The 54,700-nt window shown below is 75.2% G+C and carries 61 protein-coding genes, 1 pseudogene and 2 riboswitches (1 of these 64 cut by a window edge); of the genes and pseudogenes, 31 read left to right on the top strand and 31 right to left on the bottom strand.

What is annotated here, in order from left to right:
* Together GCU56_RS17115 and GCU56_RS17110 are read left to right on the top strand one after the other, a co-directional pair.
* Positions 1-467, top strand: partial view of a hypothetical protein gene (locus tag GCU56_RS17115; protein WP_163482950.1) — the 3' portion only. It extends 22 nt beyond the left edge of the window; the window shows 467 of its 489 coding nt (coding positions 23-489); the start codon falls outside the window, past its left edge; the stop codon is at positions 465-467.
* 204 nt (positions 468-671) lie between these two features.
* Positions 672-1,679, top strand: a complete 1,008-nt coding sequence (locus GCU56_RS17110) for an NlpC/P60 family protein (RefSeq protein WP_163482949.1) — start codon at positions 672-674, stop codon at positions 1,677-1,679.
* A gap of 66 nt (positions 1,680-1,745) precedes the next feature.
* Here GCU56_RS17110 and GCU56_RS17105 read toward each other — a convergent pair whose 3' ends face one another.
* Positions 1,746-2,324, bottom strand: coding sequence for a YdeI/OmpD-associated family protein (locus tag GCU56_RS17105; RefSeq protein ID WP_345771896.1), 579 nt, complete (start codon positions 2,322-2,324; stop codon positions 1,746-1,748).
* Positions 2,325-2,421: 97 nt separating this feature from the next.
* Between GCU56_RS17105 and GCU56_RS17100 the strand changes: the two genes are divergently transcribed.
* The 6 genes from GCU56_RS17100 to GCU56_RS17075 all read left to right on the top strand — a co-directional run bounded on the left by GCU56_RS17100 (position 2,422) and on the right by GCU56_RS17075 (position 6,543).
* Complete coding sequence (locus GCU56_RS17100; protein WP_345771895.1) at positions 2,422-3,162, top strand: histidine phosphatase family protein; 741 nt, start codon at positions 2,422-2,424, stop codon at positions 3,160-3,162.
* A complete protein-coding gene (locus GCU56_RS17095) occupies positions 3,143-4,033 on the top strand; it encodes an NAD(P)H-hydrate dehydratase (protein WP_163482947.1) in 891 nt (296 codons plus the stop codon). The genes GCU56_RS17100 and GCU56_RS17095 overlap by 20 nt, the downstream gene beginning before the upstream one ends.
* Before the next feature lie 72 nt (positions 4,034-4,105).
* Entirely contained in the window at positions 4,106-5,455 is a 1,350-nt protein-coding gene (gene gdhA / locus GCU56_RS17090; protein WP_345771894.1) for an NADP-specific glutamate dehydrogenase, read from the top strand.
* Between the two features lie 164 nt (positions 5,456-5,619).
* Positions 5,620-6,024: a hypothetical protein gene (locus tag GCU56_RS17085; RefSeq protein WP_163482946.1), complete on the top strand. Its 405-nt coding sequence runs from the start codon at positions 5,620-5,622 to the stop codon at positions 6,022-6,024.
* Between the two features lie 8 nt (positions 6,025-6,032).
* A complete protein-coding gene (locus GCU56_RS17080) occupies positions 6,033-6,236 on the top strand; it encodes a helix-turn-helix domain-containing protein (protein WP_163482945.1) in 204 nt (67 codons plus the stop codon).
* Positions 6,237-6,240: 4 nt separating this feature from the next.
* Complete coding sequence (locus GCU56_RS17075) at positions 6,241-6,543, top strand: hypothetical protein (RefSeq protein WP_163482944.1); 303 nt, start codon at positions 6,241-6,243, stop codon at positions 6,541-6,543.
* Here GCU56_RS17075 and GCU56_RS17070 read toward each other — a convergent pair.
* On the bottom strand, positions 6,540-7,574 hold the full coding sequence (locus tag GCU56_RS17070; protein ID WP_163482943.1) for a uroporphyrinogen decarboxylase family protein: 1,035 nt from the start codon (positions 7,572-7,574) through the stop codon (positions 6,540-6,542). The genes GCU56_RS17075 and GCU56_RS17070 overlap by 4 nt on opposite strands.
* 63 nt (positions 7,575-7,637) lie before the next feature.
* Between GCU56_RS17070 and GCU56_RS24735 the strand changes: the two genes are divergently transcribed.
* A complete protein-coding gene (locus GCU56_RS24735) occupies positions 7,638-8,216 on the top strand; it encodes a DapH/DapD/GlmU-related protein (RefSeq protein WP_163482942.1) in 579 nt (192 codons plus the stop codon).
* A gap of 114 nt (positions 8,217-8,330) precedes the next feature.
* Here the strand turns inward: GCU56_RS24735 and metX are convergent, their stop codons facing one another.
* Both metX and GCU56_RS17055 read right to left on the bottom strand, forming a co-directional pair.
* Complete coding sequence (gene metX / locus GCU56_RS17060) at positions 8,331-9,455, bottom strand: homoserine O-acetyltransferase MetX (RefSeq protein WP_345771893.1); 1,125 nt, start codon at positions 9,453-9,455, stop codon at positions 8,331-8,333.
* A gap of 1 nt (position 9,456) precedes the next feature.
* Positions 9,457-10,749, bottom strand: a complete 1,293-nt coding sequence (locus GCU56_RS17055) for a bifunctional o-acetylhomoserine/o-acetylserine sulfhydrylase (protein ID WP_163482941.1) — start codon at positions 10,747-10,749, stop codon at positions 9,457-9,459.
* A 44-nt stretch (positions 10,750-10,793) separates the two neighbouring features.
* A riboswitch (SAM riboswitch) is annotated at positions 10,794-10,908 on the bottom strand.
* Positions 10,909-10,982: 74 nt separating this feature from the next.
* On the opposite strand from GCU56_RS17055, the gene GCU56_RS17050 reads away from it, so the two are divergent.
* On the top strand, positions 10,983-12,020 hold the full coding sequence (locus GCU56_RS17050; protein ID WP_163482940.1) for a zinc-binding dehydrogenase: 1,038 nt from the start codon (positions 10,983-10,985) through the stop codon (positions 12,018-12,020).
* A 7-nt stretch (positions 12,021-12,027) separates the two neighbouring features.
* Here the strand turns inward: GCU56_RS17050 and GCU56_RS17045 are convergent, their stop codons facing one another.
* The 4 genes from GCU56_RS17045 to GCU56_RS17030 are packed head-to-tail and all read right to left on the bottom strand — an operon-like array spanning position 12,028 to position 14,668.
* A complete protein-coding gene (locus GCU56_RS17045) occupies positions 12,028-12,546 on the bottom strand; it encodes a hypothetical protein (RefSeq protein WP_163482939.1) in 519 nt (172 codons plus the stop codon).
* Positions 12,543-13,436, bottom strand: a complete 894-nt coding sequence (locus tag GCU56_RS17040) for a mechanosensitive ion channel family protein (protein ID WP_163482938.1) — start codon at positions 13,434-13,436, stop codon at positions 12,543-12,545. The genes GCU56_RS17045 and GCU56_RS17040 overlap by 4 nt, the downstream gene beginning before the upstream one ends.
* A gap of 52 nt (positions 13,437-13,488) precedes the next feature.
* On the bottom strand, positions 13,489-14,271 hold the full coding sequence (locus GCU56_RS17035) for a thioesterase family protein (protein ID WP_163482937.1): 783 nt from the start codon (positions 14,269-14,271) through the stop codon (positions 13,489-13,491).
* A 22-nt stretch (positions 14,272-14,293) separates the two neighbouring features.
* A complete protein-coding gene (locus GCU56_RS17030) occupies positions 14,294-14,668 on the bottom strand; it encodes a hypothetical protein (RefSeq protein ID WP_163482936.1) in 375 nt (124 codons plus the stop codon).
* A 137-nt stretch (positions 14,669-14,805) separates the two neighbouring features.
* Here GCU56_RS17030 and GCU56_RS25280 point away from each other — a divergent pair, with 137 nt between their 5' ends.
* Positions 14,806-15,756, top strand: coding sequence for an EamA family transporter (locus GCU56_RS25280; protein ID WP_345771892.1), 951 nt, complete (start codon positions 14,806-14,808; stop codon positions 15,754-15,756).
* A gap of 57 nt (positions 15,757-15,813) precedes the next feature.
* Here the strand turns inward: GCU56_RS25280 and GCU56_RS17020 are convergent, their stop codons facing one another.
* Complete coding sequence (locus GCU56_RS17020) at positions 15,814-16,818, bottom strand: ABC transporter substrate-binding protein (RefSeq protein WP_163482935.1); 1,005 nt, start codon at positions 16,816-16,818, stop codon at positions 15,814-15,816.
* Positions 16,819-16,930: 112 nt separating this feature from the next.
* Between GCU56_RS17020 and GCU56_RS17015 the strand changes: the two genes are divergently transcribed.
* The gene (locus GCU56_RS17015; RefSeq protein WP_163482934.1) at positions 16,931-17,869 is read left to right on the top strand and encodes a siderophore-interacting protein; all 939 of its coding nucleotides are present in this window, start codon (positions 16,931-16,933) and stop codon (positions 17,867-17,869) included.
* A gap of 55 nt (positions 17,870-17,924) precedes the next feature.
* Here GCU56_RS17015 and GCU56_RS17010 read toward each other — a convergent pair whose 3' ends face one another.
* From GCU56_RS17010 to GCU56_RS16985, 6 genes are all read right to left on the bottom strand, one after another.
* Positions 17,925-18,749: an ATP-binding cassette domain-containing protein gene (locus tag GCU56_RS17010; protein ID WP_163482933.1), complete on the bottom strand. Its 825-nt coding sequence runs from the start codon at positions 18,747-18,749 to the stop codon at positions 17,925-17,927.
* Positions 18,746-19,825, bottom strand: a complete 1,080-nt coding sequence (locus GCU56_RS17005) for an iron chelate uptake ABC transporter family permease subunit (protein WP_163482932.1) — start codon at positions 19,823-19,825, stop codon at positions 18,746-18,748. The genes GCU56_RS17010 and GCU56_RS17005 overlap by 4 nt, the downstream gene beginning before the upstream one ends.
* Positions 19,822-20,904 (bottom strand): FecCD family ABC transporter permease, encoded by a 1,083-nt coding sequence (locus tag GCU56_RS17000; protein WP_345771891.1) that lies wholly within the window; start codon positions 20,902-20,904, stop codon positions 19,822-19,824. The genes GCU56_RS17005 and GCU56_RS17000 overlap by 4 nt, the downstream gene beginning before the upstream one ends.
* Positions 20,905-20,980: 76 nt before the next feature.
* The gene (locus GCU56_RS16995) at positions 20,981-21,706 is read right to left on the bottom strand and encodes a mycothiol-dependent nitroreductase Rv2466c family protein (protein WP_163482931.1); all 726 of its coding nucleotides are present in this window, start codon (positions 21,704-21,706) and stop codon (positions 20,981-20,983) included.
* Entirely contained in the window at positions 21,703-22,197 is a 495-nt protein-coding gene (locus tag GCU56_RS16990) for a glutathione peroxidase (RefSeq protein WP_163482930.1), read from the bottom strand. The genes GCU56_RS16995 and GCU56_RS16990 overlap by 4 nt, the downstream gene beginning before the upstream one ends.
* 43 nt (positions 22,198-22,240) lie before the next feature.
* Positions 22,241-22,642 carry a DUF2237 family protein gene (locus tag GCU56_RS16985; protein WP_163482929.1) on the bottom strand — a complete coding sequence of 134 codons (402 nt, stop codon included), beginning with the start codon at positions 22,640-22,642 and terminating at the stop codon, positions 22,241-22,243.
* A gap of 100 nt (positions 22,643-22,742) precedes the next feature.
* Here GCU56_RS16985 and GCU56_RS16980 point away from each other — a divergent pair, with 100 nt between their 5' ends.
* A complete protein-coding gene (locus GCU56_RS16980; RefSeq protein WP_163482928.1) occupies positions 22,743-24,743 on the top strand; it encodes an acetoacetate--CoA ligase in 2,001 nt (666 codons plus the stop codon).
* Between the two features lie 5 nt (positions 24,744-24,748).
* Here GCU56_RS16980 and GCU56_RS16975 read toward each other — a convergent pair whose 3' ends face one another.
* The 4 genes from GCU56_RS16975 to GCU56_RS16960 all read right to left on the bottom strand — a co-directional run bounded on the left by GCU56_RS16975 (position 24,749) and on the right by GCU56_RS16960 (position 28,759).
* Positions 24,749-25,429, bottom strand: coding sequence for an NUDIX domain-containing protein (locus GCU56_RS16975; protein ID WP_163482927.1), 681 nt, complete (start codon positions 25,427-25,429; stop codon positions 24,749-24,751).
* Positions 25,430-25,482: 53 nt separating this feature from the next.
* Positions 25,483-26,538: a MerR family transcriptional regulator gene (locus tag GCU56_RS16970; protein ID WP_204332286.1), complete on the bottom strand. Its 1,056-nt coding sequence runs from the start codon at positions 26,536-26,538 to the stop codon at positions 25,483-25,485.
* 93 nt (positions 26,539-26,631) lie between these two features.
* On the bottom strand, positions 26,632-28,341 hold the full coding sequence (locus tag GCU56_RS16965) for a glycoside hydrolase family 13 protein (RefSeq protein ID WP_345771890.1): 1,710 nt from the start codon (positions 28,339-28,341) through the stop codon (positions 26,632-26,634).
* Positions 28,342-28,363: 22 nt separating this feature from the next.
* Complete coding sequence (locus tag GCU56_RS16960; protein WP_163482925.1) at positions 28,364-28,759, bottom strand: VOC family protein; 396 nt, start codon at positions 28,757-28,759, stop codon at positions 28,364-28,366.
* Between the two features lie 124 nt (positions 28,760-28,883).
* On the opposite strand from GCU56_RS16960, the gene GCU56_RS16955 reads away from it, so the two are divergent.
* The 4 genes from GCU56_RS16955 (at position 28,884) to GCU56_RS16940 (ending at position 32,471) form a co-directional block, all read left to right on the top strand.
* The gene (locus GCU56_RS16955; protein ID WP_163482924.1) at positions 28,884-30,179 is read left to right on the top strand and encodes an MFS transporter; all 1,296 of its coding nucleotides are present in this window, start codon (positions 28,884-28,886) and stop codon (positions 30,177-30,179) included.
* 89 nt (positions 30,180-30,268) lie between these two features.
* On the top strand, positions 30,269-30,646 hold the full coding sequence (locus GCU56_RS16950) for an FKBP-type peptidyl-prolyl cis-trans isomerase (protein ID WP_163482923.1): 378 nt from the start codon (positions 30,269-30,271) through the stop codon (positions 30,644-30,646).
* A gap of 80 nt (positions 30,647-30,726) precedes the next feature.
* The gene (locus GCU56_RS16945; RefSeq protein WP_163482922.1) at positions 30,727-31,749 is read left to right on the top strand and encodes a cation diffusion facilitator family transporter; all 1,023 of its coding nucleotides are present in this window, start codon (positions 30,727-30,729) and stop codon (positions 31,747-31,749) included.
* Positions 31,746-32,471 carry a DsbA family oxidoreductase gene (locus tag GCU56_RS16940; RefSeq protein ID WP_204332284.1) on the top strand — a complete coding sequence of 242 codons (726 nt, stop codon included), beginning with the start codon at positions 31,746-31,748 and terminating at the stop codon, positions 32,469-32,471. Before GCU56_RS16945 ends, GCU56_RS16940 begins: the two co-directional genes overlap by 4 nt.
* Before the next feature lie 10 nt (positions 32,472-32,481).
* Here the strand turns inward: GCU56_RS16940 and GCU56_RS16935 are convergent, their stop codons facing one another.
* The 3 genes from GCU56_RS16935 to GCU56_RS16925 form a co-directional block, all read right to left on the bottom strand.
* Entirely contained in the window at positions 32,482-33,447 is a 966-nt protein-coding gene (locus tag GCU56_RS16935) for a nitronate monooxygenase (RefSeq protein ID WP_163482921.1), read from the bottom strand.
* Positions 33,448-33,661: 214 nt separating this feature from the next.
* Positions 33,662-33,904: an acyl carrier protein gene (locus tag GCU56_RS16930; protein ID WP_163482920.1), complete on the bottom strand. Its 243-nt coding sequence runs from the start codon at positions 33,902-33,904 to the stop codon at positions 33,662-33,664.
* Between the two features lie 87 nt (positions 33,905-33,991).
* Entirely contained in the window at positions 33,992-34,210 is a 219-nt protein-coding gene (locus GCU56_RS16925) for a hypothetical protein (protein WP_163482919.1), read from the bottom strand.
* Positions 34,211-34,283: 73 nt separating this feature from the next.
* On the opposite strand from GCU56_RS16925, the gene GCU56_RS16920 reads away from it, so the two are divergent.
* Positions 34,284-34,613 (top strand): metalloregulator ArsR/SmtB family transcription factor, encoded by a 330-nt coding sequence (locus GCU56_RS16920; RefSeq protein WP_163482918.1) that lies wholly within the window; start codon positions 34,284-34,286, stop codon positions 34,611-34,613.
* The gene (locus GCU56_RS16915) at positions 34,610-35,125 is read left to right on the top strand and encodes an SRPBCC domain-containing protein (RefSeq protein ID WP_163482917.1); all 516 of its coding nucleotides are present in this window, start codon (positions 34,610-34,612) and stop codon (positions 35,123-35,125) included. Before GCU56_RS16920 ends, GCU56_RS16915 begins: the two co-directional genes overlap by 4 nt.
* Position 35,126: 1 nt before the next feature.
* On the opposite strand, the gene GCU56_RS16910 is transcribed toward GCU56_RS16915, so the two are convergent.
* The gene (locus GCU56_RS16910) at positions 35,127-35,531 is read right to left on the bottom strand and encodes a hypothetical protein (protein ID WP_163482916.1); all 405 of its coding nucleotides are present in this window, start codon (positions 35,529-35,531) and stop codon (positions 35,127-35,129) included.
* Positions 35,532-35,833: 302 nt separating this feature from the next.
* Between GCU56_RS16910 and GCU56_RS16905 the strand changes: the two genes are divergently transcribed.
* The 6 genes from GCU56_RS16905 to GCU56_RS16880 all read left to right on the top strand — a co-directional run bounded on the left by GCU56_RS16905 (position 35,834) and on the right by GCU56_RS16880 (position 44,781).
* Positions 35,834-37,648, top strand: a complete 1,815-nt coding sequence (locus GCU56_RS16905) for a phosphoenolpyruvate carboxykinase (GTP) (protein WP_163482915.1) — start codon at positions 35,834-35,836, stop codon at positions 37,646-37,648.
* Between the two features lie 235 nt (positions 37,649-37,883).
* Positions 37,884-39,098 (top strand): MFS transporter, encoded by a 1,215-nt coding sequence (locus tag GCU56_RS16900; protein WP_163482914.1) that lies wholly within the window; start codon positions 37,884-37,886, stop codon positions 39,096-39,098.
* Positions 39,095-39,499 carry a rhodanese-like domain-containing protein gene (locus GCU56_RS16895; RefSeq protein WP_163482913.1) on the top strand — a complete coding sequence of 135 codons (405 nt, stop codon included), beginning with the start codon at positions 39,095-39,097 and terminating at the stop codon, positions 39,497-39,499. Before GCU56_RS16900 ends, GCU56_RS16895 begins: the two co-directional genes overlap by 4 nt.
* Positions 39,496-40,170 carry an acVLRF1 family peptidyl-tRNA hydrolase gene (locus GCU56_RS16890; RefSeq protein ID WP_345771889.1) on the top strand — a complete coding sequence of 225 codons (675 nt, stop codon included), beginning with the start codon at positions 39,496-39,498 and terminating at the stop codon, positions 40,168-40,170. The genes GCU56_RS16895 and GCU56_RS16890 overlap by 4 nt, the downstream gene beginning before the upstream one ends.
* A 63-nt stretch (positions 40,171-40,233) precedes the next feature.
* The gene (locus GCU56_RS16885; RefSeq protein WP_163482912.1) at positions 40,234-42,270 is read left to right on the top strand and encodes an AAA family ATPase; all 2,037 of its coding nucleotides are present in this window, start codon (positions 40,234-40,236) and stop codon (positions 42,268-42,270) included.
* A gap of 102 nt (positions 42,271-42,372) precedes the next feature.
* Positions 42,373-44,781 (top strand): transglycosylase domain-containing protein, encoded by a 2,409-nt coding sequence (locus GCU56_RS16880; protein ID WP_204332283.1) that lies wholly within the window; start codon positions 42,373-42,375, stop codon positions 44,779-44,781.
* Positions 44,782-44,804: 23 nt separating this feature from the next.
* On the opposite strand, the pseudogene GCU56_RS24120 reads toward GCU56_RS16880, so the two are convergent.
* From GCU56_RS24120 to GCU56_RS16865, 3 genes and pseudogenes are all read right to left on the bottom strand, one after another.
* Positions 44,805-45,521: pseudogene (locus tag GCU56_RS24120) on the bottom strand (YhjD/YihY/BrkB family envelope integrity protein); the annotation flags it as partial.
* 77 nt (positions 45,522-45,598) lie between these two features.
* Positions 45,599-47,155, bottom strand: a complete 1,557-nt coding sequence (locus GCU56_RS16870; RefSeq protein ID WP_163482911.1) for an FAD-dependent oxidoreductase — start codon at positions 47,153-47,155, stop codon at positions 45,599-45,601.
* A 22-nt stretch (positions 47,156-47,177) separates the two neighbouring features.
* Positions 47,178-47,354, bottom strand: coding sequence for a hypothetical protein (locus GCU56_RS16865; RefSeq protein ID WP_163482910.1), 177 nt, complete (start codon positions 47,352-47,354; stop codon positions 47,178-47,180).
* 187 nt (positions 47,355-47,541) lie between these two features.
* Positions 47,542-47,701: riboswitch (cyclic di-AMP (ydaO/yuaA leader) on the top strand.
* Between the two features lie 15 nt (positions 47,702-47,716).
* On the opposite strand from GCU56_RS16865, the gene GCU56_RS24720 reads away from it, so the two are divergent.
* Together GCU56_RS24720 and GCU56_RS16855 are read left to right on the top strand one after the other, a co-directional pair.
* Positions 47,717-48,802, top strand: coding sequence for a C40 family peptidase (locus GCU56_RS24720; RefSeq protein WP_163482909.1), 1,086 nt, complete (start codon positions 47,717-47,719; stop codon positions 48,800-48,802).
* Between the two features lie 69 nt (positions 48,803-48,871).
* Positions 48,872-49,273, top strand: coding sequence for a YrdB family protein (locus GCU56_RS16855; protein ID WP_204332282.1), 402 nt, complete (start codon positions 48,872-48,874; stop codon positions 49,271-49,273).
* Here the strand turns inward: GCU56_RS16855 and GCU56_RS16850 are convergent.
* A complete protein-coding gene (locus GCU56_RS16850; protein ID WP_163482908.1) occupies positions 49,251-49,796 on the bottom strand; it encodes a hypothetical protein in 546 nt (181 codons plus the stop codon). The two genes, GCU56_RS16855 and GCU56_RS16850, sit on opposite strands and share 23 nt — an antisense overlap.
* A 27-nt stretch (positions 49,797-49,823) precedes the next feature.
* Here GCU56_RS16850 and GCU56_RS16845 point away from each other — a divergent pair, with 27 nt between their 5' ends.
* The 3 genes from GCU56_RS16845 to GCU56_RS16835 are packed head-to-tail and all read left to right on the top strand — an operon-like array spanning position 49,824 to position 52,097.
* Positions 49,824-50,420 (top strand): hypothetical protein, encoded by a 597-nt coding sequence (locus tag GCU56_RS16845; protein WP_163482907.1) that lies wholly within the window; start codon positions 49,824-49,826, stop codon positions 50,418-50,420.
* A complete protein-coding gene (locus tag GCU56_RS16840; RefSeq protein WP_163482906.1) occupies positions 50,417-50,743 on the top strand; it encodes a DUF3817 domain-containing protein in 327 nt (108 codons plus the stop codon). Before GCU56_RS16845 ends, GCU56_RS16840 begins: the two co-directional genes overlap by 4 nt.
* A gap of 28 nt (positions 50,744-50,771) precedes the next feature.
* Positions 50,772-52,097, top strand: a complete 1,326-nt coding sequence (locus GCU56_RS16835; RefSeq protein WP_163482905.1) for a serine hydrolase domain-containing protein — start codon at positions 50,772-50,774, stop codon at positions 52,095-52,097.
* A gap of 18 nt (positions 52,098-52,115) precedes the next feature.
* Here GCU56_RS16835 and GCU56_RS16830 read toward each other — a convergent pair whose 3' ends face one another.
* From GCU56_RS16830 to GCU56_RS16820, 3 genes are read right to left on the bottom strand one after another with little or no spacing between them, the layout of a single operon-like run.
* Positions 52,116-52,736, bottom strand: coding sequence for an MSMEG_1061 family FMN-dependent PPOX-type flavoprotein (locus GCU56_RS16830; RefSeq protein WP_163482904.1), 621 nt, complete (start codon positions 52,734-52,736; stop codon positions 52,116-52,118).
* 25 nt (positions 52,737-52,761) lie between these two features.
* Positions 52,762-53,277, bottom strand: coding sequence for a hypothetical protein (locus GCU56_RS16825; protein ID WP_204332281.1), 516 nt, complete (start codon positions 53,275-53,277; stop codon positions 52,762-52,764).
* 2 nt (positions 53,278-53,279) lie between these two features.
* A complete protein-coding gene (locus GCU56_RS16820; protein ID WP_163482903.1) occupies positions 53,280-53,894 on the bottom strand; it encodes a hypothetical protein in 615 nt (204 codons plus the stop codon).
* Positions 53,895-53,966: 72 nt separating this feature from the next.
* Between GCU56_RS16820 and GCU56_RS16815 the strand changes: the two genes are divergently transcribed.
* Positions 53,967-54,239 carry a DUF3253 domain-containing protein gene (locus GCU56_RS16815; RefSeq protein ID WP_163482902.1) on the top strand — a complete coding sequence of 91 codons (273 nt, stop codon included), beginning with the start codon at positions 53,967-53,969 and terminating at the stop codon, positions 54,237-54,239.
* Positions 54,240-54,299: 60 nt separating this feature from the next.
* Here the strand turns inward: GCU56_RS16815 and GCU56_RS16810 are convergent.
* Positions 54,300-54,700, bottom strand: a 401-nt coding sequence (locus tag GCU56_RS16810) for an HNH endonuclease (protein ID WP_163482901.1), incomplete at its 5' end; no start/stop codon positions are given.

Here is a 54,700-nt window from a genome sequence, read left to right as displayed (position 1 = left end):
GCGGGGCCCTGGCCGGACTGGCCGGCACCGCCGCCATGACCCTGGGCGAGAAGGTCGAACAGTCCCTGACGCACCGGCCGGACTCCTACGTGCCGGCCCGCACGCTCACCGCCGTGACCACGCGCCGCCGGCTGCCCGAGTCCGCCCGCCCGCTGGTGCGCAACCACCTCATGCACTGGGGCACCGGCGCGCTCGTCGGTGCCCTGCGGGGCGTCTGGGCGGCCAGTGGGCTGAGGGGCTGGCGTGCCTCGGCCTGGCACACCTCGGTCAGGCTGGCCACCGACCAGACCCTGGAGAACGCCACCGGCGTCGGCTCCCCGCCGTGGACCTGGTCCCGGCGCGACCAGGTGGTCGACGTCGGCGGGAAGGCCGTCTACTCGTTCGTCACCGGCGCGGTCGCCGACCTCCTCGTCCCGCTCGCACCCGACCGGAACCGGTCGGGGTCCGCACCGCCCCGGCGGTCCTGAGCTGATACCCCGCCGTTCCGACAGGACCCGAGGCCGGCGGGACGCCGGAGCACTGGTGGGGCGGATGTGACCAGTGGGTCCTGACGGGGGGCCGGGCGCCCGCGCGCCACCCCTCACCACCCGCCACCCTCTCCCTACCGTGCGTACTCACGCGCTCGGAACACCGCCCGCTCTCGGGTGGGGCGCGGCGAGAGGGGGCCGGCCGTGCGCAACCGGACGACGAGTCGACGCTGGTTCGGGGCCGCCCTGTCCGTCACGGCCGCAGCGGTCGTGGCGCTGTCCCCCGCGACGGCGGTCGCCGCACCCTCGACGGCCGCGGACGCCGCCCGGCTGGTCGCCGAGACCGGCCAGCAGCTGACCGGACTCGACGAGCAGATCCACCAGGCGCGGATCACCGTCGCCGCCCAGCAGCAGGCCGCGGCCGCCGCCGCGCTGCTCGCCGCGCAGGCGCAGGCCGTGCTCGACGGCTACTCCCCGCAGCTGCGGGCCATCGCGCAGACCGCCGCGACGTCGCAGTCCCGGATGGCCGCCTTCCTGACCTCGGACTCGGCGGCCGACGTCGTCCAGCAGATGACCACGCTCGACCTCATCGCCGCGCACACCGAGGGCCTGCTGGCCGAGATCTCCGTGGCGCAGCGGGCCGCCGACCAGGCCCGGGCCGACGCGGACGCGGCCGCCGCGCAGGCCGCCGCCGCGCTGGCCGAGCTCGACCGGCAGCAGGCCGAGGTGCAGTCGAGGGTGAGCGCCTACGAGGCCGACTTCGCCCGTCTCTCCGCCGCCGAGCAGGCCGTCGTCACCGCCACGCTGGCCGGTCCGGCACTGCCGCCGCCGCCCACCGCGTCGGTCGTGGCCGGCGCCCCCAGCGCTGCCGCCGGCGGGATCGTCCAGGCCGCGCTCGCCCAGGTCGGCAAGCCCTACGTGTGGGGCTCGTCGGGCCCGTCCGGGTTCGACTGCTCGGGCCTGACCAGCTTCGCGTACAGCGCGGCCGGCGTGCAGCTGCCGCACTCCAGCCGCGCGCAGTCGCAGCTGGGCGCGCCGGTCTCCCGCGCCGAGCTGCAGCCCGGTGACATCGTGTACTTCTACTCGCCGGTCAGCCACGTCGGCATCTACATCGGTGACGGCAAGATGGTGCACGCCCGCACCTACGGCCAGCCGGTGGCGGTGACCAGCGTCGACCAGCGCGGCTACGCCGGCGCCCGCCGCGTGCTGTGAACCGGTGGCCCTCCTGCAGGGTCCCGCCGCGAGCTCGCGAGTGGTGGGGGGCAGGAGGATCCCTTCTCAGTGCGGTCGCCCTCCCTCGGCGAGCAGCTGCACGGCGGCGGCGATCCGCTTCGCCCGCGTCGCCGGGGTGGTGGCCGTGTGCACCCGCCAGAGGACGGCGTACCGGTTCTGGCCGTCCAGCGCGTCGTACGCCGCGCGGGCCGCGGGCTCGGCGTCGAGTGCCGCGGCCAGGTCGTCGGGCATCGTGATGGTGGCCGGGCCCGCGTAGGCGCGCTCCCACCGCCCGTCGGCCTTGGCCGCCTCCACCGCCGCCAGGCCCGCCGGGCGCATGCGGCCCTCGGCGGTCAGCCGCTCCACCGTCGTGACGTTCTTCTTCGACCAGACGCTCTTCGGCCGCCGCGGCGTGATGCGCTGCAGGTAGTAGTGGTCGTCGAGCCGGTTGGCGCGGCCGTCGATCCAGCCGAAGCAGAGCAGCACCTCGACCATCTGCTCCCAGTTGATCGACGGGACGCCCGCGCCCTTCTTGGCCAGCTTGACGTACAGCCCCGGCGCGGTCCGGTGCTCGGCCTCCAGCCACGCCTCCAGCGCGGCCTGGTCGGGGAACGAGAGCACCGGCAGGTCGGTGGGCAGCGTCACGCGTCCATCCTGCCCGTGGGCGCCGACGGTTTCGGGCTGGTCCGCCCCGGCTACCGCGTCCGGGGAGCCGCAGGGTGCGGCCGGACGGAGGTGGGCTGTGAGCGACCGGGGACCGGGCCCGTCGGTCATCTGGCTGGTCCGGCACGGCGAGAGCATGGGCAACGTCGCCGATGCGCACGCCCAGCAGTCCGGCGCCGGCCGGCTCGAGCTCGACGTCCGCGACCCCGACGTCCCGCTGTCGGAGACCGGCCGCGGGCAGGCCGAAGCGCTGGGCCGCCACCTCGCCGAGCTGCCCGAGGAGGAGCGGCCGACCGCCGTGCTCAGCTCGCCCTTCGCCCGGGCGCTGACCACCGCGCGCCTGGCGACCGCGGGCCTGGACGTGCGGGTCCGCACCGACGAGCGACTGCGGGAGCGCGACTTCGGGGCGTTCGACGGGATGACCGGTACCGGCATCCGCGAGCAGTTCCCCGACGAGGCCAAGCGCCGCGACCTGCTGGGCAAGTTCTACTACCGGCCACCCGGCGGGGAGAGCTGGGCCGACGTCGCCCTGCGGATCCGCAGCCTGCTGGCCACCGAGGCGCTGCGGCACGACTGCGAGCGGCTGCTCGTGGTCGCTCACCAGGCGGTGATCATGGTCTTCCGCTACGTGCTGGAGGAGCTGACCGAGCAGGAGCTGCTCGCCGTCGACCGGGAGCAGCAGGTCGCCAACGCCTCCCTCACCCGCTACGAGATGAACGCCGCGGGCGACCTCGAGCTCGCGGACTTCAACGCCGTCACCCACCTCGTCGCCCGGGACGAGGACGTCACCGAGGAGCCCGATGTCGCTCGGCAGTCCTGACCCCACGCCCGTCTCCCAGGACGTCCTGCGCGGCTGGCAGTTGCCCGAGCCGTCCGGGGGCAAGAACTCCCGCGGCTCGATCCTGGTCATCGGTGGCAGCACCGAGACCGTCGGCGCCGTGCTGCTCGCCGCCGAGGCGGCCATGCGCGCCGGTGCCGGCAAGCTCCAGGTCGCGACGGTCGCCTCGCTGGCGCCGTTCGCGGCCGCGGCCCTGCCCGAGGCCCTGGTCCGGGCCCTGCCGGAGACCGACGGGGGTGCGGTCAGCGCGGCTGCCGCCGACGTCGTCCGTGACCTCGCGGAGGCGGCCGACGCCGTCCTCATCGGCCCGGGGATGGCCGACACCGAGGAGACCCAGGCGTTCGGGGCGCGGCTGCTGCCGCACCTGCGCGGCCCGCTGGCCCTGGACGCGCTCGGGCTGAGCTGCGTCAGCGCCGACGAGGCCTGCATCCACCACCTCGACGGCCGGGTGGTGCTGACCCCGAACCCCACGGAGATGGCCTACGCGCTGCACCGGGAGGAGGACGAGATCGAGGACGACCCCGCCGGCGCCACGGCCGATCTGTCGGCCCGGACGCGCGCGGTCGTCGGCCTCGGCGGCGCCACCTCGTGGATCGCCGCTCCCGACGGGCGGATCTGGCGGGACGACAGCGGCACCGCGGGCCTCGGCGTCTCCGGTTCCGGCGACGTCCGGGCCGGAATCACCGGCGGCCTGCTCGCCCGCGGTGCGGAGCCCGCCCAGGCCGCGGTCTGGGCGGCCTATCTGCACGGGCGCTGCGGTGAGCGGCTGGCGTCGTCGGTGGGCCCGCTGGGGTTCCTGGCCCGGGAACTGCCGGCCGAGGTCCCGCGGGCGCTCGCCGAGGTCGTGCCCTGAGCCCTCGCCGGCCCCGCGTAGGTTCCTCCCAGCGCTGATCGCCGGCGTCGATCGACGAGAGGGAGAGACCTGGTGCACGTGGAGGTGCCTGCGACGGTGCAGGGGATCTACGACGAGGTGCTGCGGCGCAACCGCGGCGAGACCGAGTTCCACCAGGCGGTGCGAGAGGTGCTCCAGTCCCTCGCCGTCGTGCTCGACCGGCACAGCGAGTACGCCGAGATGAAGACCGTGCAGCGCATCTGCGAGCCGGAGCGCCAGATCATCTTCCGGGTGCCCTGGCAGGACGACCGCGGCGAGGTGCACATCAACCGGGGGTTCCGGGTGGAGTTCAACTCCGCGCTGGGCCCGTACAAGGGCGGCCTGCGGTTCCACCCCTCCGTGGACCTGGGCATCGTCAAGTTCCTCGGCTTCGAGCAGGTGTTCAAGAACGCGCTGACCGGCATGCCGATCGGCGGCGGCAAGGGCGGGTCGGACTTCGACCCGAAGGGCCGCTCGGACGCCGAGGTCATGCGCTTCTGCCAGTCGTTCATGACCGAGCTCTACCGGCACCTCGGCGAGTACACCGACGTGCCCGCCGGGGACATCGGGGTGGGCGCCCGCGAGATCGGCTTCCTGTTCGGGCAGTACAAGCGGATCACCAACCGCTACGAGTCCGGCGTCATCACCGGCAAGGGCCTGGGGTGGGGCGGCGCGCTGGTGCGGACCGAGGCCACCGGGTACGGCGCCGCGTTCTTCGCCGCGGCCATGATGGAAGCGGCCGGCGAGTCCTTCGACGGCAAGCGGGTGACCGTGAGCGGCTCCGGCAACGTCGCGGTCTACGGCGTCGAGAAGGTCCACCAGCTCGGCGGCACCGTGGTGGCCTGCTCGGACTCCAGCGGCTACGTCGTCGACGAGAAGGGCATCGACCTCGACGTCCTCAAGCAGGTCAAGGAGGTCGAGCGGGCGCGCATCGCCGAGTACGCCGAGCGGGTGCCCTCGGCGCACTTCGTCGAGGGGGGCAGCGTGTGGGACGTCCCGTGCGAGGTGGCGATCCCCAGTGCCACCCAGAACGAGCTCGACGGCGACGCGGCGATCGTGCTCGCCCGCAACGGCTGCCGGTACGTGGTGGAGGGCGCCAACATGCCGGCGACCCCCGAGGCGGTGCAGACCTTCCGCGACGCCGGGGTGGCGTTCGCGCCGGGCAAGGCCGCCAACGCGGGCGGGGTGGCGACCTCGGCGCTGGAGATGCAGCAGAACGCGTCGCGGGACCGGTGGACCTTCGAGCACAGCGAGGCGCGGCTCGAGGAGATCATGCGCGACATCCACACGCGCTGCCACGAGACCGCCGACGAGTACGGCTCGCCGGGCGACCTGGTGCTGGGCGCCAACGTCGCGGGGTTCCTCGAGGTGGCCGAGGCGGTGCACGCGCACGGGCTGATCTGAGGACGGACCCCCTCGCCCCCCGCCACTCGCGGGCTCGCGGCGTCCCTGCGAGGGGCCACGCCGGGTACCCGGCCCGACTCTGGTGTGAAGCACGCTTGACACCGGGGTCCCGACCTGGTGGACTCCCTGCCGTGTCAAGCTCACTTGTCAGGAGAGAGTCGGCCATGGTCCCGCGTCACGTCGCTGCGGTGCTCACCGGTCTCCTGGTCGCCAGCGGCATCGGTCTGCTCGCCGGCGCCTTCGGTGACGACCGGTTCTGGCTGAGGACCCTGGTGTTCGCCGCCTGCACCGTGGGGCCGGCCTACGGGCTGGGCTGGCTGCTGTTCGTCTCCGGCACGGTCGACCCGGGCCCGGTCACCCACCCGGAGGAGAGCGTCGAGCACGACTGGTGGCACCGCAGCGCCGCGGGTGCCTTCCTCGACCTGCTCTCCGTCGCCGGCCTCGGTGCCGCGGCCCTGGCGGTCACCGGGCTCGAGGTGGCGGCCACCACCGTGCTGATGGCGCTGCTCGTGCTGGGCTTCGCCGACGTCGCCGTCCGGTTCACGGTCCTGAGCCGGCGCGACGCCTGACACCGGCGGTGCGCAACGACCTGGCCGAGCGGCGGGCGACCCGGGGCTGGTCGCAGGGACGGCTGGCCGAGGAGCTCGGTGTCTCCCGGCAGACGGTCATCTCCCTGGAGAAGGGCCGGTTCGACCCCAGCCTGCCCCTCGCCTTCCGCATCGCCGCGCTCTTCGACTGCCGCATCGAGGACGTCTTCAGTCCCGACGATGCGGCAGGCTGACCCCATGAGCGTTCCCGACGACGACGTCCCGGCGGTGCAGGTGCTCGTGGCCGGCCTGGAGGTCCGGCCCGGCGGGCGGCTGGTGCGCGGTGCCCGCCTGCTCGGTGCCTTCGTCGCGGAGCTGGTGCTCGGTCTGCTGCCCGCCCCCTCTCTGTTCGACGTCGTCGTCACCCGGCGGGACGACGGCACGGAGGTGGTGCGGGTGCCCGCCGGGGACACGACCACGCCGGGGGAGATGCTGCGCTTCGTGCAGGAGCAGCTGGAGACCCGGGACGTGGGCACGTTCCTCCGGGAGTGGGGCGACTAGAGCTCGTCGCGCAGCACCCGGGCCGCCTGGGCGAGGGAGCGCATCTTCCCCTCGGCGGCGGCCCGCGGCAGGTACTTCAGCCCGCAGTCGCTGGAGAGGACGAGCTTCGCGACGTCGACGTCGTCCAGCGCGCGGCGGACGCGGTCGGCGATCACCTCCGGCGTCTCCACCTCCGGGGTGGACAGGTCCAGGACGCCGAGCGCGATGCCCTTGCCCCGCAGCGGTCGCAGCTGGGCCGGGTCCAGGTGCGACTGCGCGGTCTCCACCGAGATCGTGTCGACGGGGGTGTCGGCGAGCTCGGGCAGGAACGAGTAGCCCTCGGGCCGGTCGCTCACCATCGCGGCGTAGCCGAAGCACAGGTGCAGGTGCACCGGCCCGGCCGCCCCCTCCACCGCGCGGCTGACCGCCTCGGCGCCGTAGCGGCGGGCCACCTCGGGGCGGGCCTGCAGCCAGGGCTCGTCGATCTGCACGATGTCGGCGCCGGCGGCGAAGAGGTCGGCGATCTCGGCACGGACGACGTCGGCGTAGGCCAGCGCCAGGGCGCGGTCGTCGCCGTAGTGCTCGTCCTGCGACTGCTGCGCCATGGTGAACGGCCCCGGCACGGTGATCTTGACGACCCGGTCGGTGTGCGCCCGCAGGAACCGCACGTCCCGGGCCTGCACCGGTTCGGGGCGGCCGATGTCACCGACCACCCGGGGCACGGGGATGGGCACGCCGGACCGGTTGATCACCGAGCCGGGGGTGTCGATGTCGACGCCCTCCAGTGCGGTGGCGAAGTGGTTGGAGTAGGACTCCCGGCGCTGCTCGCCGTCGGTGAGGACGTCCAGGCCGGCCGTCTCCTGCGCGCGGATCGCCAGCCGGGTCGCGTCGTCCTGCGCCTCCTCGAGCAGGTCCGGCGCCGGGCGCCACAGCTCCCGGGCCCGCACCCGCGGCGGCGTCTGGTGGGCCAGCCCCTCGCGGTCGATGAGCCAGCCGGGCTGGGGCAGGCTGCCGACGACCGAGGTGGGCAGGGGCGGCAGGGCGAGGACCATGCCGCCGAGTCTGCCGCGCCGCGGACGGGTGCGCGCCCGGCGGCCCTGTGCTCTGCTGTCGCCGTGGCGGACAACTACATCGCCGAACTCGACTTCGGCGCCCCCAAGATCGACGACGATGCCTTCGTGGCCCCGACGGCCGTGGTGGTCGGAGCGGTCTCCATGGGGCCGCGATCGAGCATCTGGTACGGCTCGGTGGCCCGCGCCGACGGCGAGGTGATCGAGATCGGCGAGGGGTCCAACGTGCAGGACGGCTGCACCCTGCACTCCGACGCGGGGTTCCCGCTGGTCGTCGGCCGGGGGGTCACCGTCGGCCACAACGTGGTGCTGCACGGCGCCCGCATCGACGACGACGTCCTGGTCGGCATGGGCAGCGTGGTGATGAACGGGGCGCACATCGGGTCGGGGTCGATCGTCGCTGCCGGCGCCGTGGTCACCCAGGGCACCCAGGTGCCTCCCGGGTCGCTGGTCGCGGGCGTCCCGGCGAAGGTGATCCGCCAGGCGAACGACGACGACCTCGCGCACATCCGCGGCAACGCCGCCAGCTACACCGACCGGCTGGCCACGGCGCGGCGTGTCCGCCCGGTGGTCCGCCGTCCCCTGCCGCCCGCCGGGCTCACCCCCGGCGACGCGATGGACTGAAGAAGGACCCCCCTGCCCCCCACCGCTCGCAAGCTCGCGGCGGGCCCCTGCAGGGCGGCCGGGGACGGGGCCACCGTGGACTCCCGGCGCCGGGAGTCTGCCGTGGGTCCGAGGTCAGGTGCCGAGGAGGTCGCGGACCAGGGCGCCGACGGCGTCGACCTCGATGAGGAAGCCGTCGTGCCCGTAGGGCGAGGAGAGCACCCGCAGGGGGACGCCGAGGCCGTCGGCGACCTGCTGCTGCAGGGCCAACGGGTACAGCCGGTCGGAGTCGACGCCGGCCACGACCGCCCGCGCGCTCACCCGGGACAGCGCCGCCGTCACCCCGCCGCGGCCGCGGCCGACGTCCCAGGTGTTCATGCTCTCGGTGAGGACGACGTAGCTGCCGGCGTCGAAGCGGCGGGCCAGCTTGTCGGCGTGGTGGTCGAGGTAGGACGCGACGGCGAACCGGCCGTCGTCCTGCACGGCCGTGCCGAACCGCTCCTCGAGCTCGAACGCGCTGCGGTAGGTGAGGTGGGCGATCCGGCGGGCCACGCCCAGGCCGGTGACCGGACCGGGGCCGGGCAGGTAGTCCCCGCCGGCCCACGCGGGATCGGCCCGGATGGCGGCCTGCTGGGTTGTCTGGGTGCCGAGCTGGTCGGCGGTCGCCGCGGCACCGGACGCGAGGAAGAACAGCCCGCCGACCCGCTCCGGCAGGGCCACCGCCCACTCCAGCGCGCGCATGCCGCCCATCGAGCCGCCGAGCACCGCCGCCCAGCGCTCGACGCCGAGCGCGTCGGCCAGCGCCGCCTCGACCCGCACCTGGTCGCCGACGGTGACGACGGGGAACCGCGACCCCCACGGGGCGCCGTCCGGGGCGGCCGACGACGGGCCGGTGGTCCCCTGGCAGCCGCCGAGCACGTTGGCGCAGACGACGAACAGCCGGTCGGTGTCCAGCGGCGCCCCCGGCCCGACCAGGCCCGACCACCAGCCCGGCGTCGGGTGGCCGGGGCTGGGTGGGCCGGTGACGTGGCTGTCGCCGGTCAGCGCGTGCTCGACGAGGACGGCGTTGCCGCCGCCGGGAGCGAGCGTCCCCCACGTCTCGTAGGCCACCCGGACGGCGGGCAGCGACCCGCCGCGGTCGAGCCGGACCGGCCCGGACAGGTCGAGGAAGCGCCGGTCGCCGACCGGATCGCCCTCGGTCCAGCCCCCCGGGCGTGGCGGGGCCCAGGGCGCGGCGCGCACGTCCTGGACCCCGCCCACGTCAGGCGCCCTTCGCTGCGCGGAAGCCCGCCTCCAGGTCGGCCAGGATGTCGTCGATGCCCTCGAGGCCGATCGCCAGCCGCACCAGCCCGGGGGTGACGCCGGTGGTCAGCTGCTCCTCGGGGGTCAGCTGCGAGTGGGTCGTCGACGCCGGGTGGATGACCAGGCTGCGCACGTCACCGATGTTGGCCACGTGGCTGAACAGCTCCAGCGCGTCGACGAAGCGCTTGCCCGCCTCGACCCCGCCGTGCAGCTCGAAGGTCAGGACCGCGCCGGCCCCGCGCGGGGCGTACTTCTGCTTGGCGGCGTGCCACGGCGACGACGGCAGCCCCGGGTAGTTGACCCGGTCGACCGAGTCGTGTGCCTCGAGGAACTCCGCGACCCGCTGGGTGTTGCCCACGTGCCGCTCCATCCGCAGCGACAGCGTCTCGATCCCCTGGACGACGAGGAAGGCGTTGAACGGCGAGATCGCCGGCCCCAGGTCGCGCAGCAGTTGCACCCGGGCCTTGAGCGCGTAGGCCGGCGCCCCGAGGTCGGCGTAGACGACGCCGTGGTAGGTGGGGTCGGGCTCGGTGAAGCCGGGGAACTTCCCCCCGGTCCAGGTGAAGGTGCCCGAGTCGACGATGACCCCGGCGATGACGGTGCCGTGCCCGCCCAGGTACTTGGTGGCCGAGTGCACGACGACGTCGGCGCCGAACTCGATCGGCCGGATCAGGTACGGAGTGGCGATCGTGTTGTCGACGATCAGCGGGACGCCGTTGCGGTGCGCCACCTCCGACACCGCGCTGACGTCGAGGACGTCGCCCTTCGGGTTGCCGATGGTCTCGCCGAAGAACGCCTTGGTGTTGTCCTGCACGAGCGACTGCCAGTTCTCCGGGTCGTCGGGGTCCTCGACGAACGAGACGCTCACGCCCAGCTTCGGCAGCGAGTGGTGCAGCAGGTTGTAGGTGCCGCCGTAGAGGGAGGCGGAGGCCACCACGTGGTCGCCGGACTCGGCGACGTTGAGCAGGGCCAGCGTCGTCGCGGACTGGCCGCTCGAGACCGCCAGCGCCGCGACCCCGCCCTCCAGCGAGGCGACCCGCTGCTCGAGCGCGTCCTGCGTCGGGTTCATGATCCGGGTGTAGATGTTGCCCATCTCGGCCAGCGCGAACAGGTCCGCGGCGTGCTGGGCGTCGCGGAACTGGTAGGCCGTCGTGGCGTAGATCGGCAGTGCCCGGGCACCGGTGGTGGGGTCGGGCGAGGCCCCGGCATGGATCTGCCGGGTCTCGAAGCTCCAGCTCTGCGGGTCGCTCATGCGCCGGTCTCCTCTCGATCGGGAGACCCCGCGGCGCACGGGGCACTCCGTCCTTGCCGGCGGCGGGTGCCGGCCGGCCGGCTCTTCCCCTGGAGCACCTCGGACGGAGTCGAGGTTGCCGGGCAGCCAGCCAGGTGCTTTGCACTGCCTCTCGTGAGCCAGCCGCGATCCTAGGACGATCGGCGCCCCACCCGTCACGGGGGTCCCACCAGCCCACTTGGCACGCTGGTGGGGTGCGCGCACTGGTGTTCGAGACCTTCGGTGGACCGCTGACCGTGCGGGAGGTGCCCGACCCCGCCCCCGCGCCCGGCGGCGTGGTCGTGGAGGTGGGCGCCAGCGGCATCTGCCGCAGCGACTGGCACGCCTGGCAGGGGCACGACCCCGACGTCTCGCTGCCACACGTGCCCGGCCACGAGCTGGCCGGCACCGTCGCCGCGGTGGGCCCCGGCGTGGCACGGTGGCGGGTCGGCGACCGGGTCACCGTGCCGTTCGTGACCGCCTGCGGTCGCTGTGACCGGTGTGCGGCCGGGGAGCACCAGGTCTGCTCCCGGCAGACCCAGCCGGGGTTCACGCACTGGGGTTCGCTGGCGAGCTACGTCGCGCTGGACGCGGCCGACGTCAACCTCGTCGGGCTGCCCGACGACCTGGACGACGTCACCGCCGCGAGCCTCGGCTGCCGGTACGCCACCGCCTTCCGGGCCGTCGTCCAGGTGGCACGGGTGCGGGCCGGCGAGTGGCTGGCCGTCCACGGCTGCGGCGGGGTCGGGCTCTCCGCGGTGCAGATCGCGGTGGCCGCCGGCGCCCGCGTGGTCGGCGTCGACGTCTCCCCCGCGGCGCTGCGGCTGGCCCGCGACCTGGGCGCGGAGCACACGGTGGACGGCGGCGACGCGGCCGGCGGGGTGGCCGACCGGGTGGCCGAGCTGACCGGGGGCGGAGCGCACGTCTCCATCGACGCCCTCGGGTCGGTGGTCACCTGCGAGGACTCGATCCGCAGCCTGCGCCCGCGCGGCCGGCACGTGCAGGTCGGACTGCTGCCCCCGGCGCAGGGCCGGCCGGCCGTGCCGATGGACCGGGTGATCGCGGCGGAGCTGCAGGTCCTCGGCAGCCACGGCATGGCCGCGCACGCCTATCCCGAGCTGCTGGGCCTCGTCGCCGCCGGGCGGCTGGCGCCGCGCCGCCTGGTCACCCGGGTGCTGGGCCTCGACGACGCCGGCGCGGCGCTCGCCGCGGTGGGTGCGGCGCCCGGCATCGCGGTGGTGGCGGGCTCCTGAGCCGGCGTCAGGGCGTCGGGCTGGCGGTCGTGGGGGCCGGTGCCCGCGTCGTCGCGGGCCCCGTGGGCGTCGGCTCCTGCTCGACGGTCGGGTCGCCGGTCGTCGGCTCGCCGGTGGTCCCCGGCGCCGGGGCGCCCCCCGAGGCGGTCTCGCTCGGCGTGGCCGACCCGGACGGCGACGTGGTCGTCGGCGCCGACGACCCCGTCGGCTCGGTCGGCTCGGTCGGCGCGGCGGGCTCGGCGGACTCGGTCGGCTGGGCGGGCTCGACGGGCGCCGGTGCGGGGGTCACGGTGTCGACCGGGACGGTGCCCACGGCGGTCACCTCCGGGCGCACGTAGAGGTACAGCGTCCCGATCGCCAGGAAGAGCAGCGTGAGCACGAGGGTGGAGGTGCGGGCGCGGCCGAGGTGGTGCGGCACCCTCGACCACCACCGCCGCGGGCCGCCGCCGGAGGCCGGTGCCGTGCGCACCGACGGCGGGTCGGGCAGTTCGCGGGTGGGGTGCCCGCCGTCCTGGGGGGCGGTCACCGGGCCCCGCTCACGGAGACGTCCGTGGTCGCCGCCGGGGACGGCGGGGGAGGCGGTGGGACGTTCATCCCGTGCCGCCGGAAGGCCAGCACGATGCGGGCGCGCAGGTCCCGGCCCACCTCGAACTGCTTGCCGGGGAGCGTGCGGGCCACCATCCGGACGTTGACCTGCTCCAGGTCGAGGGTCTCCACGCCCATGACGCTGGGCGGGTCCAGCAGGAGCGGGCGCATCGCCGGATCGCCGAACGCCTCGACGCCGACCTCGCGGAGCACGTCGTTGACCCGGCTGACGTCCACGCTCACCGGGACCGGGACGTCGACGACCGCGCGGGCCCAGTCCCGCGACAGGTTGACCACCTTGACGATCTGCCCGTTGGGCAGGGTGATGACCTCGCCGTCCGGCGAGCGCAGGCGGGTCACCCGCAGGGTCACGTCCTCGATGGTGCCGGTGGCCGGGTCGCCGCCACCGACCACCTGGATGGAGACGACGTCCCCGAAGCCGTACTGCCGCTCGGTGATGATGAAGAAGCCGGCCAGGACGTCGCCGACGATCCGCTGGGCGCCGAAGCCGAGCCCGACGCCGAGGACGGTCGCGGGAGCCACCAGCCCGCCGATGGGGATCCCCGCCCGGTCGAGGACGAAGAAGACCGCGATCGCGTAGATCAGCACGATCAGCGTCCAGGTGATGACCTGGGTGAGCGAGTGCCGGTGCTTGGCGGCCTCGGAGCGGACCAGGGCGTCACCACCGGTCGAGCGGGCGTCGATCCGGTCGGTGATCTTCGAGCCGATCCAGGCGACGAGCCGGGCCAGCAGCACCGAGCCCAGGATGATCAGGACGATCTCCAGCCCGCGGCCGGAGAGCCAGTCGAGGAGTGCGTTCAGGGGATCCATCGCCGTCCAGGGTCGTCGTCGGGGAGCCGGATCGCCACACCGTGGCCCCCGGTCAGCGCGGTTCGACGAACAGCGACTGCGCGGAGCGGCCGATCCGGCCGGTGGCGTCGTACAGGTCGGCGAAGCACTGGCCGGCGCCGGCCGGTCCGAGGGTCGTGACCGCGTCCATCCCCAGCCACTCGCCGGCCGGGGGTCGCACCAGGGCCACGGTGAGGTCGACGTTGGCGAAGGTGGCGCGGGTCCAGTCGAGGACGGCGGAGATCCCGCTGGCCGCGTCGGTCATCACCAGCAGGTGCTGCAGCGGCGTCATCGGCTCGCCGTCCACCAGCGTGCACGCGGGCCGCGTCCACGCGGCGGCCGGGCCGGGGGCGTTGAACGAGCCGGACGCGAAGCGCCAGTCCAGCGCCCGGTGGTAGGCGACGTCGGTGGTGAAGAACTCCGGCACCTCCGAGCGGCTGGCCGCGGGCCCCGGCACCAGCGCCGCTGTCGCGGCGCTGCCGTCGTAGGTGCCCGACCGCACCCGCCAGGCGGTCAGTCGCATGAGCGGGCGGTCGCTCCCGGCAGTGAGCGTCGCCTCGAGCAGCTCGATCCGCTGGCCCGGCCGGAGCACCCGGGTGGCGACCTGGACCGGCCCCACCGGCACCGGCCCGAGGATGTCGAAGGCCAGCCGGACGGTCTGCCCACCGGGGATGGCGCTGGCCCCCTCGGCGGCGCGGGCGAGCAGCGCGGCGGGCGGGCCGGCGTGCTGGAGCCCGGGGTCCCAGGGGCCGATGGTCAGGTCGGTGGCGCGGAATCCGCCGTCCACCGGCTCGTACAGCGCTGCGGGCAGCTCCATGCCGAGGCAGTCTGCCCTCCGGTCAGCCACCGGACCGGCGGGTCTCCCAGACCGCGAAGGCCGTCCACGCCGCCGCCCCGACGGCGATGACGATCCACAGCCAGCGCAGCGAGCCGGCCGGGTTGGCGAGGACGAGCAGGATCGTCACGACCAGCACCGCACCGGCCAGCGGTGCGGTCCGGAGCAGCTCGGCGAGGGTGTCCGGCCCGGGGATCGCGACGAAGACGACCAGCGCCACCACCAGCAGGAACGCGCACAGCGCGGCGAGGAACGTCGCGGTGACGCCGTACTCGGCGGGCAGCGCGACCCCGCCCAGCACGCCGAGGACGGTGCCCACCGCGAGGCCGCCCAGCAGCTTGCGGCGGCGGGGGGACCAGGGCGGCCGGGGCTCCGTCACGTCCCCATCCTCCCCGGCGGCCGGCCGGCCTCGTCGACGGGCAGCGGGCGACCCGGCGGGCGAGGGCCGAGCGACGCGGGCGGGCCCGCACGAGCCCGGTAGGTGGCTCACCGCGTTTCGGGGACTACATTGCCCGAGTGCCCCGGCCCGCTCTCGGATACGCCGCCACCGTCGCCGCGGCGGGGCTGTTCGCCCTGAACGGCACGGTCTCCACGCTGGCGCTGCAGGCAGGCATCCCGGCCACCCGCCTGACCGCCCTCCGCTGCACCGGCGCGGCGCTCGCCCTGCTCGCCGTCCTGGCGCTCACCGCCCCCCAGCGGCTCCGGGTGACCTGGCGCGAGCTGCCGTTCCTCGCCGCGTTCGGCGTGGTCGGCGTCGCGCTCACCCAGTTCCTCTACTACGTGGCCATCGGCCGGCTGCCGGTCGGCATCGCGCTGGTCTTCGAGATGACGGCGCCGGTGCTGATCGCCCTCTACGTCTGGCTGGTCCGCGGGGAGCGGGTGCGCACCCGGCTGTGGGCGGCGCTGGGGCTCTCGCTGTCCGGCCTGGTCTTCGTGGCGCAGGTGTGGCAGGGCGGGGGGTCGCTGGACCCGCTGGGAGTGGCGGCCGCGCTGACGGCCGCGGTCTGCCTGGCCACCTACTACCTGCTCGGCGAGCGCGGCACGGTCACCCGCGACCCGGTGGGGCTGACCTGCTGGAGCTTCGTGGCGGCCGCGCTGTTCTGGGCGGTCGCGGCGCCGTGGTGGCAGTTCGACGCAGGTGTGCTCGGCGAGCGGGTGCCGGTGTCGCTGGGCTCGCTCCAGCTGCCGCTGTGGGCGCTGGTGGGGTGGATCGTGGTCCTCGGGGCCGTGCTGCCCTTCTGGCTGTCCATCGCCGCGCTGCGGCACCTGCCTCCGACGACGGCGGGCCTGGTGGCCACCGTGGAGCCGGTGCTGGCCTCGCTCGTGGCGTGGCTGTGGGTGGAGCAGGTGCTCTCGGGCTGGCAGGTGCTCGGCGGCCTCGTCGTCCTGATGGGCATCGGCCTGGCGCAGACCGCGCGGGCCGCCCCCGCGCCCACCCGGCTCAACGAGACCGTCGCCCCCGCCTGAGCGGCCTCCTGCAGGGTCCCGCCGTGAGCTCGCGAACGGTGGGGCAGGGGGCCTCCCTCAGGTGACCTTCCGCGCCTGCGCGAGCCAGCCGGCCAGCTCGGTCATGTAGGCCGCCTGCGCGACGTGGTCCATCCCGACGTACTTCCACGGGTGCACCTGCCCGGCCTCGACCGCCGGGAGGAGGCCGTAGGTGGGCTGCGCGGACATCTGCTCGGGGGTCTCCCCGCCGCGAAGCGAGTACAGCAGGACGTCGCTCGGGTACTCGGTCACGTCCTCCCAGCCGACGCTCTCCCAGAAGTAGCCGTCGCCGCCCGGGTCCACGAACCGCACGCCGAGGTCCTGGTAGAGCCGCAGCGACGGGTCGTCGGGGGCCTTGCCCATCCACCAGCCCTCGCTCGCGGTCGCGTAGACGGGCAGCACGGTCACCCCGGACGCGGCGGCCTCGGTGAGGGCCGCGGCGGCCGCGTCGAAGTCCGCGCGGGCCGAGTCGACCAGGTCGGCGTCGGCGCCCAGGGAGCCGGCCAGCTCGACGGTCCGGTCGATGACGTCGGCGGCCGAGCCGCGGTAGGCGATGGCGACGACGGGGGCGATGCGGGCGACCTGCTCCTGTTGCTCGATCGACTCGAAGCCGTACAGCGGCTGCGTCGCGTCCAGCGCGCCCGAGGAGTCGGTCGGGTAGACCGAGGTGACGATGACGTCGGGGTCGGCCGCGGCCAGCTGTTCCAGGTCGATCTGCCCGTAGCTCTCCCCGACGATCGCCAGGTCGGCCAGGTCCCGGCCGTCGAAGGCCACGTCGTCCGCCGCCGAGGTCTGCCCGAACGTGGCGACCGGTTCGATGCCGTAGTTCCAGAGGGAGGCCATCACGTCGTTGAGGCCGGCGACCCGGCGCGGGACCTCGTCCAGCTCGACGGTGCTGCCCAGGTCGTCGGTGAACTCCCAGCCGCCCGCTCCCGAGGCGGCGGGGGTGGCGCTGTCGCTCCCGTCGCCGGCGCAGCCGGCGGCGCCGAGGAGTGCGGCCACGGTGAGGGAGGCGCCGATCAGGCGGTGCGGCAGGCGGTGCAACGGAACTCCTGGACGTCGGACGAGGGGTGTTCCCCCCTGGGCGCGATCAGGTTAGCCTTGCCTAAGTCGCTGTCCGCAAGGGCTGATCTCGCCAGGAGAGCGGAGACCGCGCATGACCCCCACCGCGGAGCAGGCGGTCGACACCGCGCCCCAGTGGGCCTTCTTCCAGGCCTCCGTCGCCGCGGTTCAGCGCCTGGGGCCGAGCTTCGTCCGGCTGACCCTCACCGGCCCGCGCCTCGCCGGTTTCGGCGCCGCCGGCGACGACCAGCGGTTCAAGCTGGTGCTGGCGCGCGACCCCGACGGCCTGCGCCGGCTGGTCGACCGCGGAGCGGACTGGTACCCCGAGTACTGCGCGATGCCCGAGGAACAGCGCCCCCACGTCCGCACGTACACGGTGCGGGCGGCCCGCCCCGAGCTCGCCGAGCTCGACGTCGACGTCGTGCTGCACGGGGTGGACGGCGGGCACGCCGGCCCCGCCGCGAGCTGGGCGGCGCGCGCGGTCCCCGGGGACGAGATCGTGCTGCTGGGCCCCGACCGGCCCGGCCACGGCCGGCCGTGGGGAGTGGAGTGGGCGCCGCCGGCGTCCGCGACCACGCTGCTGCTGGCCGGTGACGAGACCGCGGTGCCCGCGGTGTGCGCCATCCTCGACTCGCTGGCGGACGGCTCCCGGACGGTCACCGCGCTGCTGGAGGTGCCCGAGGCCGGTGACGTGATGGACCTGGTCCTGCCGGCGGGCGTCACGGTGCGCTGGCTGCCGCGGGAGGGGGCGGCGCGCGGTGCCCTCCTGGAGCCGGCGGTGCACCGGGCCCTGTGCGAGCTCGGCGTCGCCTCGGACCGACCGGCCGCAGACCCCGAGGACGTCGACGTCGACACCGGGTTCCTGTGGGAGGTGCCCGAGGGTGGCGACGGTGCGACGGCCGGCTGCTACGCCTGGCTGGCCGGCGAGGCCGGCGTCGTGAAGTCGCTGCGCCGGCGGCTGGTCGGCGACCTCGGGTTGCCGCGCTCGGCCGTGGCGTTCATGGGCTACTGGCGCGAGGGCGTCGCCGGGTGAGCCCTCTGCAGGGGTCCGCCGCGAGCTCGCGGGTGGCGGGGGCAGGGGGATCTCCTCAGCGGAGGCGGCGCACCGGCACGACCATCGGCGTCCCGGCGACCGGGTCGGGCACCACCCTCGCCTCCAGCTCGAACACCTCGGCGAGCAGGTCCTCGGTGAGCACCTCGGCCGGCGTGCCCGACGCGACCAGGACGCCGTCCTTCATGGCGACCAGTCGCTGGGCGTAGCGGGCGGCCAGGTTGAGGTCGTGCAGCACCACCACGACGGTGCGGCCGCGCTCGGTGTGCAGCCGCTCGACGAGGTCGAGGACGTCGATCTGGTGGGACAGGTCCAGGTAGGTCGTCGGCTCGTCGAGCAGCAGCAGGTCGGTGCCCTGCGCCAGCGCCATCGAGATCCACGCCCGCTGCCGCTGCCCGCCCGACAGCTCGTCCACCGGGCGGTCGGCCAGCTCGGTCAGGTCCGTCCAGGCCAGCGCCTCGGCGACGGCGGACTCGTCGCTGCGCGACCACTGCCGCAGCCACGTCTGGTGCGGGTGCCGCCCCCGGGCGACCAGGTCGGCCACCGTGAGCCCCTCGGGCGCCACCGGCGCCTGGGGCAGCAGGCCGAGGACCTTCGCCACCTCGCGGGTGGGGGTCTGCTGGATGGCCCGGCCGTCGAGGGTGACCTGCCCGCGGGCCGGCCGGAGCAGCCGGCCGAGGGCGCGCAGGAGGGTGGACTTGCCGCACCCGTTCGGCCCGACGATCACGGTCAACGACCCCTCGGTGAGCTGGAGGTCCAGGTCACGGACGACCACGCGGTCGTCGTAGGCGAGGCTGACCGACTCGGCGGCGAGACGGACCGGTCCGGCCCCGTCCGCGACGGGGTCGAGGAGCGAGGTCACGAGGTGGACCGCCTTCCGCGGACGAGGAGCCAGAGCAGGTACGGGGCACCGACGGCGGCGGTGAGGATGCCGACGGGCAGCGCCGTGGGCAGCACCGTGCGGGTCAGCAGGTCCGCGCCGATCACCAGGGCCGCACCCAGCAGCCCCGAGGTGAGCAGCGGCGGCCGGGAGCCCCCGGTCAGCCGGACGGCGATCTGCGGCACGATCAGCGCGACGAAGGCGATCGGGCCGGCCGCCGCCACCGCCGCCGCGGTCAGGCCCACGGCGATGAGCACCACCCCGGTCTGGGCCCGCACGAGCCGCACGCCCAGGCCGCGCGCGGTGTCGTCGCCGAACTGCAGCACGCCGAGCGACCGGCTGGTGGCCAGCGCGGCGGGGACCAGGACGGCGAGGGAGGCCGCGAGAGGAACGGCCTGGTCCCAGGTGCGGGCGTTGAGCGACCCGGTGATCCAGACGTAGGCCGCGGTGGCGTCGAAGACCTCCGCGCGGGTGAGCAGCCAGTCGGTCAGCGCGGAGGCCACCGCCCACAGCGCGATGCCGACGAGCACCAGCCGGTAGCCGTCGATGCCGGCCCGCCAGGCGAGGACGAACAGCAGCAGCCCGGTGGCCAGGGCGCCGGCCAGCGCCGCGAGGGGGACGCCGAGCCCGCCCAGCAGCCCGCCGACCCCCGACGTCCCGCCGAGGACGATCGCCGCGACCGCGCCCACCGACGCGCCCTGGGTGATGCCCAGGACGTCGGGGGAGGCCAGCGGGTTGCGCGCGAAGGTCTGGAACAGCGCGCCGGCCAGACCGAGCGCCAGGCCGACGAGGGCGCCGACGACGATCCGCGGCGCCCGGAGCTCCAGGACGATGAAGCGCTGGCGGTCCTCGCCGAGCCCGACCAGCGTCCGCAGCACGTCGCCCACGCCGATGGGGAAGTCGCCGCGGCCGAGGCCGACCGCGCCGAGCAGCACGACGGCCACCGCGACGGTCGCCGGGACCAGCACCTGCCGCCAGCGCAGCCGCCCGGAGGCCGGACCCAGCCGGACGACGGCCCGTCCGCGCGTCCCCGGGCGCTCCGGCGCGGTGGTGCTCACAGGCCGGCCAGCCGGCGGCGGCGGACCAGGGCGATGAAGAACGGCGCCCCGAGCAGGGCGAGCACGATGCCGACCTGCAGCTCACCGGGACGGGCGACCACGCGCCCGATGACGTCGGCGGCGAGCAGGAGAGCCGCGCCGGCCAGCGCCGAGCACGGGACGAGCCAGCGGTGCGCCGGCCCGGTGACCGACCGCACCACGTGCGGGACCACCAGCCCGACGAAGGCGATCGGCCCGCAGGCGGCGGTCGCCGCGCCGCAGAGCAGGGTGACCGCGGCCAGACCGACGAGGCGGGCCAGCCAGATCCGCTGGCCCAGGCCGCGGGCGACGTCCTCCCCGAGGCCGAGCAGGTCCAGGGCGGGGGCGTTGAGCAGCGCGAGCAGCAGGCCGGCGGCGAGAAAGGGGGCGACCTGCCAGGCGACGTCGGCGTCCCGGCCGGCCAGCGCGCCGACCACCCAGAAGCGGAAGCTGTCCAGGCTGTCGGTGTCCGACACCAGGATGGCGCGCACCAGCGCGAAGAACAGCGCGGAGAGGGCGGCTCCGGCCAGGGCCAGCGTCACGGGCGTGGCCCCGCCGCGACCGAGCGAGCCCAGCGTGAAGACCAGCACCGTGCCCAGCAGCGCCCCGGCGAAGGCGAACCAGACGTAGCCGGCCGGGGTGCCGACGCCCAGCAGCCAGATGGCGAGCACGACGCCGAGTGAGGCGCCGGCGGTGACGCCGAGCAGGCCGGGATCCCCGAGCGGGTTGCGGGTGTGGCCCTGGGTGAGCGCCCCGGCCACGCCCAGCGCGAGACCGACCATCAGCCCCAGTGCGGTGCGGGGCAGCCGGAGCTCGCGGACGATCACCGCCTCCTCGGACGCGAGGCCCGGGTCGGTCAGCGCCTGCCACACCGTGCCGAGCCCGATGGAGCGGGTCCCCACGGCGATGCTGAGCGCGGCGGTGACGGCGACCAGGACGACCAGTCCGGCCAGCAGCAGGGCCGCGGGCCGGGCACCGCGGCGGGGGCGGACCCGATCACCGCCGGCCGCTGGGGCCGCCGTCCCGGCGGCTCCGGGCGCGGCGTCGGTCGACGAGGACACGAGCGGCTCCCGGGCGGACGGCTAGGTAGGTCAGGCTCACCTTAGTTGTCCGTCCCGGCCGGCGGCAGCCGGCGGGTCAGCGGTGCTGGCGGCGGCTGCCCCCGTGCCAGTCCTCGACCACGCCGACGTCGTCCGGGCGTGCCCCGGACGTGGGCAGCTGCGGCCGCTCGCGCAGGCTGCGCTTGAGCTCGGCGAACCCCGGGAAGGCAGCGAGGGCGACGACGTGGTCCCACAGCGCGACGGCGTGCTCGGGGTCGGGCAGGCGGCTGATGACCGGGCCGAAGAAGGCGGCGCCGTCCGGCGGCCGGAAGTGCAGGATCGGCGTCCCGACGTCCTTGCCGGTGAGCTGCAGGGCGGCGTCGGTGTCGGCCCGGACGTCGGCGTCCCACGACGGGTCGTCCACGGCCGCCGCCGGCTCCGTCGGCAACCCCGCCGCGGCGAGCGCCTGCGCGGCGAACTCCCGGCTGCCGCCGCGCTCGGGCGGCGGGCCGCCGGCGGGGTCCTCGTGGATCTCCCGGCCCAGCGCCTCGTACAGCGGACCGAGGGCGTCCGGGCCGTGCTCCGCGCGGGTGCGCGCGGCCACCCGGAGCAGTCGCAGGCCGGCGGTGTGCCCGGCCTCGTACTCCGGGGGGAACTGGGCGGCGTAGTCGACGTGCGCGTTGAGCAGCCGCAGCGAGATCAGCCGCCACTGGACGGTGTACTCCCGCTGCGCGGCCACGGTCCGCACCCACTGTCCGGTCAGCCAGGCGAAGGGGCAGACCGGGTCGAACCAGAAGTGCAGGTCGGGGTCCGGCCCGGTCACGAGGTCAGGGCCGACTCGATCGCGTGGCGGACCTCGGGGGCGTCGGGCTGGGTCGGTGGCCGGAAGCGGGCCACCACCTCGCCGTCCGCCGACAGCAGCCACTTCTCGAAGTTCCACTGCACGTCCCCGGCCGCGCCGGTCGCGTCGGGGGCCGCGGTCAGCCGCTGGAACAGCGGGTGCGCGCCCGGCCCGTTGACCTCCACCTTCTCCGTCATCGGGAAGGTGACGCCGTAGGTCGCCGAGCAGAAACCGGCGATCTCCTCGGCGGTGCCGGGCTCCTGGCCGGCGAACTGGTTGCACGGCACCCCCACGACGGTGAAGCCGCGGTCGCCGTACTCGCGCTGGAGCCCCTCCAGCTGAGCGTACTGGGGCGTGAGGCCGCAGCGGCTGGCCACGTTGACCAGCAGGGCGGGGCCGCCCCGGGTCAGTTCCCCGAGGGTCGTCTCCTCGCCCTGGAGGGTGGTCACCGGCAGGTCCAGGAGGTCGCTCATGGTCGCTCGTTCCTCTCTGTCGCGTCGGGCATGGCAGACCGGCTCAGGTCAGTCCGCTGAGGTCGTCGGGGACGTCGACCGCGTGCTGGCGCAGCGCCTCGAGGGGGACCACCTCCAGGGCGCGGGCGTTCGTGGCGGCCAGGACGACGCCGGCCGCGGCGCCGGCCTGGTAGGCCTGCAGCCAGCGGACGGCGACGACGCACCACCGGTCCCCGGGCGCCAGACCGGGGAAGCCGTACTCGGGCCGTGGGGTGGAGAGGTCGTTGCCCAGCTCGCGCTGCAGCTCCAGGAACTCGGCCGACACCACGGCGCACACGGTGTGGTTGCCCAGGTCGTCAGGGCCGCTGGTGCAGGACCCGTCGCGGTAGAAGCCGGTCACCGGCTCGGTGCCGCAGGGCTGCAGCGGGCTGCCGAGGACGTTGCGCTGGCCGCCGGGGTCGGTCACCCCTGCATCGTGCCGCGCCCCGGGGCTGCGCGCTGGTCGTGGACCCGGTCCCAGGAGGTGCACGGCGGCGTCCGGCCGGACGGGATGGCAGGGTGCCGGTGTGAGCGCTGACACGCCTGACGAACCCGTGGTCCTCTGGCGGCCGACTCCCGAGTCGATGCGGGCGACGCGCCTCGGCCAGTTCGCCGCACGGGTCGCGCAGCGGCGCGGTCTGGACCTCGGCGACCCGCCGGACTACGACGCGATCTGGCGCTGGTCGGTCGAGCACCTCGACCAGTTCTGGGCCGAGGTGGCCGACTGGTCCGGCGTGCTGCCCGGGGTGCCGGACGGCGACGTCCTTGCCCGGCGGGAGATGCCGGGCGCGGTCTGGTTCCCCGGCGCGACGCTCAACTACGCCGAGCAGGCGCTCCGGGCGGGGGCCGACGGCACGGTGCCCGCGGACTCGCCGGCGCTGGTCGCCGTCGCCGAGGACACCGATCCGGTCGAGGTGAGCTGGGCGTCGCTGCGGGCCCAGGTGGGCGCCTTCGCCGCCACGCTCCGCCGGCTCGGCGTGCGGCGCGGCGACCGGGTCGCCGGCTACCTGCCGAACGTCCCCGAGGCGGTGGTGGCCTTCCTGGGGACGGCGGCGCTCGGCGCGGTCTGGTCCTCCTGCGCCCCCGACTTCGGCACCCGCGCGGTGCTCGACCGGTTCGCCCAGATCGAGCCGACGGTGCTCGTCGCCGTCGACGGGTACCGGTTCAACGGCAAGGAGTACGACCGGCGGGACGTCGTCACCGAGCTGCGCGGGGCGCTGCCGACGGTGACGACCGCGATCGCCGTCCCGCGGCTGTTCCCCGGCGAGACCCCGGCGGACGCCATGCCCTGGGCCGAGGCGGTCGCGGACGGGCAGGAGCCCCGGTTCGACCAGGTCGCCTTCGACGCCCCGCTGTGGATCGTCTACTCCTCGGGCACCACCGGCCTGCCCAAGGGGATCGTGCACGGCCACGGCGGGATCACCCTCGAGCAGCACAAGCAGCTGGCCCTGCACGGCGACGTCGGCCCCGGCGACCGCTTCTACTGGTACGCCTCCACCGCCTGGATCATGTGGAACATCGCCACGTCCGCGCTGCTGTCCGGCGCCACCGTCGTCGTGCACGACGGTGCACCGGCGTACCCGTCGGTCGACGCCCAGTTCGCCCTCGCCGCGCGCACCGGGCTGACGTACCTCGGCACCAGCGCGGGCTACCTCACCGCCTGCGAGAAGGCCGGCATCCGGCCGGGGGAGACCCACGACCTGTCGGCGCTGCGGTACCTGGGCTCCACCGGCTCGCCGTTGCCCACCTCGACGTTCAGCTGGGTGTACGACGCGGTCAAGCCCGACGTGTTCCTGGGCTCGCTCTCCGGGGGCACCGACGTGGCCACCGGCTTCGTGGGCAGCTCGCCGCTCCTGCCGGTCACCGCGGGCGAGCTGCAGCGGCCGATGCTCGGTGTGGCAGCGGCGGCCTGGGACGAGCAGGGGCGGCCGGTCGTCGGCGAGCTCGGCGAGCTGGTGGTCACCGAGCCCATGCCGACGATGCCCCTGTACTTCTGGAACGACCCCGACGGGCAGCGCTACCGCGAGTCCTACTTCGAGCCGTGGCCGGGCGTCTGGCGGCACGGGGACTGGATGGAGGTCACCGAGCGCGGCACCTGCCTGATCACCGGCCGGTCGGACTCCACCCTCAACCGCGGCGGCGTGCGCATGGGCACCGCCGACATCTACGCCGCCGTCGAGTCGATCCCGGCCGTGCGCGACTGCGTCGTCCTCGGGGTCGAACAGCGCGACGGCGGCTACTGGATGCCGTTGTTCGTGCAGCTCGCGCCGGGGGAGGAGCTCACCGACGAGCTCGTCGACCGGATCCGGACGGCGATCCGCACCCAGGCCAGCCCGCGGCACGTGCCCGACGAGGTGATCGCTGTCCCCGGGGTGCCGCACACCCGAACCGGCAAGCGGCTGGAGGTGCCGCTCAAGCGGCTGTTCCAGGGCGTCGACCCCGCCAAGGCGGTCAACACCGGAGCCGTCGACGACGCCTCACTCGTCGACCACTTCGTGCGGCTGGCCGAGCGCCGGGCGGCCCGGTAGGGGGTTCAGCGCTGCGACGGGTCCGCTCGGGGGCGGAAGGGGCCGCGCAGGGCGGCCCACTGGAGCAGCATGATCGTCTTCGCGTCGGCGATCCGGCCGTCGTCGACCATGTCGAGCGCGTCGTCGAAGGCCAGTTCGACGACCTCGATGTCCTCGCCCTCCTCCTCGAGCCCGCCGCCGGCGCTCGTCCGGTCGGCCGGGACGTAGGGGGCGGCGAAGAAGTGCAGCCGTTCGGTCACCGAGCCCGGGCTCATGAACACGTCGAACACGTGCTGCACCGCGCCGAGCGAGACGCCGAGTTCCTCCTCGGCCTCCCGCCGGATGGCGACCTCCGCGCCGTCGTCGTCGAGCAGCCCGGCCGCGGCCTCCAGCAGCAGCCCGTCGGGATGGCCGTTGACGTAGACGGGGTAACGGAACTGCCGGGTGAGCAGGACCGTCCGCCGCTCGAGGTCGTAGGGGAGCAGCGTCGCGCCGTTACCGCGGTCGTAGGTCTCCCGCTGCTCGGTGACCCACCGGCCGTCGCTGCGCCGCCGCTCCAGGCTGGTGCGGCGGAGCACGTGCCAGCCGCTGGCGAGCAGCTCCACGTCCCTGACGACGACGTCGGGGTTGCCGGTGAGGTCGCGGCCCACCTGGTCCAGCCCGGTGCGGCCGCGGTGGTCGGGGACGTCGATGCCGGGGATGCCCACCGGCCCATCATGGCCGGTGCGGCTGCTCCCTCGCCGGTGACGACGGCGGAGGGCTACGGCAGGCGGATCGGCATCAGCATGCTGACGTCCCCGGGCCGGGAGGGGTCCCGGAGCGCGAGCGGCGCGATCGGGCCGTCGAGCTCCAGGACGAGCTGGCCGGCGGTCCCGGCGTCGAGCGCCTCGAGCAGGAACTCCCGGGCCACGCCCACCGCGACGACGCCGTCCGCGCCGGTGGAGCCGAGCTCGCCGCGCGCATCGAGCGTCAGGACCGACACCGTCTGGGCCGGCTCGCCGGGCGGCCCCGGCACCTGGCGGGTGGGCGCGGCGGTCAGCTCGGCGCGGAACCGCTCGACGTCGACGTCCACGCGGTGGGCGGCCGAGGGGCGCAGCAGTCGCCGGTAGTCGGGGAAGTCGTGGTCCACGAGCCGACCGCTCAGCATCGCGTCCGGGGCCTCGACGGCGATCCGTGCGCCCTCCACCCGGATCGTCACGGGACCGTCGTCCCCGAGCGTGCCGAGCACCTCGTCGACCAGCGCGACCGGGACGAGGGCGCCGACCGCGGGTCCGGCCACCGCCGCGCCGGCCAGTTCGGAGACGGCGAGGCGGTAGCGGTCGCTGGCCACGACCCGTGCCGACGAGTCGTCGACGTCGAGCAGCACGCCGGTGAGCATGGGCAGTGCCGGATCGCTGCCGACGGCGAAGCGCACGGCGCGCAGGGCGGCGGCGAGGTCGGTGGCGGTGGTGCGGACGACGGTCGTCACGGGCTGCTCCTGGTCGAGCAGGGCTCGGGCGTGGCGGAGCTCCCGGCGCGCGTCGGCCAGACCGTCCTCGAGGCGGGTCAGGTGCGCCCCGAGGACCTCGTCCACCACCGAGCGGTCCCGGCGGTGCTCGAGGACCCGGCAGATGTCGGCGAGCGGCATCCCGACCCGCCGCAAGCGGGCGATGAGGCGGGCGACCGGCACCTGGTCGTCGCTGTACCGGCGGTAGCTGCTCCGCGGGTCCACGGAGGCCGGCACCAGGACGCCGGCACCGTCGTAGAACCGCAGGGCGCTCACCGTCAGCCCGGACTCCCGGGCCATCTGACCGATCCCGCGCACGTGTTCCTCCACGGGGACGACCGTGCCGTCTCGACCAGGTCGAGGGTCGACCGTCACGAGGCGCGTGTCGTCCCGGCGGCGTGCGCGAGGTGCGCCGGCTCCCGGTCAGCCCACGCGCAGGACGCGGGCTTCCCACGGCCGCAGGACGGCGGGGTCCTCGACGGCCAGGTTGCCCAGCACCAGTTCGCCGCCGCCCATCTCGGGGAGCAGCTCACCGAGCCGGTACTCGTGCGCGCTGACGTTGCAGACCACGAGCAGCGTCGACCCGTCCAGGCTGCGGGTGAACGCGTACACCGACTCGTGGTGGGGGAGCAGCATGGTGAAGTCCCCGAGCGCGACCACCGGGTCGGCGTGCCGCAGCGCGACCAGCCGCCGGTGGTGGGCGAGCACCGAGTGCGGGTCGTCCCGCTGGGCAGCGGCGTTCCACTCGGCGGCGTCCGGGTTCACCGCGATCCACGGCGTCCCGGTGGTGAAGCCGGCGGTCGGGCCGGCGTCCCACTGCACCGGTGTCCGCGCGTTGTCCCGGCTCATCCGCCGCATCGCCGCGAGCACGGTGTCCGGGTCCTCCCCGTGGGCGACCGCCTGCGCGTGGTGGTTGAGCGACTCGACGTCCCGGAAGTCGTCCAGGCCGTCGAACCGGGTGTTGGCCATCCCGAGCTCCTCCCCCTGGTAGACGTAGGGCGTCCCCCGGTGCAGGTGCAGCAGCGTGGCCAGGCACGTCGCCGAGTCGCGGCGGTACCGGGGCGAGTCGTCGCCGAACCGGGACACCGCCCGCGGCTGGTCGTGGTTGTCCCAGTAGAGGGAGTTCCAGCCGACGTCGGCCAGCCCGGCCTGCCAGCGCCCGAACGAGGCCTTGAGGTCGGTCAGCCGCAGCGGACGGGGGGAGAACTTGGAGCCCGTGAAGTCCAGGCCGACGTGCTCGAACTGGAACACCATGTCCACCTCGGCCCGCGCCGGGTCGGTGAACAGCCGCGCCTCCTCGACCGTCACCCCGGGCATCTCGCCGACCAGCAGCAGCGACTCCCGGCGACCGTCGAACACCTCGCGGTGCATCTCCTGGAGGAACTCGTGGCTCCGGGGCCCGCACACGACCGAGGTCGTGGCGTCGCCGTAGGGCAGCCCCGGCAGCGGTGGGCCGTCGCGCAGCTCGCCGTCCGGGCCGACGTCCTTGCTGATCAGGTTGATGACGTCCATGCGGAACCCGTCGACCCCGCGGTCGAGCCACCACCGCATCATCGCGTACACCGCGTGCCGGACCTCCGGGTTCTCCCAGTTCAGGTCCGGCTGCCTGCGGTCGAACAGGTGCAGGAAGTACTCGCCGCCGGCCTCGTCGAGCGTCCACGTGGGGCCGGAGAAGAACGAGTGCCAGTTGGTCGGCTCCGCTCCCGGGGCGCCCGCCGGCAGGCCGGCCCGGGGTGGCCGCCACCAGTACCAGTCGCGCTTGGGCGAGTCCGGCGACGAGCGGCTCTCCCGGAACCACGGGTGCTGGTCGCTGGTGTGGTTGACCACCAGGTCCATGACCAGCTTCATGCCGCGCCCGTGCAGCTCGGCGATCAGCTCGTCGAGCTGGGCCAGGCTGCCGAACAGCGGGTCGACGTCCTGGTAGTCGCTGATGTCGTAGCCGTTGTCGGCCTGCGGCGAGGGGTAGACCGGGGAGAGCCAGAGGACGTCGACGCCCAGGTCGGACAGGTGGTCCAGGCGCTGCAGGACACCACCGAGGTCGCCGATCCCGTCGCCGTCGGAGTCCATGAACGAGCGCGGGTAGATCTGGTAGACGACGGCGCGGGTCCACCACGGGGGTTGCTCGGGAGTCACCCGCCCACCCTCGCCCATCCGGTCAGGCGGGGCCGGTCGGGAAGGTGTGGTGCACCGCCTCCACGTTGTTGCCGTCGGGGTCGCGGAAGAACGCGCCGTAGTAGCCGGGGTGGTACTCCGGCCACACCCGCGGCTCGTGCAGCAGCTCCACCCCCTGCTCCCGGGCGAGGGCGAACACCTCGTCGACCGCCTCGGGGGAGGGGGCCACGACGGCCAGGTGCACCGGGCGGTCGGTGCCCTCGGCGAGCGGGCCGAGCCACAGCCGCGGGTGCCCGTCGGGGCCGCAGAGCCCCACGACCGGCCCGCCGGGGGTGTCGTAGCGCATGGCCTCGCGCACCCCGGCCGGCGCGAACACCCGGGTGTAGAAGGCGGCGGTCGCGGCGACGTCCGCGACCTGGAGGGCGAGGTGGTCGATCACGACGCCGGACCGTAGCGGGAGCGGCGCACGGGAGCCACCCCCGTGCGCCACGGCAAATCGGGTGCGTCCGGTCGTACCCCTCGCCGACCATGAGCGGTGTCCCGACCGACGAGGAGGCCCCGCCATGACCGCGCTGCCGCGCGCACTCGCGCCGCTGCGGCACCGGCACTACCGGCTGCTGGCGGCGTCCATGGCGCTGTCGCTGTTCAGCGCCGGGCTGTGGGCCGTCGCCGTGGTGTGGCAGGTGGTGGCCCTCGGCGGGGGCCCGGCCGCCCTCTCGCTGGTCACCGGCCTGTCCGCCGGCGGCATGCTGGCCAGCACCCTCGTCGGCGGCGTGCTCGCCGACCGGGTCCCGCAGTGGTACCTCCTGCTCGCGGTGGCCCTGGTCCAGGCGGGGGCCGTCGCCGTCGTCGCCGTCCTGTCGCTGGCCGGCGTCCTGACCCTGTGGCAGCTGGCGGCGGCCGCCCTGGCCGTGGGGCTGGCGATCGGGCTGTACTACCCCGCCTACTCGGCGCAGCTGCCCGCCCTCGTCCCGGAGGGGGACCTCCTGGCGGCCAACGGCTTGGAGGGCGCCGTCCGTCCGCTGCTGCAGAACGCCGCCGGCCCGGCCGCCGCCGGGTTCCTCGTCGCCGCGCTCTCGCCCGGCGTCGCGCTGGCCGCGACCGCGCTGGCCTCCCTGCTCGCCGCCGCGAACGTCGTCGCCCTGCCGGTCACGCCCGTCCGGCGGGAGCGTGCCGATGACGGCACGCCGGCGACCGGGGTGCTGACCGACCTGCGCGAGGGCTTCGCCTACATGGTGCGCACGCCCTGGCTGCTCGCGACGCTGCTGTTCGCGTCCCTGATGGTGCTGGCGCTGCTCGGGCCGCTCGAGGTCCTGGTCCCGTTCGCCATCCGCGACGCGGGCGGCGGGCCGACGCAGCACGCCTACGTCCTGGCCGCGTTCGGGGTGGGCGGGGCGATCGGCTCCCTCGTCGTCGCTTCGCTGCGGCTGCCCCGCCGGTACCTCACCGTGATGGTCGCGCTGTGGGGGCTGGGCTGCGTGCCGATGGTCGTCTTCGGCCTCTCCACGGACCTGGCGCTGATGATCGCGGCCGGCGCCCTGATCGGGGCGGCGTTCGAGGCCGGGACCGTCATCTGGGGCACCCTGCTCCAGCGACGGGTACCGCCGGCCCTGCTGGGGCGCGTCTCGAGCCTCGACTTCTTCGTCTCGCTCAGCCTCATGCCGCTGTCGATGGCGCTGGCCGGCCCGGTCAGCGAGCTGATCGGGTCCTCCGCGGTGTTCCTCGTGGCCGGGCTCGCACCTCCGCTCCTGGCGGCGGTGGCGGTCCTGGCGGCGCGGATGCCGGCCGACGAGATTGCGCACCCGCTCGACGCCGGGGCCGCGGCGCCGGCGCCGGGTGCGGCGCTCGACCGGGTCTGACCCCGGCCGGCTGCGCCTGCATCGTCCGCCGGCCGCTGCTTGGATGGAGCGACGGCGCCGGGACCTGCCCGGTGCGAGGAGGGAGCACCGTGGCCGAACTGACCCGTCCCGAGGTCGAGCCGCCCACCGGCCCGGCACCCGACGACCTCGTGATCGAGGACCTGGTGGTCGGCGACGGTCCGGAGGCGAAGGCCGGGGACCTGGTGAGCGCCCACTACGTCGGCGTCACGCACGAGGGTGGCGAGCAGTTCGACGCCTCGTGGGACCGCGGCGACCCGCTGGAGTTCCGGCTCGGCGTCGGCATGGTCATCCAGGGCTGGGACGAGGGCATGGCCGGGATGCGGGTCGGCGGTCGCCGCCGGCTGACCATCCCCCCGCACAAGGCCTACGGCGACCGCGGCGCCGGCGGCGTCATCCAGCCCGGTGCGACGCTGGTCTTCGTCGTCGACCTCGTCGGCGTGCGGTGACGTCCCGGTCCTCCTGACCGCGCCGGGTGACCCGGGTCGCCCGGCGCATGGCACCGGTCGCCGCGGGGCACCGCGCAGCCATGACGCAACCGGCCCCGACCACCCGGCACGCCCTCGGCGAGGAGGCGACCGAGGGGGACCCGGGCGGTGAGTCCACCGGCACCGTCGTGGTGGCCGGGCTGGCCAACCTCGGGATCGCGATCGCCAAGCTGGTCGGCGGTCTGGTCAGCCACTCCTCGGCGATGCTGTCCGAGGCCGCGCACTCGATGGCCGACACGATCACCGAGGTGCTGCTGTTCGTCGCGCTCAAGCGGGGGAACCGGGCTCCCGACGCCCGGCACCCGGTCGGCTACGGCCGGGAGACCTACTTCTGGGCCCTGCTCGCCTGCCTGGCCACCTTCACCCTCGGCGCGGGCTTCTCCTTCTACCAGGGCGTCACGACGATCCTCGAGGGCGAGGAGCAGGGTGACCCGCTGATCGCCTACGTCGTCCTGGGGGTCTCCTTCGTGCTCGAGGGCGCCTCCTGGCTCAAGGCCGTCCGGCAGGTGCGCAGCTCCGCCCGGGCGTGGGACACCACCCCGCGCCGCTACCTGGCCGAGACCAGTGACACGACCGTCAAGGCGGTCACCTTCGAGGACAGCGCCGCGCTCGTCGGCCTCGTGCTGGCCGCGCTCGGGCTGTTCCTCGAGCAGCTCACCGGGAACCCGGTGTGGGACGGCGTCGCGGCGATCGCCATCGGCGTGCTCCTGCTGCTGGTCGCCGGATCCCTCGCGCGGGCCAACGTCTCGCTGCTCATCGGCCGGTCGGTCTCACCGCGCATCCAGGACCAGCTGCGCGCCGAGATCGCCGGCCTGGACCAGGTGGTCGACGTCCCGTTCCTGCTGACCACGGTGATCGGCCCGGGCCAGCTGATCGTCTCGGCGAAGGTCGACTTCGCCGACGACGCCACCGTGGCCGACGTCGAGCGCGCCTCGGACGAGGCCGAGCGCCGGCTGGTCGCCCGCCATGCAGGCGTGCGCTACGTCTTCCTCGACCCCACGCCCGGCGACGGGCGGGCGCGCGCCGCCGCCCCCCGGCCCGGGAGCGGGCAGCCGCCGGAATGACGCGGCAGCTCCCGCGGTTGTCCGGCGACGTGCGCATCGAGGTGTGGTCCGACATCGTCTGCCCGTGGTGCTTCATCGGCAAGCGCCGGCTGGAGGCTGCCCTGGCACGGTTCCCGCACCGCGACCAGGTCGAGGTCGTGTGGCGCTCCTTCCAGCTCGACCCGGGCATCCCCGAGGGCGAGACGCACGCGACCCTGCCGGCGCTGGCGGAGAAGTACGGTCGCAGCGTCGAGGAGATGCGCGGCACGATGCGCCACGTCGAGGAGACCGCGGCCGCCGAGGGCCTGTCCTACGACCTGGCGGCGGGGGTCAGCGGCAACACCCTGCTGGCGCACGAGCTCATCCACCTGGCGGCCGAGCACGGGCTCCAGGGCGCGATGAAGGAGCGGCTGCTGTCGGCGCACTTCGAGGAGCGCCGGTCGGTGTTCGACGTCGACGGGCTCGTCCCGCTCGCCGTCGAGGTCGGCCTGGACGAGGCCGAGGTCCGCGCCGCGCTGGCCGACCACCGCCACCGGCACGCCGTCACCCAGGACGCCCGGACGGCGCAGGCGCTGGGCGCGACCGGCGTCCCCTTCTTCGTCGTCGACCGGACGTACGGCGCCGCGGGCGCGCAGCCGGCCGACCTGCTGCTGCAGCTGCTCGAGCGGGCCTGGGCCGACGCGCACCCGCTGCAGACCGTCCCGGCCGCCAAGAGCTGCGCCGACGACAGCTGCGCGGTCTGACGGCGGACCGTCAGCGCAGGAGCCGCGGGACGGCGCGCAGCGTCCGCTCGGCGTCCGCGGTCAACTCCCGGACGACGTCGGTCGCCGACCGTTCGCCGGTGACCAGCCCGACCGACTCGCCCGCGTAGAGCGGCGCGGCGTCGAGGTCGCCGCTGCGCCGTGCCTCGACCACTCGCCGGGCGGCATCGGGAGAGCCGGCCAGTTCCGCCTCCCGCCCGTGCCAGGTCCGGCTGAAGTCGTTGACCAGCGCCCGCCCGGGCCACCGCGCGGGCCAGGCCAGCCCCTGGGCGACGTCGAACGCCCGGGTCAGCACCGTCTCCTCTCCGGCGGCCGCGGTCACCCGGGCCCGGGCGGCAGGGGAGTTGAGCGCCTCCGGGCAGGCCAGCAGCGGCGTGCCGATCCACACACCGGCCGCCCCGGCGACCAGGGCGGCGGCCGTGCCGGCGCCGGTCGCGATCCCGCCGGCGGCGAGCACCGGGCGGTCGGTCAGGGTCAGCACCTCCTGCAGCAGCGGCAGCAGGGCGCGCTGCCCGGTGTGACCGCCGGCCTCGGTGCCCTGGGCGACCAGGACGTCGACGCCGGCCTCCTGGGCGCGGGTGACGTCGGCGACCGTGTTGACCTGCGCGGCGACGGCGATGCCCGCATCGTGCAGCGGGCCGACGGAGGGCGCCGGGTCCCCGAACGAGACCGACACGAGGGCGGGCCGGGCGGCGATCGTCGCGGCCAGGAGTTCCGGGCGGTCGGCGATCGCCCACGCCATCAGCCCGATCCCGAAGGGGACGTCGTCGTCCGCGGCCGCGATCGCGGCCTGCTCGGCGACGAACTCCGGTGCGGCGGCGTTGCCGACGCCGATCATCCCGAGGCCGCCACCGAGCGACACCGCCCTGGCCAGGGCCCCGCCGGCGACCCCGGCCATCGGGGCCCCGACGATCGGGGCGGTCAGGTCGAACCAGCGGGTCAGCGCGGTGGTGATCACCGGGCCATGGTCCGGTGTCAGGGGGTGCAGCGCAGCCCCGTCGTGCGCGGCGTCGCGCCCTCGGCCAGGGTGCGCACGGGTGCCTCTCGTGGTCGGTCCGCCGAGGCGGCCGCGGACGCGATCGCCACGGCGAACCGACGCCGGCACGCCCGCCCGCGCGGGCTGGGTCCCCGGCCGCGCGGGGCGGCCGGGTCCCGGGGGCGCCGGTGGGGCCTCAGCCCATCGCCGGGCCGCCCTGCTCGGTCCCGCTGAGCCGGCGCAGGAACTCGTGGCAACGCGCGGCGCGTGCCGAGTCCTGCTCCATGACCTCGCGGAAGAACGCCGCGATGTCGTCGAGTCCCGCGTTCTCCGCGTCCCGGACGTACTGCCCGTAGTCGTGCCCGGCCTTGAGCGAGTGGTACTGCACCGAGATGAGGTCGAAGCTCACGTCCTCGAAGCCGGTCTCTCCGGTGGCCATCCCAGTCCTCCTCGTCTGCGAACGGTGAGACCCCAGGACTTGCCAGACCGGCGCAGGTCGAAACGGACCGATCCGTCACGGCTGCGCTCAGTCCGGCGGCGCCTCGGAGAAGGCCCCGCCGGTGACGTCGCCGCCGCCGGCGTCGTCGGTCTCGGTGGCGCCGGCGGTCAGTTCCTCCTCGCCGGAGGTGGCGGCGTCGTCCTCCCCCGAGGCGAGGTCCTCGCCCTCGCCGTAGGCGCCGGGGTCGGCCTGCAGGGTCCGCGGGTCGTTGAGCGGGTCGGGGACGTCGGGGTCGGTGACGGTCATGACCGCCCCGTGCCCGGCGGCGTCACGAGCCAACCCCTGGCCGGACGTGTAACTGACGTGTTACACATTCCTGGTGGAGGCGCTCGCTGCGGTGGCAGACCCCACCCGGCGGCAGTTGCTCGACCTGCTCGCCCGGGGTGAGCTCGCGGCCGGTGAGCTGGCCGACCGGTTCCCGGTGAGCCGGCCCGCCATCAGCCGGCACCTGCGGGTGCTGCGCGAGGCGGGACTGGTGCACAGCCGGGTGGAGGGCCGCCGTCGTCTCTACGCACTCGACCCCCGCCCCCTGCGGGAGCTCGACGAGTGGCTGGAGCCCTACCGCGACCTGTGGGCGCGGCGGCTGGACGCACTGGACACCGAGATCGCCCGCGGCCGGCGGGCACGACGGACAGGAGACCCCGCATGACCGAGGACCTCGCCACCCGACGCGGAGTGGTGACGCGGCAGGACGACGGACGGCAGCGCCTGGAGTTCCGCCGCTCCTGGGCCGATCCCATCGAGGACGTCTGGGGGGCACTGACCGAGCCGGACCGGCTGGCTCGCTGGATCGGCCGTTACGACGGCGCCCGCGGTCCCGGCGGCACGGGGACCTTCTCCATGACGCACGAGGAGGGCGAGCAGACCGGTGAGCCGATGACGATCGTCGAGTGCGACCCACCCCGGCGGCTGGTGGTCGAGTGGACGCAGCAGGAGACCGAGGACTGGCGGGTCGACCTCGACCTGTGGCGCGAGGGCGGCCGCACCCACCTCAGCTTCGTCCAGGTCTTCCCCGCCGGTGCCGACGTCACGGACTTCGCGATGGGCTGGCACTGGTACCTGGACAAGTTCGGCGCCGAGCTGGGCGGCCCGGCGCCGACGGGGGACTGGGAGGCGTTCGTCGCCGCGGTCGGCCCCGCCTACGGCCGCGGGGACGGGTGAGTCACGGCCGTCCCAGGACGGCCATGGCGACCGACCCGGCGAGTCCCACCGCCACGATGGGGGTCTCGACCGGGTCGAAGCCGCCGGGTGTCAGCCGCCGCCGGCAGAGGCGTTCGGCGAGGTAGCCGCCGACCATCCCGGTGCCGAGCAGGCGGAGTACCTGGCGAGCCGGCTGGTGCGGCCCGGCTGCCAGCCGTGCGATTGCCCAGGCCTGCGGGCCGAGCATGTAGACGGGCGCGCTGAACGCGGTGCCGAACCACAGCGAGTCGCGGGCGACGGAGTCCGGACTGCCGGTCATGAAGGGCACGTCGTAGTGCCGCCGCCGCAGCAGCGCCACGACCTGGCCGGCCAGACCGGCCGCGAGCTGGACGCCGGAGACGGCGACGAGCGCCGATCGGTGCGACATGGAGATGCACCGTAGGACGTCCGCCCCCGCCGCGGGACCCGTCTCGGCGCCCCGAGGGTGGAGGGCAGCCGCGGGGCGCCGGCGCAGGAGGCGACGGGGAGGTGTCCACCAGGCGTCTCCGGCCTGCCGACCAGACGTCCTAGACGTAACGTCTCTCACGGTTACAGGGGTGTGTCGGCGCTTGTACGCTGACCCGACCCGGGATCCGCGGCGCACTGCGCCGAGGCGGTCCCGGCCGCAGCTGAGCAGGACCTGCACCGACGCCGGCGACCCGCCCGGCGTACCCAGAGGATGGAGACGCCGTGACTTCCGTGGCCACCCCCGGTCTCGAGAACGCCCCCACCACGCACGCCCGGCTCCTCGCCTGGGTGCGGGAGATGGCCGAGCTGACCACCCCCGAGCGCGTCGTGTGGGTGGACGGGAGCGACGAGGAGTGGGAGCGGCTCACGCAGCAACTGGTCGACGCCGGCACGTTCACGCGGCTGGAGAAGAAGCCCAACTCGTTCTGGTGTGCCTCCGACCCCAGTGACGTCGCGCGCGTCGAGGACCGGACCTTCATCTGCTCGGTCGACGAGGCCGACGCGGGGCCGACCAACAACTGGATGGCCCCCGACGAGATGAAGTCGATCATGACCGAGCTGTACCGGGGGTGCATGCGCGGCCGGACGATGTACGTCATCCCGTTCTGCATGGGCCCGGTCGAGGCCGAGGACCCCATGTTCGGCGTCGAGCTCACCGACTCCGAGTACGTGGTGGTCTCCATGCGGGTCATGGCCCGCATCGGCACGTACGTGCTCGAGGCGATGGGGGAGGACCGGGCGTTCGTGCCGGCCATGCACTCCCTCGGTGCTCCGCTGGAGCCCGGCCAGCAGGACGTGCCCTGGCCCTGCAGCACGACCAAGTACATCACCCACTTCCCGGAGGAGCGGGCCATCTGGTCCTACGGCTCCGGCTACGGCGGCAACGCCCTGCTCGGCAAGAAGGCCTACTCGCTGCGGATCGCCTCGGTGATGGCCCGCGACGAGGGCTGGCTCGCCGAGCACATGCTGATCCTCAAGCTGACCAGCCCGCAGCAGAAGACCTACTACGTCGCCGGCGCCTTCCCGTCGGCCTGTGGCAAGACCAACCTCGCGATGCTCGAGCCGACCATCCCCGGCTGGAAGGTCGAGACGATCGGCGACGACATCGCGTGGATGCGCTTCGGCGAGGACGGCCGGCTCTACGCCATCAACCCCGAGTACGGCCTGTTCGGCGTGGCCCCCGGCACCGGGTTCGACACCAACCCGAACGCCATGCGGACGATCGCGAAGGGCAACTCGGTCTTCACCAACGTCGCCCTGACCGACGACGGTGACGTCTGGTGGGAGGGGATGACCGACGAGACGCCGGCCCACCTCACCGACTGGAAGGGCCGGGACTGGACGCCGGAGTCCGGCGAGCTCTCCAGCCACCCGAACAGCCGCTTCTGCACGCCGATCACCCAGTGCCCGATCCTGGCGCCGGAGTACGAGGACCCGAAGGGGGTCCCGATCTCGGCGATCCTGTTCGGCGGCCGCCGCAAGACGACCATCCCGCTGGTCAGCGAGGCCCGGGACTGGAACCACGGCGTGTTCATGGGCGCGACGCTCTCCTCGGAGACCACCGCCGCCGCCACCGGCGCCGTCGGCGTCGTCCGCCGCGACCCCTTCGCCATGCTGCCGTTCATCGGCTACAACGCCGGGGACTACTTCGGCCACTGGGTGGACACCGGCAAGCAGGCCGACTCCACCAAGCTGCCGCGGATCTTCTACGTCAACTGGTTCCGCCGGGACGACGACGGCGGCTTCCTGTGGCCGGGCTTCGGTGAGAACAGCCGGGTCCTCAAGTGGGTCGTCGAGCGCCTGGAGGGCACCGCGGCCGCCGTCGAGACGCCGGTCGGTCACGTGCCGACGCCGGACTCGCTGGACCTCTCCGGGCTCGGCATGACGACCGAGCAGGTGGAGAAGGCCCTCGCCGTCGACAAGGACGAGTGGCGCGCCGAGGTCCCGCAGATCACCGAGTGGTTCGAGAAGTTCGGCGACAAGCTGCCCAGCACGATGTGGGACGAGCTGGAGATCCTCAAGCACCGGCTCGCCTGAAGAAGGACCCCGTCCCCCTCACCCCTCGCGAGCTCGGGGCGAGCCTCGGGACGGGGCAGGAGCGAGGCCCCGCGCTGGTCCCTGGAGACCGGTGTGGGGCCTCGTTGCGTGCGCGGCGAGGGCGGTCAGGCGACCCGCGCGCCCGGACGGCCCGGCCGACAGGTGTCGGTTAGCGTGACGGGGAGCGACTTCCAGCCCGACACCGTCCGTTCCCTCGACGACAGGCTTCCCGCCCGTGCCCAATCCCTACCTGCACGTGCTGCGCACCCCGCACACGCTGCCCATGGTGCTGGCCGCCTTCATCGGCCGGCTGCCGCTGTCCATGGTGGGCCTGGGTTCGGTGCTCCTCATCGCCTCGGAGACCGGCTCGTACGGGCTGGGCGGGGCCGTGGCCGCCACCGGCGCGGTCACCACGGCGTTCGCCGGTCCGCTGATCGGGCGCTGGGCCGACACCCACGGCCAGCGGCGCACGCTGCTCCCGGTGGTGGCCGTGTTCGTCGTCGCCGGCTGCGTGTTCCTCCCCGCGGTGAAGCAGGACTGGCCGCTGTGGATCGTCTTCGTCTCGGCGGGGATCGCCGGCGCGTGCATCCCGCCGGTGTCCTCGATGATCCGGGTCCGCTGGACCCACCTGCTGCGGGGCACGCACCGGTTGCCGACGGCGCTGGCCATGGAGTCCGTCGTCGACGAGTTCGTCTTCATCGTCGGCCCGGTGCTCGTCACCTTCCTGTCCACCACCGGGCACGCCACCTCCGGCGTGGTCACCGCGTTCACCCTCGCCGTCATCGGCAGCCTGCTGTTCGCCGCCCAGGGCCGCACCGAGCCGCCGCCGCACGGCCACGCGGCCCGGACCGGCCCCTCGGCGATCCGCAGCGCCGGCATCCGGGTGCTCTTCGTCGTGGGGGCCGCCGTCGGCGCCATCCTGGGCACGCTGGAGATCGGGCTGGTCGCCTTCGCCGACGAGGTGGGCGCCATGTCCCTGTCGGGGGTTCTCATCGCCGCCCTCGCGGTGGGCTCGATGGCCAGCGGCATCGGCTGGGGGACGGTGCACTGGCGGCGCCCGCTGCGGCACCGCCTCGCCGTCGTCCTGGTCCTCATGACCGTGCTGAGCATCCCGCTGCTGGTGGTCGAGAGCATCTGGGTGATGATCCCGTTCGTGGTCGTCGCCGGGGTCGCGGTCTCGCCGTCGCTGATCAGCTCCTTCACCCTCGCCGAGCTGCTCGTGCCGCGCTCGGCCACCACCGAGGCCTTCACCTGGATCGGCACCGCGCTCGGGCTCGGGGTCGCCATCGGCGCGTCGGTCGCCGGCAAGGTCGTCGACGTGGTGGGGGCCAACGCCTCCTTCCTCGTGGCGACCGTCGCCGCAGGGGTGGCCGCCGTCGCCGTCATCGCCGGCCAGCGGCTGCTGCACGTCCCGGCCGAGCACGCCGCCGAGCCGGTGATGGCCCGATGAGCACCGGCCGGCCCGAGGGGGCCCGCACCGTCGACGAGCTGCTGGCCGAGGCGCGCGGCCGGATCGACCGGGTCACCCCGGAGGAGGCCGCGGCGCGGATGGCGAGCGGCGCGGTGCTGGTGGACACCCGCCCGGTGTCCCAGCGGCGTGCCGACGGCGAGGTACCCGGCGCGCTCGTCGTGGAGCGCAACCACCTGGAGTGGCGGTTCGACCCCGCCAGCGACGCCAAGCTGCCCGAGGCGACCGGGTACGACGTCGAGGTCATCGTCCTGTGCAACGAGGGCTACTCCTCCAGCCTCGCCGCGGACTCCCTGCGCGCCCTCGGCCTGCACCGGGCCAGCGACGTGGTCGGCGGCTACCAGGCCTGGGCCGCGGCCGGGCTGCCCACCACGCAGGAGTGAGCGCGCGCGGCCGCCCCGCCGCCGGCGGCGGGCGCCTGCTGCGCGTGGCCCCCGATCGGCTGGGCCGCTGGCTGGACGGCGTCGCCGACCGGCACGGCGCCTTCGCCCAGGTCCACCGGACGGACGACGGAGCCGTGGCGATCACCTGCGCGGACACCACGGACCTCACCCTGCGGGCGCCGTTCGGCTGGCGCCCGGGACCGGCCCTGCTGACGACCTTCACCGCCGCCGCGCGCCGTCCCCACCGCGCCGCCGTGCTGCTGGTCCGGCGCGGGCGCTGGGCGGTCGGCGTCTTCGACGGCGACGACCTGGTCGTCTCCAAGGTCGACGCCCGGCTGGTGCAGGGCCGCACCGCGGCGGGTGGCTGGAGCCAGCAGCGGTACGCCCGCCGGCGTGGCCACCAGACCGACGCGGTGGTGGACGCGGCTGCCGACACCGCCGTCCGGGTGGTGCTGCCGCACGTCGACGGCCTCGAGGCACTGTTCACCGGCGGTGACCGTGGCCTGGTCGACGACGTCCTCGCCGATCCGCGGCTGGCCCCGCTCGCCGCGCTCCGCGCCGAGCCCGCGCTGGAGGTGGGCGAACCGACCAAGGCCGTGCTGCTCGAGACGCCGCAGCAGTTCCGCGCCGTGCTGGTCCACATCACCGAACCCGGCGAGCGGCGCGACTGACCGGTCAGCTCACCGCCGATGTCGGTCGACGCGGCGTCCGCCCGCGAGTAGCGTCCTCCGACCGTGTCTCTCCCCGCCGAGTCCGAGACCGCCGATCCCGTCCTCCTCGCCGAGCGCGCCCATCTCGCCCGCGCGGCCGACTGCCTGGCGCAGATGCGCACCGCCGCCGCCGCCCTGACCGACGCCGGAGTCGACGGCTGGGCCGCGGAACGGCTCGGGGCCGCGCGTGCCGAGCGGTTGCGCGCGCTGGCCGCCGACCCGGGGGTGCCGGCGTTCTTCGGCCGCACCGACACCGGCGCGCCCGACGGCGGCACCGAGACCTTCCACATCGGCCGCCGGCACGTGCGCGACGACTCCGGCACCCCGGTCGTCATCGACTGGCGGGCTCCGATGAGCCGGCCGTTCTACCGGGCCAGCGCCGCCGATCCGCAGGGCCTGGTGCGGCGGCGCCGGTTCGGTTTCGCCGGCGGCGAGCTCACCGGCTACGAGGACGAGCTGCTGGGCGCCGGCGCCGGGACGGCGGACAGCCGCCTCCTGCTCGCCGAGATCGAGCGCCCGCGCAGCGGGCCGATGCGCGACATCGTGGCCACCATCCAGCCCGAGCAGGACGAGATCGTGCGGGCGCCACTGGCCGAGTCGGTCTGCGTCCAGGGGGCGCCGGGCACGGGCAAGACCGCGGTCGGCCTGCACCGCGCCGCCTACCTGCTCTACAGCCACGCCGGGCAGCTGGCTCGGTCCGGCGTCCTCGTGGTCGGCCCGAACCGGGCGTTCCTGCGCTACATCGAGCAGGTGCTGCCCACCCTCGGCGAGGTCGACGTGGACCAGACGACGGTGGCCGACCTGACCGCGCGAGTGCCGGTGCGGGCGGTCGACCCGCCGGCGGTCGCCGTCCTCAAGGGCGACGCGCGGATGGCACAGGTGCTGCACCGGGCGCTGTGGGGAGCGGTGGCCAAGCCCACCGACTCGGTGCAGGTGCCCCTGGCCGGGCGCCGCTACCGGGTACCGGTCGAGCGGCTCAAGCGGACCGTCGACGACCTGCGCCGGCGTGGCCGCGCCGGGGAGGACCAGCAGGTGCTGCACTACGCCGCCGGGCGGGAGCGGCTGGCGATGAGCCTGGCCGAGGACGCCCGCCGGCAGAAGGAGGAGGCCGGCGGCAGCCCCACCGACGCCGAGACGCGGCGGGCCGCCCGCAGCCCCGAGGTGCGGGCCTTCTGCGACGCCGTCTGGCCGGCCCGCGACGCCGCCGGACTGGTGCACACCCTGCTCACCGATCCGGCCGAGCTGGCGCGGGCGGCCCGCGGCCTGCTGTCCGACGACGAGCAGGCGCTCCTGCTGCGCGCGCCCGGACCGCTGCGCCGCGCGCCGTGGACGGCCGCGGACGCGGTGCTGGTCGACGAGACCGCCGGCCTGGTCGAGCGCACCGGCGGTTACGGGCACGTGGTGCTCGACGAGGCCCAGGACCTCTCGCCGATGGAGTGCCGCGCGGTGGCCCGCCGGCTGGCCACCGGCTCGCTGACCGTGCTCGGCGACCTCGCGCAGGCCACCAGCCCGTGGGCGGCCGCCGACTGGGGCCGCACACTCGCCGGCCTGGGCCGGCCGGACACCGTCGTCCGGCCGCTCACCCGTGGCTACCGGGTCCCGGGCGAGGTGCTCGACTACGCCAACCGGCTGCTGCCGCTGATCGCGCCGGGGCTGCACGCCGCGACGGCGGTGCGCCGGGGGCCGGGGTCGCTGCGGGTGCGGCCGGTCGCCGAGCTCACCGGTGCGCTGGTCGACGTGGTGCGCGAGCTGACGGCCGTGCCGGGGTCGATCGGTGTGGTCGGCCCGGACGCCGCGGTCGACGACCTGACGGCGGCCCTCGTCGCGGCCGGCCGGCCCGCGGCCGTGCTCGGGGAGGACGGCGAGGCGGCCCCGGTGGCCGTCGTCCCGGCGTCGCTGGCGAAGGGGCTGGAGTTCGACGCCGTGATCGTCGTCGACCCCGCCGCGATCGTGGCCGCCGAGCCGCGCGGGTTGCACCGGCTCTACGTCGTCCTCACCCGGGCGGTGAGCACGCTGGTCGTGCTGCACCGCGGTGACCTGCCGGGCGTGCTCGTGGAGTGACGGGAGGTGCACGCTTCGGCGCCGGCCAGGTGCCGGTACGGCGCGGGTGGTTGTGGACGCCGCCGATTCCTGTTGCAGTGGGCAATCCACGGAGGGAGATCAATGGACCGGCGCACCGACGGCCGGGCCGGCACGCTGCTCAAGCTGGCCGCGACCGTCCTGGCGGCAGGGGCACTGGTCGCGGCACTCCTCTTCCCGTGGGTGGGCGGCCCGGCCATCGCCGCGCAGCAGTCCACCGGCCTGCTCGGGGACCTGCCCACCGAGCTCACCATCGACACCCCGCCGGCCAACACCGTGCTCCTGGCGGCGAACGGTGAGCCGATCACCTGGTTCTACGACGAGAACCGGGCCCCCGTGCCGCACGACCAGATCGCCGAGGTCATGAAGCACGCGATGGTGGCCATCGAGGACGCCCGCTTCTACGACCACCACGGTCTCGACGTCCAGGGCACCATGCGCGCGCTGGTGACCAACCTGGCCGCCGGCGGCGTGCAGGAGGGCGGCTCCACGCTGACCCAGCAGCTGGTCAAGCAGACCCTGCTGCAGACCGCCGAGACCCCCGAGGAGCGCCGCGCGGCCACCGAGCAGACGGTCGGCCGCAAGCTCCGGGAGGCGCGGGTCGCGCTGGCGCTCGAGGACGCCTACTCCAAGGACGAGATCCTCACCCGCTACCTCAACATCGTGTACTTCGGGCAGAACTCCTACGGCGTGCAGCCGGCCGCCCGCGCCTTCTTCGGGATAGACGCCGCCGCGCTCACGCTCCCGCAGGCCGCCCTGCTCGCCGGGCTGGCGCAGAGCCCCACCTCCGACGACCCGTTCACCAACCCCGAGGCCGCCACCGAGCGCCGCAACGAGGTCCTCTCCCGGATGGCCGAGCAGGGTTACGTCAGCGCGGAGGAGGCCGCCCAGGCGCAGGCCGCCCCGCTCGGCCTGGCCCCTGGCCCCGCACCCCGCCGCGGCTGCGTCGAGGCCACCGTCGGGGCGTTCGTCTGCGACTTCGTCCAGCGGTACCTCATCCAGGACCTGGGACTGAGCCAGGAGGACCTCGAGAACAACGGCTACGTCATCCAGACGACCCTCGACGTCGACCTGCAGCGCGCCGGCGACGCGGCCGTCCTCAACACGCTGCCGATGGGCGACTCGCTGGCCGGCATGTTCAGCGCGGTGGAGCCGGGCACCGGCCACCTGCTGGCGCTGTCGGTCAACCGGGTCTTCGGCTACGACCCCAACGACCCGGCGCAGGAGTCGTTCAACCTCAACGTCGCGCCCAGCCAGGGCTCGGGGTCGACCTACAAGGTGTTCGTCGCCGCCGCCGCGCTGGCCCGGGGGTACTCGAGCTTCTACACGCTGACCACGTCGGACCCGTACGTGTCCCGGGTGTACCGCGACGGCAGCCGGCCCTACGACGTGGAGAACGCCGGCACCTACCGCTCGACGCTGGACCTGACGACGGCGCTGTACCAGTCGTCCAACACCTACTTCCTCGGCCTGGAGGACGCCCTCGGCAGTGTCGAGGAGCCGGTGCGGATGGCCGAGCGGATGGGCCTGTTCCAGTTCAACGACCCGGAGCTGCCCCAGCGGGTCATCGACGAGAACCGGGGCTCGTTCACCTTCGGCCCCGAGCCCACCAGCCCGCTCGGCCTGGCCAGCGCCTACTCGACGCTGGCGGCGAGCGGCACCCAGTGCGACGTCGTCCCGGTGACCGCCGTCCTCGACCAGCACGGGGAGCCCGCCGTCGGCGGCGACGGCGAGCCGCTGGCCGTCGGCGACCGCTGCACGCCCGAGGCGATCCCCCCGGGCGTGGCGACCACGCTCAACCAGATGCTGCGCAAGGACGTCGAGCCCGGCAGTCCGGGGCAGACCGGCTCGCGGGCCTACGTGCGCGGCCACCAGATCGCCGGCAAGACGGGGACGTCGCAGGACAACTTCTCGGTGGCGTTCGTCGGGTACACCCCCGAGATCACCGCGAGCGTCATGGTGCTCAACCCCAAGCGGAACGAGGACGTCGGTGGCTTCGGCGGCGGCAAGGGCGCCACCATCTGGCGCGACGCCATGGCCCCGATCCTCGAGAACCGCCCGATGGTGCCCTTCCCGCCCGCCGACGCGGTGGTGGAGAACGGCAACACCCGGCCGGTGCCGGGCTGCTCCTCGGTGCGCGGGTGCGAGTCCGCCCTCCGGGACGCCGGATTCGAGCCGGTCACCGCCCGCGTGGACAGCGCCCGCCCGGCCGGGGTGCTGCTGGGCACCAGCCCGCCCCGCGGTGGCCGCGCCGTGCAGGGGCAGCGGGTCTCCATCCTGGTGAGCAACGGCGCCGACTTCGTGCCACCGGCGCCCCGCCCGCAACCAGCCCCCGAGGCACCGCCTCAGCCGGACCCCGGCACCCCCGCACCCGGGCCGGGGGCACCGCCGCCTCCAGCACCGGAGGCACCGGAGCCCCCGCCGGTCGCGCCGGCCGAGGAACCCCAGCCGCCGCCCCCGGGTGAGGGCGAGGGCGAGGGCGAGGGCGGCTGACCGGAGCGCAGCCGCTGGTCGAGGGCCTGGGTGAGCAGCCAGCCGCCGATCACCACCAGGTGCAGCAGGAACAGCCACAAGCTGATGGCCACGACCGCCCCGACGACGGTCAGCCCGCCGAAGGGCGCTCCCAGCGCCAGGGGCAGGGACAGGAACAGCACGAACCCCTGCAGGAAGCCGGACAGGCAGGCGGCGGTGAACAGCGCGCCCGACACCAGGGCCGGCCAGCGCAGCCGGTCCGCGGCGATCACGCCGAAGCCCCACAGCAGCGGCACGGTGAGGGCGAACAGCACCGAGTAGAAGCCGACCGCCAGGCTGCCCACCACGGCGCCGCGCTCGGTCAGGTCGGCCATGGCCGACGCGGCCAGCAGCAGCGGGTAGAGGAGCAGCGGGGTGGCCAGCACCAGCGGCAGGGCCAGCAACCGGCCGCGCCACCCGGTGAGGGTGTCCTGCCGCGTGGTGAAGCGCAGCAGCGCCCGCCGCAGTCCCTCGCCGTAGAAGGACATCGGCAGCAGGGCCAGCACGAAGCCGAGCACGTCCAGCCCGATCCCGGCCTCGGCCAGGGCGCGCAACGCCTCGGGTGCCCCCAGCTGCGGCGGCAGCAGGTCGCCCAGTCGGCCGCTGAGCTCCCGCACGGTGCCCGGGGAGGTGAGCAGTGCGGTCAGTGAGAAGGCCACCAGCAGCAGCGGGACGACGGCGATGCCGGCGTAGAAGGTGAGCCCGGCGGCGATGAGTGCCAGGTCCCGGCCGCGCAGCCGGGCACCGGCTCCCCGGAGCAGGCCGCGCGCCTCGCTGCGCAGTCGTCCGGGTCGGCGGCTCAGGGCCGGTCCAGGAGCTGCCGGGCCGCCGCGTGACCACCCAGGCCGCTGACCGCCCCACCGCGCACCGTGCCGCCCGAGGACGCCGCGACGACCCGCGGGTGCGCCGTCGCGACCCCCCAGGTCCCCACGTCCTCCGGCGTCGCGGCGACCGGCCAGCACAGGTCGCCGTGGAAGATGTGGCCGCCGGGCATCGCCAGTGAGGCCTCGACGTCCAGCGGCGAGGACGCCTGCAGGCAGGGCTCGCCGTGGGCGTCGCGGGCCAGGCAGTCCAGCAGTGGCTCCTCGAGGTGCTCGTCGAGCTGGGCGACCACCCGCCGCACCGCCTCACGTCGCGTGCCGACCGGGTCGGCGCGGAAGAGCCCCGCGGGGGTGTGCAGGCCGAAGAGGGTCAGCGTGTGGCGGCCCGCCGCCCGCTCGGCGGGCCCCAGCACCGACGGGTCGGACAGCGAGTGGCAGTAGACCTCGAACGGGATGACGTCGGGCAGCCGGCCGGCCCGCGCCTGGGCGTGCGCGTCGTCGATCTGGCCGGCGGCCTCGTCGACGTGGAACGTGCCGGCGAAGGCCACCGCCGGATCCACGCCCGAGCGCAGCCGCGGCAGGCGGGCCAGCACCATGTTGACCTTGAGCTGCGCGCCGTCCGCCGAGGGCCGTGGAGCCGTCCCGGTCAGCCGGTCCAGCACGGCCGGCGCCGCGCCGCAGACCACGTGCCCGGCGTCCACCGCCCGCTCGGTGCCGTCGTCGTCGGTCCAGTGCACCGTCACGCCGTCGGCGCGCGGCTCCAGGGCGGTCACCGTGGCGCGGGTCTGCAGCTCGGCGCCCGCGCTGCGGGCCGCGGCGGCCATGGCCCCGGTGACCGCGCCCATCCCGCCGACGGGCACCCGCCACTGGCCGGTGCCGTTGCCGACCAGGTGGTAGAGGAAGCACCGCCCGGCGAGGCCGTCGTCGGCGTGCACGTCGGCGAACGTGCCGATCAGACCGTCGGTGAGCGCGACGCCGCGGACGACGTCGTGGGTCAGTTCGTCGGCCACCACGTCGGCCAGCGGCCGTTCCCGCAGGTCCTGCCACAGCTCCGGCTCGCGCAGCCGGGCGGCCAGCTCCCCCGGGGAGAGCAGCGGCTCGGTGAGGGTGGGCGCGAGGTCCTCGGCGAGCGTCGAGAGCCGGCCGTAGAAGCGGCGCCAGCCGGCCAGCTCGGCGTCGGACCCGGTCAGCGCGCGGAAGGACGCCGCGGTGGCCGGTCCCTCGTCCCGCTCCACCAGCAGGCCGGGACCGCCGGCGACGGCGGTGTAGGACGCCACCGCCCGGTCGGCCAGGGTGACCTGCAGGTCGAGGTCGGCGACGATCCGGTCGGGCAGCAGGCTCACCAGGTACGAGTACGCGGACAGCCGCACGTCGACGCCCGCGAACACCTGCTGGCTGACCGCGGCGCCACCCACCTGCTCGAGCCGCTCGAGCACGAGTACCGACCAGCCCGCCCGGGCGAGGTAGGCCGCGGCCACCAACCCGTTGTGCCCGGCTCCGACGACGACCGCGTCGTACCCGCGTTGCGCATCCACCGGCGGACGGTATCCGGGCCGGTCAGCCGTCCGTGCCGGGACCGTCCTCGGAGTCCTCGCACTCCTCGGCGCGGGAGGCCTCGGCGGTGCCGCAGCCCTCCTCGCCGCGGTCGACGTCGCTGTTGTCCCCGCAGGCGGCGAGTGGACCGGCCAGGAACCCGGCGATGGCGAGCACGACGACGGGGCGCTTGAGATCCATGAGCCCCCGATGCCCATCGCCCCTCGTCGTGAACCCCACCCGCCGCAGCCGTCACGCCCGTCGCAGGAGGACGCCGAGGTGCAGTGGAAGTCCACCAAATCACATCTGGGTAATTGTCACGGCCGGGTCACTCCCCTTACGGTGAGTACGTCCAACGGGGCGCTCCGTCACCAGCCTGGGTGACACCTCGTAGACGCCGCCGAACCGGCTCCCTCCTCCCCGGGGGTGTCGGACCGGGGACCCACCGCAGCACTGGGGTGAAGCGCAGCCGGCCTCCGGGCCGCCGCGCCGGGCGACTTCCCGTCCGAATCCGTCAGCTAACCCGGTAGGCGGCCGTGGAAGGAACGGAGTGTCGCCGCCCCATGGCGTCCCCTCGCACCGCAGGCCTGCCCTCCCGTCGCGCGCCGTGGCGCCGGGCCGCCGTCGTCCTCGCCGGCGCCCTCGGCGTCGCGCTGCTCCCGGTCACGCTCCTGCCGGTGTCCGCCGGCGCCGAGGAGCCGGCCACCGCCCAGGAGGCCGCGACCCTCGTCGCCGCCCGCGGGCACGCCCTCGAGGTCGTCACCGAGGAGTTCCTGGAGGCCCGCGAGGGGCTCGCCGCACAGCAGGCCGCCGCCCAGGCCGCCGCGGCCGCCGTGGCCGAGGCCCGGGCTGCCGTCGCCGGCGCGCAGGAACACGTGCGCGGCATCGCCCGCAGCGCCTTCACCGGCGACAGCATGGGCTCGCTCCAGGCGCTCATGACCAGTGGTTCGGCCGACGAGTTCGTGAACCGGATCTCCCTGCTGCAGACCGTCGCCGGGCACCAGAACGGAGTGCTCGGGGAGGCCGTCGCCGCAGGCGACGTCGCCGCCCAGGCGCAGGTCGTGGCGGACGAGGCGGCGGCCGCGGCCCAGGAGCTGTACGACTCCGTCGCCGCCCAGCAGGCCGCCCTCGAGGCCGAGATCGCCGCCTACCAGGCCGACTACGCCCGGCTCAGCGCGAGCGAGCGGCGGGCCGCGCTGGACGCCGCGGCGGCCGCGCACGGCGCCGGCGACGAGCGCGCCAGCCGTGCCGAGCGGGCCGAGCCGGCGCCCGCCGCCCCGGTCGTCGCGGACGGCGGGGCGGCCCAGGCGGCCGTCACCGCCGCCATGGGGCAGCGGGGCAAGCCCTACGTGTGGGCGGCCTCGGGGCCGGGCTCCTTCGACTGCTCCGGCCTGACGCAGTACGCCTTCAAGGCGGCCGGCATCGCGCTGCCGCACTCGAGCCGGATGCAGGCCCAGATGGGCCAGGCCGTGTCCCGCGCCGATCTGCGGCCCGGTGACCTGGTCTTCTTCTACAGCCCGGTCAGCCACGTGGGCATCTACATCGGCAACGGCCAGATGGTGCACGCGCCGACGTCCGGGGACGTCGTCAAGGTGGCGAGCATCGACTCGATGGGCGGCTACAGCGGGGCCCGCCGCCTCGCCGCCTGAGAGAGGCCTCCCGCCTGCGGGGCTTGCGTGCCGGGGCATTTGTGTGAACACTGCTCTCTACACGTATCGATGCTCGCAGTGCGGGAGGACGTCATGACCCAGGCGTGGCAGTGGGCATGGGCGGGCGTGGCCTTCGTCGCCGAGCTGGGCGCGCTGGCCGCCCTGGGGTACTGGGGCGCCGTGACGGGCGGGACGTCGGCCGTCCGGTGGGCCCTGGCCCTGGGCGTGCCACTGGCCGCGGCGGTGCTCTGGGGCCTGTTCGCCGCCCCCCGGGCCGCCGTCGGGGTCCCCGCGCTGGCCCTGGTCACCCAGGTCGTCGTCTTCGGCGCCGCTGCCGCGGCACTGCTGGCCACCGGGCACCCCCGGCTGGCCGTCGTCCTGACCGTCGCGGCGCTGCTGGGCACCGTGCTCTCGGGTCCGCTGACCGGCCCGGCGCCGGCCGCCCCGGTCACCGCGGCGACGGCCCGCTGACCTGCTGCAGCAGCCCCCACACGAACCGCGCGCGCACGCCACCCGGGAGATCCACGTCCCAGCGGGTGACCACCCCGGGGTCGACGCTGCGCGCGCCGGGCAGACCCATCACGTCGCCGAGCACGTGCTCCCACACCAGCAGCGCGCCCGCTCCCGCTGGTGGCACCGGGGACCCGGGCGTCCGCGCCAGGTGCTCGTGCAGCACCGACCCGCCCGGGCCCGAGAGCACCTCCCAGTACAGGTGCGGCCACAGCGGCAGGGGCCAGCGGCGGATCTGGACGTCGAGGTCCCCGACGCGGCGGTCCTCCACCTCGTCGGGCGGACCGAGGACGGCGCTGCGCAGGGCGAGCCCGCGCGGGGCCCGGCGCGCGTGCTGCAGCGCCTGCCAGCGGGTGTGCGCGGCGTGCGCCTCGGCCCGGGAAGCGTCCAGCCGGGGCAGGGCCTCGGTGACCAGGTCCGGTCGCAGATCGGCCATCCGCCGCAGCAGGACGAGGCAGAACTCCCGCCGCGCCAGTCCCCGCACGCCCGGGGAGCCTGCCAGCATCCCCCGGTGCTCATCCCACCGGTCACCGCGGCAGCGATCATGGACGGGTCGGTCACGCTGGCCTTCCGCCGATGGGACCGGCCGCGCATGCGCGCCGGCAGCACCCAGCGCACGGTGGCCGGGGTGGTCGAGGTCGTCGACGTCACCGAGGTGGACCCCGCCCACATCACCGAGGACGACGCCGCGGCCGCCGGCGTCCCCTCGCGGGACCGGCTGCTCCGGCTGCTCGACCGCCGGCCGGGCGCACACGTCTACCGGATGCGGGTCCGCGCCGCCGGCGCCGACCCGCGGATCGCGCTGCGCGAGCAGGCGGCGCTCACCCCGGAGGAGCGCGCTGCGATCGACGCCCGGCTGGACCGGTGGGACGCCGCGCGCGCCGCCGGGCCGTGGACGCGCACGGTGCTGGACCTCGTCGCCGAGCGTCCCGGCGTCCGCGCGCCGGACCTGGCCGCGCTGCTGGGCCGGGAGACGCTGCCGTTCAAGCGGGACGTCCGCCGGCTCAAGGAACTCGGGCTGACCCGCAGTCTCGCCGTCGGGTACGAGCTGTCCCCGAGGGGCTGGGCCTACCGGGGCCGGCCCGTCGGGGAGGATGGGGGGCGATGAACGCCCGTGCCGTCGCCCTCGTCTTCCGTGCCGTCGCCCTCGCCGAGGCCTGCTCCTGGGTGGCCCTGCTGTTCGGCATGTTCGTGAAGTGGGTCCTCGGGACCTCCGAACGCGGGGTGCAGATCTTCGGGCCGGTCCACGGCGGGGTCTTCGTCGCCTACGTGCTGGTCGCCCTTGTCGCCGCCCGCGTGCTCCGCTGGGACGCGCGCGCCACGCTGCTGGCGCTCGCGGCCTCGATCCCGCCGCTGGTCACCCTGTGGTTCGACCGCTGGGCCACCCGCACCGGCCGGCTGCCCCTGCCCGAGCCGGCGCCGACCTCCTGACGGTCGGCGCCTCGCTAGGTTCGCGTCCATGCCCGACGCCGTCCTGCCCTCCACCGCCCGCACCCTGCTCGCCCGCGCCGCGCGGGTGCAGCGGGACGGCCGGGCGCTCAGCCTCGTCGCCGGTGTGGTGCGGAGCGACGGGCTGGTCTGGTCGGCCGGCCGGGGTGCCGTGGCCGAGCCGCACACCGACGTCCAGTACCGGCTGGGGTCGATCAGCAAGACGGTGACCGCCGTCGCCGTGCTGCGGCTGCGCGACGAGGGCCTGCTGCGCCTCGACGACCCGCTGGACCGGCACCTCCGCGGCACACCGATGGGCGACCGCACCGTCGGCCAGCTGCTGTCCCACCTCGGCGGCGCCGCCGCGGAGAGTCCGGGCGGCTGGTGGGAGCGGGTGCCCGGAGGCACGCTGGCCGACCTGGGGCTGGCCGAGGAGCACGTCGTCCTCGGCTCCGCCCGCCGGTTCCACTACTCCAACCTCGGCTTCGGCCTGCTCGGCGAGCTGGTCGCGCGGGCGCGCGGGCGGGCCTGGGAGGACGTCGTCCGCAGCGAGGTGCTCGAGCCGCTCGGCATGACCCGGACGACGCCGCGTCCCGTCGCCCCCGCGGCTGAGGGCCACGCGGTGCACCCGTGGGCCGACGTCGTCCTGCCCGAGCCGGAACACGACGCGGGCGTGATGGCCGCGGCCGGTCAGCTGTGGTCGACGCTGGCCGACCTCGGCCGGTTCGCCGTCTTCCTGCTCGGGGACACCGGCGACGTGCTCGACCCGGCGACCCTGGAGGAGATGGCCGTGCCGGCCGGCGTGGACTCCTCCGCACCGGGCTGGGCGGCCTACGGGCTGGGCCTGCAGGTCGTGCGCATGGACGGCCGCACGCTCATCGGCCACGGCGGCTCGATGCCCGGTTTCCTGGCCGGCGTCTTCGTCGACCGGGACGAGGCCGCGGGCGCGGTGTCGCTGGCCAACACCACCAGCGGTCCCGAGCCGGTCGTCTTCGGCCTGCTGGCCGACCTCCGGGCCGCCGAGCCGCGGATCGTCGAACCGTGGGCGCCGTCGCCGCCGCCGGTCTCCCTCGACGTCCTCGGGACCTGGTTCTGGGGGCCGGCGCCCCACCTGCTGCGCGCGCTGCCCAAGGGCCTGCTGCACCTGGGCCCGCTGCCCGGCCGCGCCGGGCGGGCCAGCCGGTTCGCGGCCCGGGACGACGGCACGTGGGTGGGCCTGGACGGGTACTACGCCGGGGAGCCGCTGCGGATCGCCCACGACCACCTGGACGTGGGCACGTTCGTGTTCACCCGCAGCCCCTACGACCCCGACGCGCCGGTGCCCGGCGGGGTGGACGAGCGCGGTTGGGCACACTGAGCCCCTGAGGACGCGTCGTCAGGGCGACGGGTACAGGCCCGCGGCGTAGGCGGGGCCGTAGTGGGCCTCCAGGTCTGCCAGGGTCTCGGTGGGGCGCTCCAGTGCCTGCGCGATCCGGGCACGGGACGGGACGTCCGCGGCGCCCCAGGTCGACGGGTCCCACAGCTGCGAGCGGAGGAACGCCTTGGCGCAGTGGAAGAAGACCTGCTCGACCCCCACGACCATCGCCAGCACGGGCCGGTGCCCGCGCACCAGCATCCGGTCGAGCAGGGGGCCGTCGCGGACGAGGCGGGCGCGCCCGTTGATCCGCAGCGTGTCCCCGCGTCCGGGGATGAGGTACAGCAGCCCGACGTGCGGGTTGGCCAGGATGTTGAGGTAGCCGTCCGCGCGGCGGTTGCCCGCGCGTTCGGGCAGCGCGATGGTCGTGTCGTCCAGGACCACGGTGGACCCGGGCGGGTCCCCCTTCGGCGAGACGTCGCAGCTGCCGTCGGCGGCACTGGTGGCCACGAGGCAGAGCGGGGAGGCGGCCAGCCACTGCCGGTCGATCTCGCCGAGCGTCCGCCGCTCCTTGCCGGCGGCCGCCGGGGTCGGCGCGCCGAGCAGCTCCCGCAGTTCCGCCTCCGTCGTGACCTCGTCCACGGCCCGCAGTCTGCCGGGTGGCCCGTCAGCGGTCGAAGGCGTCCATCGTCGTCTTCACGACGGCGCCGTAGGCCAGATGCGGCACCACGTCGCTCACCCAGTCGGTGGCCGACCAGGTTCGCGGGTCGGTGATGCCGAGAGCGGTCATCGGCCCGTTGGCGGCGACCAGGACGCCGGCGGTGGTGAGCGCGATGCCGACCAGCGGCTGGGAGCGGAAGCCCGCCGCGCGGGCCAGCCCGACGAGGACGCCGACGCCCACCCCGGCCACCAGACCGGTGAGCGGCCCGAGCCCCTGCACCCGGTTCTGCCGCGTCTCCTCGTCGCCGGGGATGGACACGTGCGCCTTCTCCGCGAGCCGCTCCACCGTCTGCTCGGGGGTCGAACTCGTGCCGCGGCCCCGGACGGTCATGTCCACGTAGGTCACGGCGTTCAGCGCGGTGCTGCCCGCGGCCCCGGCGGCCGCACCGCGGAGCGCCCAGCCCAGCACGCTGATGCCGCGCCGTCCCTTGCCGACCGTCCCCACGGGGGTGCGCTTCGCCATGGTCAGCGCCGGTACCCGGGTGCACGGTGGGCACACCCGGGCGCTCGGCGCCGCCGCAGCTCACCGGTGACGGCCAGCGCGGCGACGGTGAGGGTGGCGACGACGGCGCCGACCCACACGGCCCATCCGGACGGCCCGCCGACGAGGTCGGTCCCGACCGCACCGGGGCCGGGTTCCTCGGGTCCCCGGCCGGTCGCCGCCGCCACCTCGGACGTCAGATCCGCTGCAAGTCGCGCCGTCCCCCCGCAGAGCCCGGCCGCCAGCTGGCCGGTGGGCAGGTCCGGTGCCGTGGTGGCGAAGACCAGGAACGGGCCGTCCCCGTCGAGCTCGAGCCCGCAGCTGGCGCCCGAAGCGGCCGACACCACTCCCTGCTCCGAGGCCGCCGTCCCCTTCCACACGGTCTCGACGGCGAACACGTGCAGCGCCGGATCGCTGCTGCTCGACCCGCCGGCGACCTCCCGGGAGAGCAGCCGGCCGCTGAAGACGACGTCGGCGCGCTCCACGTGCTCCGCCGTCGTCCCGCCGACGCAGCTGCACGCCGACGCCGCCGGAGCCCAGACCCAGCCGGCGAGCAGCAGCACGCAGGCGGCGAGCAGGCAGGTCGTCGTCCGGCGCACCTGCGGAGCATCCCGCGTCCGGGCGCCGGGCGACCAGTGGCGCGGGCACGTCGCATCGCCGAGGCTGGCCGCGTGGACGACGTCGACACGCGGCTGGAGACGGCGATCGACGCGCTGCTCGCCGACCGGCGGGACGGCGCCTCGATCTGCCCGTCCGAGGCCGCGCGGGCCGTGTCGTCCGAGGGCTGGCGCGAGCTGATGCCCGCCGCGCGGGCCGCCGCCGGCCGGCTGGCCGCCGCCGGCGCGGTCGAGGTGACCCAGCGCGGCGAGGTCGTCGACGTCACCACCGCCCGCGGCCCCGTGCGCGTGCGCCGGCCCCGCGGGTCCGGGCGACCGCTCGGCTGAACGGTCCGGCTGCGCGGAGCGCAGCGAACCTGGCGACGTGCCCGCCGCCGGCGTCGTGCGTCAGGCGGCGGCGAGTGGGCCGGGGTGGGTGTGGATCTGGGTGCCGTCGGGGCGCCAGGTGCGCCATCGGCCGTCGGGTCGTCGTTCGATCCGGTACCCGTGGTGGACCTGGGTGTGGTGGCGTTCGCAGAGCAGCGCGGAGTTGTCCAGGCTGGTGGTGCCGCCGTTGATCCACTCCAGCAGGTGGTGGACGTCGCACCAGTGGGTGGGGGCGTTGCAGCCGGTGAACACGCAGTGCCGGTCGCGGTGCTCGACGGCGCGGCGCAGGTGGGGTGGCACGACGCGGGCGGTGCGGCCGACGTCCAGCGGCAGCCCGTCGGGGTCCAGGACGAGGCGGGTGAGGGTGGCGTCGCAGGCCAGCCAGCGGGCGCGGGCGGCGGACAGGGTGGCCCCGAACCCGG

The organism is Geodermatophilus sabuli, from assembly GCF_010686765.1.
Taxonomy (GTDB): Bacteria; Actinomycetota; Actinomycetes; order Mycobacteriales; family Geodermatophilaceae; genus Geodermatophilus; species Geodermatophilus sabuli_A.
This window is presented reverse-complemented; position numbering and strand designations above follow the sequence as displayed.

What these genes read in the sequence shown, in the direction of transcription:
- GCU56_RS16855 (WP_204332282.1), top strand. Translation starts at nt 48,872, where the DNA reads ATGCTCGCAGTGCGGGAGGACGTCATGACCCAGGCGTGGCAGTGGGCA.
- GCU56_RS16835 (WP_163482905.1), top strand. Translation starts at nt 50,772, where the DNA reads ATGCCCGACGCCGTCCTGCCCTCCACCGCCCGCACCCTGCTCGCCCGC.
- GCU56_RS16825 (WP_204332281.1), bottom strand. Translation starts at nt 53,277, where the DNA reads ATGGCGAAGCGCACCCCCGTGGGGACGGTCGGCAAGGGACGGCGCGGC.
- GCU56_RS16945 (WP_163482922.1), top strand. Translation starts at nt 30,727, where the DNA reads ATGACGCAACCGGCCCCGACCACCCGGCACGCCCTCGGCGAGGAGGCG.
- GCU56_RS17070 (WP_163482943.1), bottom strand. Translation starts at nt 7,574, where the DNA reads ATGGTCCTCGCCCTGCCGCCCCTGCCCACCTCGGTCGTCGGCAGCCTG.
- GCU56_RS16955 (WP_163482924.1), top strand. Translation starts at nt 28,884, where the DNA reads ATGACCGCGCTGCCGCGCGCACTCGCGCCGCTGCGGCACCGGCACTAC.
- GCU56_RS17040 (WP_163482938.1), bottom strand. Translation starts at nt 13,436, where the DNA reads ATGGATCCCCTGAACGCACTCCTCGACTGGCTCTCCGGCCGCGGGCTG.
- GCU56_RS16990 (WP_163482930.1), bottom strand. Translation starts at nt 22,197, where the DNA reads ATGAGCGACCTCCTGGACCTGCCGGTGACCACCCTCCAGGGCGAGGAG.
- GCU56_RS16880 (WP_204332283.1), top strand. Translation starts at nt 42,373, where the DNA reads ATGGACCGGCGCACCGACGGCCGGGCCGGCACGCTGCTCAAGCTGGCC.
- GCU56_RS16895 (WP_163482913.1), top strand. Translation starts at nt 39,095, where the DNA reads ATGAGCACCGGCCGGCCCGAGGGGGCCCGCACCGTCGACGAGCTGCTG.
- GCU56_RS17085 (WP_163482946.1), top strand. Translation starts at nt 5,620, where the DNA reads ATGGTCCCGCGTCACGTCGCTGCGGTGCTCACCGGTCTCCTGGTCGCC.
- GCU56_RS16930 (WP_163482920.1), bottom strand. Translation starts at nt 33,904, where the DNA reads ATGGCCACCGGAGAGACCGGCTTCGAGGACGTGAGCTTCGACCTCATC.
- GCU56_RS17055 (WP_163482941.1), bottom strand. Translation starts at nt 10,749, where the DNA reads ATGAGCGACCCGCAGAGCTGGAGCTTCGAGACCCGGCAGATCCATGCC.
- GCU56_RS17095 (WP_163482947.1), top strand. Translation starts at nt 3,143, where the DNA reads ATGTCGCTCGGCAGTCCTGACCCCACGCCCGTCTCCCAGGACGTCCTG.
- GCU56_RS16840 (WP_163482906.1), top strand. Translation starts at nt 50,417, where the DNA reads ATGAACGCCCGTGCCGTCGCCCTCGTCTTCCGTGCCGTCGCCCTCGCC.
- GCU56_RS16925 (WP_163482919.1), bottom strand. Translation starts at nt 34,210, where the DNA reads ATGACCGTCACCGACCCCGACGTCCCCGACCCGCTCAACGACCCGCGG.
- GCU56_RS24720 (WP_163482909.1), top strand. Translation starts at nt 47,717, where the DNA reads ATGGCGTCCCCTCGCACCGCAGGCCTGCCCTCCCGTCGCGCGCCGTGG.
- GCU56_RS16865 (WP_163482910.1), bottom strand. Translation starts at nt 47,354, where the DNA reads ATGGATCTCAAGCGCCCCGTCGTCGTGCTCGCCATCGCCGGGTTCCTG.
- GCU56_RS16940 (WP_204332284.1), top strand. Translation starts at nt 31,746, where the DNA reads ATGACGCGGCAGCTCCCGCGGTTGTCCGGCGACGTGCGCATCGAGGTG.
- GCU56_RS16915 (WP_163482917.1), top strand. Translation starts at nt 34,610, where the DNA reads ATGACCGAGGACCTCGCCACCCGACGCGGAGTGGTGACGCGGCAGGAC.
- GCU56_RS17075 (WP_163482944.1), top strand. Translation starts at nt 6,241, where the DNA reads ATGAGCGTTCCCGACGACGACGTCCCGGCGGTGCAGGTGCTCGTGGCC.
- GCU56_RS17015 (WP_163482934.1), top strand. Translation starts at nt 16,931, where the DNA reads ATGACCCCCACCGCGGAGCAGGCGGTCGACACCGCGCCCCAGTGGGCC.
- GCU56_RS16910 (WP_163482916.1), bottom strand. Translation starts at nt 35,531, where the DNA reads ATGTCGCACCGATCGGCGCTCGTCGCCGTCTCCGGCGTCCAGCTCGCG.
- GCU56_RS17035 (WP_163482937.1), bottom strand. Translation starts at nt 14,271, where the DNA reads ATGGAGCTGCCCGCAGCGCTGTACGAGCCGGTGGACGGCGGATTCCGC.